Annotated in this window: 48 protein-coding genes and 1 pseudogene (1 of these 49 cut by a window edge); 36 read left to right on the plus strand and 13 right to left on the minus strand. The window is 74.1% G+C overall.

What is annotated here, in order from left to right; genetic code table 11:
- Window positions 1–78: 78 nt before the first annotated feature.
- A complete protein-coding gene (locus tag V9U70_RS19540; RefSeq protein WP_336676960.1) occupies window positions 79–1344 on the minus strand; it encodes a cation:proton antiporter in 1266 nt (421 codons plus the stop codon).
- Window positions 1345–1654: 310 nt separating this feature from the next.
- On the opposite strand from V9U70_RS19540, the gene glmS reads away from it, so the two are divergent.
- From glmS to V9U70_RS19580, 8 genes and pseudogenes are all read left to right on the plus strand, one after another.
- The gene (glmS, locus tag V9U70_RS19545) at window positions 1655–3502 is read left to right on the plus strand and encodes a glutamine--fructose-6-phosphate transaminase (isomerizing) (RefSeq protein WP_336676962.1); all 1848 of its coding nucleotides are present in this window, start codon (window positions 1655–1657) and stop codon (window positions 3500–3502) included.
- Window positions 3503–3553: 51 nt separating this feature from the next.
- Window positions 3554–3922, plus strand: coding sequence for a holo-ACP synthase (locus tag V9U70_RS19550; RefSeq protein ID WP_336676964.1), 369 nt, complete (start codon window positions 3554–3556; stop codon window positions 3920–3922).
- Between the two features lie 161 nt (window positions 3923–4083).
- A complete protein-coding gene (locus V9U70_RS19555) occupies window positions 4084–5532 on the plus strand; it encodes an NAD(P)H-hydrate dehydratase (RefSeq protein WP_336676965.1) in 1449 nt (482 codons plus the stop codon).
- A gap of 44 nt (window positions 5533–5576) precedes the next feature.
- On the plus strand, window positions 5577–5966 hold the full coding sequence (locus V9U70_RS19560; RefSeq protein ID WP_336676966.1) for a DUF488 domain-containing protein: 390 nt from the start codon (window positions 5577–5579) through the stop codon (window positions 5964–5966).
- A gap of 141 nt (window positions 5967–6107) precedes the next feature.
- The gene (gene alr / locus V9U70_RS19565) at window positions 6108–7277 is read left to right on the plus strand and encodes an alanine racemase (RefSeq protein WP_336676967.1); all 1170 of its coding nucleotides are present in this window, start codon (window positions 6108–6110) and stop codon (window positions 7275–7277) included.
- Window positions 7274–8537 (plus strand): annotated as a pseudogene (locus tag V9U70_RS19570) (alpha/beta fold hydrolase); the annotation flags it as partial. The gene alr and the pseudogene V9U70_RS19570, both read left to right, overlap by 4 nt.
- Window positions 8509–9060: a tRNA (adenosine(37)-N6)-threonylcarbamoyltransferase complex ATPase subunit type 1 TsaE gene (tsaE, locus tag V9U70_RS19575; protein ID WP_336676968.1), complete on the plus strand. Its 552-nt coding sequence runs from the start codon at window positions 8509–8511 to the stop codon at window positions 9058–9060. The pseudogene V9U70_RS19570 and the gene tsaE, both read left to right, overlap by 29 nt.
- 247 nt (window positions 9061–9307) lie before the next feature.
- On the plus strand, window positions 9308–9517 hold the full coding sequence (locus V9U70_RS19580; RefSeq protein WP_336676970.1) for a hypothetical protein: 210 nt from the start codon (window positions 9308–9310) through the stop codon (window positions 9515–9517).
- A 93-nt stretch (window positions 9518–9610) separates the two neighbouring features.
- Here V9U70_RS19580 and V9U70_RS19585 read toward each other — a convergent pair whose 3' ends face one another.
- On the minus strand, window positions 9611–10156 hold the full coding sequence (locus V9U70_RS19585) for a hypothetical protein (RefSeq protein ID WP_336677506.1): 546 nt from the start codon (window positions 10154–10156) through the stop codon (window positions 9611–9613).
- 192 nt (window positions 10157–10348) lie between these two features.
- On the opposite strand from V9U70_RS19585, the gene tsaB reads away from it, so the two are divergent.
- From tsaB to V9U70_RS19605, 4 genes are read left to right on the plus strand one after another with little or no spacing between them, the layout of a single operon-like run.
- Complete coding sequence (gene tsaB, locus V9U70_RS19590) at window positions 10349–10996, plus strand: tRNA (adenosine(37)-N6)-threonylcarbamoyltransferase complex dimerization subunit type 1 TsaB (RefSeq protein ID WP_336677508.1); 648 nt, start codon at window positions 10349–10351, stop codon at window positions 10994–10996.
- Window positions 10993–11499, plus strand: a complete 507-nt coding sequence (gene rimI / locus V9U70_RS19595; RefSeq protein ID WP_336676972.1) for a ribosomal protein S18-alanine N-acetyltransferase — start codon at window positions 10993–10995, stop codon at window positions 11497–11499. Before tsaB ends, rimI begins: the two co-directional genes overlap by 4 nt.
- A complete protein-coding gene (tsaD, locus tag V9U70_RS19600) occupies window positions 11499–12611 on the plus strand; it encodes a tRNA (adenosine(37)-N6)-threonylcarbamoyltransferase complex transferase subunit TsaD (RefSeq protein WP_336676974.1) in 1113 nt (370 codons plus the stop codon). Before rimI ends, tsaD begins: the two co-directional genes overlap by 1 nt.
- Window positions 12608–12877 (plus strand): hypothetical protein, encoded by a 270-nt coding sequence (locus V9U70_RS19605; protein ID WP_336676976.1) that lies wholly within the window; start codon window positions 12608–12610, stop codon window positions 12875–12877. The genes tsaD and V9U70_RS19605 overlap by 4 nt, the downstream gene beginning before the upstream one ends.
- Window positions 12878–12889: 12 nt before the next feature.
- Here the strand turns inward: V9U70_RS19605 and V9U70_RS19610 are convergent, their stop codons facing one another.
- Complete coding sequence (locus V9U70_RS19610) at window positions 12890–13930, minus strand: helix-turn-helix domain-containing protein (protein WP_336676978.1); 1041 nt, start codon at window positions 13928–13930, stop codon at window positions 12890–12892.
- 118 nt (window positions 13931–14048) lie between these two features.
- On the opposite strand from V9U70_RS19610, the gene V9U70_RS19615 reads away from it, so the two are divergent.
- From V9U70_RS19615 to V9U70_RS19625, 3 genes are all read left to right on the plus strand, one after another.
- Window positions 14049–14945 carry an alpha/beta hydrolase gene (locus V9U70_RS19615; RefSeq protein WP_336677511.1) on the plus strand — a complete coding sequence of 299 codons (897 nt, stop codon included), beginning with the start codon at window positions 14049–14051 and terminating at the stop codon, window positions 14943–14945.
- Between the two features lie 6 nt (window positions 14946–14951).
- Window positions 14952–16103 carry a serine hydrolase domain-containing protein gene (locus tag V9U70_RS19620; RefSeq protein ID WP_336676979.1) on the plus strand — a complete coding sequence of 384 codons (1152 nt, stop codon included), beginning with the start codon at window positions 14952–14954 and terminating at the stop codon, window positions 16101–16103.
- Between the two features lie 110 nt (window positions 16104–16213).
- Window positions 16214–16678 carry a VOC family protein gene (locus V9U70_RS19625; protein ID WP_336676981.1) on the plus strand — a complete coding sequence of 155 codons (465 nt, stop codon included), beginning with the start codon at window positions 16214–16216 and terminating at the stop codon, window positions 16676–16678.
- 55 nt (window positions 16679–16733) lie between these two features.
- On the opposite strand, the gene V9U70_RS19630 is transcribed toward V9U70_RS19625, so the two are convergent.
- Window positions 16734–17957, minus strand: coding sequence for a THUMP-like domain-containing protein (locus V9U70_RS19630; RefSeq protein WP_336676983.1), 1224 nt, complete (start codon window positions 17955–17957; stop codon window positions 16734–16736).
- Window positions 17958–18088: 131 nt separating this feature from the next.
- Here V9U70_RS19630 and V9U70_RS19635 point away from each other — a divergent pair, with 131 nt between their 5' ends.
- From V9U70_RS19635 to groL, 3 genes are all read left to right on the plus strand, one after another.
- Window positions 18089–19048 carry a polysaccharide deacetylase family protein gene (locus V9U70_RS19635; protein ID WP_336676984.1) on the plus strand — a complete coding sequence of 320 codons (960 nt, stop codon included), beginning with the start codon at window positions 18089–18091 and terminating at the stop codon, window positions 19046–19048.
- A gap of 275 nt (window positions 19049–19323) precedes the next feature.
- Window positions 19324–19632 carry a co-chaperone GroES gene (groES, locus tag V9U70_RS19640; protein WP_336676986.1) on the plus strand — a complete coding sequence of 103 codons (309 nt, stop codon included), beginning with the start codon at window positions 19324–19326 and terminating at the stop codon, window positions 19630–19632.
- A 98-nt stretch (window positions 19633–19730) separates the two neighbouring features.
- Window positions 19731–21356 carry a chaperonin GroEL gene (groL, locus tag V9U70_RS19645; RefSeq protein ID WP_336676988.1) on the plus strand — a complete coding sequence of 542 codons (1626 nt, stop codon included), beginning with the start codon at window positions 19731–19733 and terminating at the stop codon, window positions 21354–21356.
- A 120-nt stretch (window positions 21357–21476) separates the two neighbouring features.
- On the opposite strand, the gene V9U70_RS19650 is transcribed toward groL, so the two are convergent.
- The 3 genes from V9U70_RS19650 to V9U70_RS19660 all read right to left on the minus strand — a co-directional run bounded on the left by V9U70_RS19650 (window position 21477) and on the right by V9U70_RS19660 (window position 24994).
- Window positions 21477–22250 (minus strand): SDR family NAD(P)-dependent oxidoreductase, encoded by a 774-nt coding sequence (locus V9U70_RS19650; protein WP_336676989.1) that lies wholly within the window; start codon window positions 22248–22250, stop codon window positions 21477–21479.
- A 107-nt stretch (window positions 22251–22357) separates the two neighbouring features.
- The gene (locus tag V9U70_RS19655) at window positions 22358–23905 is read right to left on the minus strand and encodes an outer membrane protein assembly factor BamB family protein (RefSeq protein WP_336676990.1); all 1548 of its coding nucleotides are present in this window, start codon (window positions 23903–23905) and stop codon (window positions 22358–22360) included.
- Window positions 23906–24325: 420 nt separating this feature from the next.
- On the minus strand, window positions 24326–24994 hold the full coding sequence (locus V9U70_RS19660; protein ID WP_336676991.1) for an MOSC domain-containing protein: 669 nt from the start codon (window positions 24992–24994) through the stop codon (window positions 24326–24328).
- A gap of 80 nt (window positions 24995–25074) precedes the next feature.
- Here V9U70_RS19660 and V9U70_RS19665 point away from each other — a divergent pair, with 80 nt between their 5' ends.
- Window positions 25075–25965 (plus strand): LysR family transcriptional regulator, encoded by an 891-nt coding sequence (locus tag V9U70_RS19665; RefSeq protein ID WP_336676993.1) that lies wholly within the window; start codon window positions 25075–25077, stop codon window positions 25963–25965.
- Between the two features lie 114 nt (window positions 25966–26079).
- On the opposite strand, the gene V9U70_RS19670 is transcribed toward V9U70_RS19665, so the two are convergent.
- A complete protein-coding gene (locus V9U70_RS19670) occupies window positions 26080–26412 on the minus strand; it encodes a WhiB family transcriptional regulator (protein ID WP_336676994.1) in 333 nt (110 codons plus the stop codon).
- 452 nt (window positions 26413–26864) lie between these two features.
- On the opposite strand from V9U70_RS19670, the gene V9U70_RS19675 reads away from it, so the two are divergent.
- The 4 genes from V9U70_RS19675 to V9U70_RS19690 all read left to right on the plus strand — a co-directional run bounded on the left by V9U70_RS19675 (window position 26865) and on the right by V9U70_RS19690 (window position 31251).
- Complete coding sequence (locus V9U70_RS19675; RefSeq protein ID WP_003948568.1) at window positions 26865–27476, plus strand: response regulator transcription factor; 612 nt, start codon at window positions 26865–26867, stop codon at window positions 27474–27476.
- A 316-nt stretch (window positions 27477–27792) separates the two neighbouring features.
- Window positions 27793–28368, plus strand: coding sequence for a sigma-70 family RNA polymerase sigma factor (locus V9U70_RS19680; protein ID WP_030084428.1), 576 nt, complete (start codon window positions 27793–27795; stop codon window positions 28366–28368).
- A gap of 151 nt (window positions 28369–28519) precedes the next feature.
- The gene (guaB, locus tag V9U70_RS19685) at window positions 28520–30022 is read left to right on the plus strand and encodes an IMP dehydrogenase (protein ID WP_336676999.1); all 1503 of its coding nucleotides are present in this window, start codon (window positions 28520–28522) and stop codon (window positions 30020–30022) included.
- 104 nt (window positions 30023–30126) lie between these two features.
- Window positions 30127–31251, plus strand: a complete 1125-nt coding sequence (locus V9U70_RS19690; RefSeq protein WP_336677001.1) for a GuaB3 family IMP dehydrogenase-related protein — start codon at window positions 30127–30129, stop codon at window positions 31249–31251.
- Between the two features lie 79 nt (window positions 31252–31330).
- Here the strand turns inward: V9U70_RS19690 and V9U70_RS19695 are convergent, their stop codons facing one another.
- A complete protein-coding gene (locus V9U70_RS19695) occupies window positions 31331–31951 on the minus strand; it encodes a hypothetical protein (RefSeq protein WP_336677003.1) in 621 nt (206 codons plus the stop codon).
- Window positions 31952–32062: 111 nt separating this feature from the next.
- Window positions 32063–33325 (minus strand): nucleotide sugar dehydrogenase, encoded by a 1263-nt coding sequence (locus V9U70_RS19700; RefSeq protein WP_336677005.1) that lies wholly within the window; start codon window positions 33323–33325, stop codon window positions 32063–32065.
- 247 nt (window positions 33326–33572) lie between these two features.
- On the opposite strand from V9U70_RS19700, the gene V9U70_RS19705 reads away from it, so the two are divergent.
- The 7 genes from V9U70_RS19705 (at window position 33573) to V9U70_RS19735 (ending at window position 48572) form a co-directional block, all read left to right on the plus strand.
- Complete coding sequence (locus tag V9U70_RS19705) at window positions 33573–35279, plus strand: glycerol-3-phosphate dehydrogenase/oxidase (protein WP_336677007.1); 1707 nt, start codon at window positions 33573–33575, stop codon at window positions 35277–35279.
- Between the two features lie 378 nt (window positions 35280–35657).
- Window positions 35658–37763, plus strand: a complete 2106-nt coding sequence (locus V9U70_RS19710; protein ID WP_336677009.1) for a serine/threonine-protein kinase — start codon at window positions 35658–35660, stop codon at window positions 37761–37763.
- 232 nt (window positions 37764–37995) lie between these two features.
- Window positions 37996–41073 (plus strand): protein kinase, encoded by a 3078-nt coding sequence (locus V9U70_RS19715; RefSeq protein WP_336677513.1) that lies wholly within the window; start codon window positions 37996–37998, stop codon window positions 41071–41073.
- A gap of 140 nt (window positions 41074–41213) precedes the next feature.
- Window positions 41214–42932, plus strand: a complete 1719-nt coding sequence (locus V9U70_RS19720; protein ID WP_336677011.1) for a serine/threonine-protein kinase — start codon at window positions 41214–41216, stop codon at window positions 42930–42932.
- Between the two features lie 189 nt (window positions 42933–43121).
- Window positions 43122–44738 carry a succinic semialdehyde dehydrogenase gene (locus V9U70_RS19725; RefSeq protein ID WP_336677013.1) on the plus strand — a complete coding sequence of 539 codons (1617 nt, stop codon included), beginning with the start codon at window positions 43122–43124 and terminating at the stop codon, window positions 44736–44738.
- Window positions 44739–44820: 82 nt separating this feature from the next.
- Window positions 44821–46701, plus strand: a complete 1881-nt coding sequence (locus tag V9U70_RS19730) for a GMC family oxidoreductase (RefSeq protein WP_336677014.1) — start codon at window positions 44821–44823, stop codon at window positions 46699–46701.
- A 95-nt stretch (window positions 46702–46796) separates the two neighbouring features.
- Complete coding sequence (locus V9U70_RS19735) at window positions 46797–48572, plus strand: peptidase (RefSeq protein ID WP_336677016.1); 1776 nt, start codon at window positions 46797–46799, stop codon at window positions 48570–48572.
- Between the two features lie 420 nt (window positions 48573–48992).
- Here V9U70_RS19735 and V9U70_RS19740 read toward each other — a convergent pair whose 3' ends face one another.
- Window positions 48993–49313, minus strand: coding sequence for a chorismate mutase (locus tag V9U70_RS19740; protein WP_336677018.1), 321 nt, complete (start codon window positions 49311–49313; stop codon window positions 48993–48995).
- Between the two features lie 472 nt (window positions 49314–49785).
- Between V9U70_RS19740 and guaA the strand changes: the two genes are divergently transcribed.
- The 3 genes from guaA (at window position 49786) to V9U70_RS19755 (ending at window position 53655) form a co-directional block, all read left to right on the plus strand.
- Complete coding sequence (gene guaA / locus V9U70_RS19745; RefSeq protein ID WP_336677019.1) at window positions 49786–51381, plus strand: glutamine-hydrolyzing GMP synthase; 1596 nt, start codon at window positions 49786–49788, stop codon at window positions 51379–51381.
- Between the two features lie 352 nt (window positions 51382–51733).
- Window positions 51734–53002 (plus strand): hypothetical protein, encoded by a 1269-nt coding sequence (locus V9U70_RS19750; protein ID WP_336677021.1) that lies wholly within the window; start codon window positions 51734–51736, stop codon window positions 53000–53002.
- A 140-nt stretch (window positions 53003–53142) separates the two neighbouring features.
- The gene (locus tag V9U70_RS19755) at window positions 53143–53655 is read left to right on the plus strand and encodes a DoxX family protein (RefSeq protein ID WP_336677515.1); all 513 of its coding nucleotides are present in this window, start codon (window positions 53143–53145) and stop codon (window positions 53653–53655) included.
- Here V9U70_RS19755 and V9U70_RS19760 read toward each other — a convergent pair.
- Together V9U70_RS19760 and V9U70_RS19765 are read right to left on the minus strand one after the other, a co-directional pair.
- Complete coding sequence (locus V9U70_RS19760) at window positions 53562–53825, minus strand: hypothetical protein (RefSeq protein WP_336677023.1); 264 nt, start codon at window positions 53823–53825, stop codon at window positions 53562–53564. The genes V9U70_RS19755 and V9U70_RS19760 overlap by 94 nt on opposite strands.
- Window positions 53812–55161, minus strand: a complete 1350-nt coding sequence (locus tag V9U70_RS19765) for a PspC domain-containing protein (protein WP_336677025.1) — start codon at window positions 55159–55161, stop codon at window positions 53812–53814. Before V9U70_RS19765 ends, V9U70_RS19760 begins: the two co-directional genes overlap by 14 nt.
- Window positions 55162–55368: 207 nt before the next feature.
- Between V9U70_RS19765 and V9U70_RS19770 the strand changes: the two genes are divergently transcribed.
- From V9U70_RS19770 to V9U70_RS19780, 3 genes are all read left to right on the plus strand, one after another.
- Entirely contained in the window at window positions 55369–56658 is a 1290-nt protein-coding gene (locus tag V9U70_RS19770) for a PspC domain-containing protein (RefSeq protein ID WP_336677026.1), read from the plus strand.
- Window positions 56655–57350 (plus strand): response regulator transcription factor, encoded by a 696-nt coding sequence (locus tag V9U70_RS19775; protein ID WP_336677027.1) that lies wholly within the window; start codon window positions 56655–56657, stop codon window positions 57348–57350. The genes V9U70_RS19770 and V9U70_RS19775 overlap by 4 nt, the downstream gene beginning before the upstream one ends.
- Before the next feature lie 97 nt (window positions 57351–57447).
- Window positions 57448–57543, plus strand: partial view of a hypothetical protein gene (locus tag V9U70_RS19780; RefSeq protein ID WP_336677029.1) — the 5' end (the start) only. The gene runs 258 nt beyond the window's last position; 96 of the gene's 354 nt are visible here — the first part of the coding sequence; the start codon lies at window positions 57448–57450; its stop codon lies off the right edge, out of view.

The raw sequence follows: 57543 nt of genomic DNA on the forward strand, positions 1-57543 counted from the left end.
CCCCGGACGGCCCGGGGGCCGCGACAGGCCCGGGGGCCGCGACAGGGCTTCCCCGCCGGGGCGCGCGGCCCGGTGGGGTCATCTCCCCGAGGCCTTCTCCGCGGTCCGCAGCCGGTCGAGCCGGGTGACGACCGGACCTGCTGTGACGCCATGCAGCACCACGGAGGCGAGCACGGTGAACGTCACCACCGCCCACAGCTCCCGCGCCGGCACCGGGAAGTCGCCCTGTCCCAGAGCGTAGGCGAGGTAGTACAGCGAACCGATGCCTCGGATGCCGTAACCCGCGACCACCCAGCGCTCCTTGGCGCGCATGGAGCTCCCGAGCAGCCCGGCCCACCCGGACAGCGGCCGGATCACCAGCAGGAGCACCAGCGCGGTGACAGCGCCCTGCCAGGTCAGAGGGGCAAGGCCGCCCAGGGCGATGAACGCGCCCAGCAGAAACAGCAGAGCCGCGGTGAACAGGCGCTCGATCTGTTCCACGAAGTCGTGAAGGATGTTGTGGAAGCCGTGGGCGCGTTCCGCCGCCCGGATCGCGCACGCGGTGGTGAACACGGCGAGAAAGCCGTAGCCCCCCATCACCTCGGTCACCCCGTAGGACAGGAAGGTGGCGCCCAGCGCGACGAAACCGTCCCGGTGTTCGGACATGCGCAGCATCGGCGAGCGGGCGCGGAAGAACAGCCAGCCCAGCAGCCGGCCGATGAGCAACCCGCTCAGCACACCCACGGTGCACTTGAAGGCGACGTCCTCCACCGCCCAGGCGCCGACCCAGGAGGCCGACCAGCCGCTTCCCGCGGCAGCGGCCAGCGCGACAGCCGCGTACGTCAGGGGGAAGGCGAGCCCGTCGTTGAGGCCCGCCTCGCTGGTCAGGGCGAAGCGGACCTCGTCCTCGTCGTACGCGTCCTCGGTGGGCTCGCCCACCCGCACCTCCGAGGCGAGCACCGGATCGGTCGGGGCGAGGACGGCGGCCAGCAACAGGGCGGCTGCCGGCGGCCAGCCCAGCAGCCACCACGCCACCAGGGCGGTGGCCACGACGGTCAGCGTCATCGTGACGCCCAGCAGCCGCCAGGTCGTGCCCCACCGGCGCAGGCCGACGGGTCGGTTGAGCGCCAGCCCCGCGCCCATCAGCGCGATGATCACGCCGATCTCTGTGATGTGCTCCGTCAGCTGCCGGTTCTCCACCGGATCGATCACGGGCAGCGGCAGGGGCAGCAGATACACGCCGACGCCGGCCGCCAAGAACATCAGCGGCATCGAGAGCGGGCGTCCGGCCACCACGCGGGGGAGCACTGCCGCGAGCAGCGCTCCCGCTCCGAACCACGCGAACACCGCGTCGGCGATCGTCACTGTGCTGTGCCTGTCCTTCCGCCGCGCCACCCCGTGGCCCCGCGCTCATGCCGCGCGGAACGCGGCCGAATGTCCCCGGAGATCACCTGGCCGCGCGAAACCGGCGCGACCTCGGTCCCCTCCCGCGTACCCAGTGTTCAGCGGCGCAGCACGTCGAGACGGACGCCGCCTGCCGGCACAGCCACGCGGCGGCGCCACGCCCCGGCCCCGGAGGGGGCCGCTCCGGCCCCGCTCGCCTCCCACCACGTCGGCGGAGAAATGCGTGCCGCCAACATGCGCCTCCCGGGACGGACGGCCTTAGGGTGCCGCTATGTGCGGAATCGTAGGTTATGTCGGTGGACAGTCGGCGCAGGACGTCGTCGTCGCAGGTCTCAAGCGCCTCGAATACCGGGGCTACGACTCGGCGGGCGTCGCCGTGCTCGCGGACGGCGGGCTCGCCGCCGCGAAGAAGGCGGGCAAGCTCGTCAATCTGGAGAAGGAGCTGGCGCGGCGGCCCCTGCCGGCCGGGCGGACCGGCATCGGGCACACCCGCTGGGCGACGCACGGTGCGCCCACCGACGAGAACGCCCACCCGCACCTGGACAACGCGGGCCGGGTCGCCGTCGTGCACAACGGGATCATCGAGAACTTCGCGGCCCTGCGGCGCGAGCTGACCGGGCGCGGGCACGCCCTGGAGTCGGAGACCGACACCGAGGTCGTCGCCCACCTGCTGGCCGAGGCGTTCTCGGCGTGCGGGGACCTCGCGGAGGCGATGCGGCAGGTGTGCCGGCGGCTGGAGGGGGCGTTCACCCTGGTGGCCGTGCACGCCGACCAGCCCGGCGCGGTCGTCGGCGCGCGGCGCAACTCGCCGCTCGTCGTCGGCGTCGGGCAGGACGAGTGGTTCCTCGCCTCCGACGTCGCCGCGTTCATCGCGCACACCCGCTCCGCCATCGAACTGGGCCAGGACCAGGTCGTCGAGCTGAACCGCGAGGGCGTCACCGTCACCGGGTTCGACGGGGCCCTCGCCGAGGTGCACGCGTACCACGTCGACTGGGACGCCTCCGCCGCGGAGAAGGGCGGATACGCCTCCTTCATGCTCAAGGAGATCGCCGACCAGCCCCGGGCCGTCGCCGACACCCTCCTCGGCCGGATCGACGGCGAGGGTTCCCTCCACCTCGACGAGGTGCGCATCCCGGACGCCGACCTGCGGGAGGTCGACAAGGTCGTCATCGTCGCCTGCGGAACGGCCTTCCACGCCGGGATGATCGCCAAGTACGCCATCGAGCACTGGACCCGGCTGCCCTGCGAGACCGAGCTGGCCAGCGAGTTCCGCTACCGGGACCCGATCCTGGACCAACGCACCCTCGTCGTCGCCATCTCGCAGTCCGGCGAGACCATGGACACCCTCATGGCGCTGCGGCACGCCCGTGAACAGGGCGCCAAGGTGCTCGCCATCTGCAACACCAACGGCTCGACCATCCCCCGGGAGTCCGACGCCGTCCTCTACACGCACGCGGGCCCCGAGGTCGCCGTCGCCTCCACCAAGGCCTTCCTCACCCAGCTCGTCGCCTGCTACCTCGTGGCCCTCTACCTCGGCCAGCTGCGCGGCACCAAGTGGGGCGACGAGATCCGCACCGTCGTGCGCCAGCTCTCCGCCGTCCCCGGCGAGGTCGAACGCGTACTGGAGACCATGGAACCGGTCCGCGAGCTGGCCCGGTCCCTCGCCCACCACGACACCGTGCTGTTCCTCGGCCGGCACGTCGGCTACCCGGTCGCCCTCGAAGGAGCGCTCAAGCTCAAGGAACTGGCCTACATGCACGCCGAGGGGTTCGCGGCCGGCGAGCTGAAGCACGGGCCGATCGCGCTCGTCGAGAAGGGCCTGCCCGTCGTCGTCATCGCCCCCTCGCCCCGCGGGCGCTCCGTGCTGCACGACAAGATCGTGTCGAACATCCAGGAGATCCGGGCCCGGGGCGCGCGCACCATCGTCGTCGCGGAGGAGGGCGACCAGGCCGTCGTCCCGTACGCCGACCACCTCATCACCGTCCCCGCAACGCCTACGCTGCTTCAGCCGCTGGTCGCCACCGTGCCGCTCCAGGTCTTCGCCTGCGAGCTGGCGACGGCCCGCGGCAACGAAGTGGACCAGCCGCGCAATCTGGCGAAGTCCGTGACCGTGGAGTGACCCGGGGCGCCCCCGGGGCGCGAGGGTGACAGAGGTGACGAGGGTGGGTTCGTGATCATTGGGGTCGGGATCGACGTGGCGGAGATCGAGCGGTTCGGCGCGGCGCTGGAGCGTACGCCCCAGTTGGCGGCGCGGCTCTTCGCCGAGCGGGAGATGACGCTGCCCAGCGGCGAGCGGCGCGGCATCGCCTCGCTCGCCGCCCGGTTCGCCGCCAAGGAGGCCCTGGCCAAGGCGCTCGGCGCGCCCGGCGGGCTGCTCTGGAGCGACGCGGAGGTCTGGGTGGAGGAGAGCGGACAGCCCCGGCTGCGGGTGCGGGGCACGGTCGCCGCCCGCGCCGCCGAGTTGGGGGTGCGCGGCTGGCACGTCTCCCTCAGCCACGACGCGGGGGTGGCCTCGGCCGTGGTGATCGCGGAGGGGTGAGGCCGGAGCGCGACCGGGGCCCGGGGCGGGGGCGCGCGCTCCGCCGCGTCCTGGCGGCGGTCGCGGCACGGCGTGCGACGACCGCCACGGGAAGCGCTTCAGCCGCCCCGCCGCCCCGCCGGGGGTGGCGCTCGCCGGTGTGATCGCCCAGGGTTGGCCGTATGCGACGTGCCTACAGTGTGGAGACCGTACGGGCCGCGGAGGCCGCCCTCATGCAGCGGCTGCCGGAAGGGGCCCTGATGCAGCGCGCCGCCGCCGGGCTCGCCGTGGCCTGCGGCGATCTGCTGCGCCGCAGGGGCCGGGTGTACGGCTCGCGGGTCCTGCTCCTGGTCGGCAGCGGCGACAACGGCGGCGACGCGCTGTACGCGGGCTCCCGCCTGGCCCGCCGGGGCGCGGGCGTCCGGGCCCTGCTGCTCGCGCCCGACCGGGTCCACGAGGGCGGGCTGGCCGCGCTGCTCGCCGCCGGGGGACAGGTGGCCGACGGCCCGGACGGGCTCGGCGCGCTCGACCTCGTCGTGGACGGCATCACCGGGATCGGCGGACGCGGCGGGCTGCGCGAGGACGCCGCCGAGCTGGTGCGCACGGTGACCCGCTCCCGTGCCCCGGTCATCGCCGTCGACCTGCCCAGCGGGGTGGAGGCCGACACCGGCCAGGTGCAGGGCGAGGCCGTCCGGGCGGACGCGACGGTCACCTTCGGCACGTACAAGCCCGGCCTCCTCATCGACCCCGCCGCGGAGCACGCGGGCGCGCTGCGGCTGGTGGACATCGGGCTGGGCCCCGAACTGCCGGAGCCGCCGGACCTGGAGGCCCTCCAGTACGCGGACGTGGCGGCGCTGCTGCCCCTGCCGGGCGCCGAGAGCGACAAGTACCGGCGCGGCGTCGTCGGCGTCGTCGCCGGTTCCGAGCGCTACCCGGGCGCCGCGGTCCTCGCGGTCGCGGGCGCGCTGCGCGGCGGGGCGGGGGCCGTGCGGTACGTCGGACCGGGGGCGGACGCGGTCATCGCCCGCTTCCCCGAGGCGCTGGTGCACGCCGGGCCGCCCTCGGAGGCCGGGCGCGTGCAGGCCTGGGTGGTGGGGCCGGGGCTCGGGGACGGCGGGGACGCCCGGAGCGCCGTCGCCGACGTGCTGGCCGCCGACGTCCCCGTGCTGGTCGACGCGGACGGGCTGCGGTTGCTGGACGCGGGGACCGTGCGGACCCGGACCGCCGCGACCGTCCTGACCCCGCACGCCGGAGAGGCCGCGGCCCTGCTCGGCGCCGCCCGCGAGGAGGTCGAGGCCGGGCGGCTGGCCGCCGTCCGCGAACTGGCCGCCCGCTACCGCGCCACCGTGCTGCTCAAGGGCTCCACCACCCTGGTCGCGGAGGCCCGGGACACCCCCGTACGGGTCAACCCGACCGGCACGTCCTGGCTGGCCACCGCGGGCAGCGGCGACGTGCTGTCCGGGCTCACCGGCTCCCTGCTCGCGGCCGGTCTCCCCCCGCGCGACGCGGCGTCCGTGGGCGCGTACCTCCACGGGCTCGCGGCCCGGCACGGCTCGCACGGCGCGCCGGTCTCCGCGCAGGACGTCGCGGACGGCATCCCGGCGGCCTGGCGCGACGTGCGGCAGGGCTGAGGCCGGGCCAGGGTGGAGGCCATGAGGAGAGGGAGGTGCGGACCGTGAGCGCAACGTCAGCCGTACGCGTACGCAGGGCGTACGACCCGGTGGAGGACGACGACGGCGCCCGGGTCCTGGTCGACCGGCTCTGGCCCCGGGGCGTCTCCAGGGAACGGGCGGCGATCGACGTGTGGCTGAAGGACGTCACCCCCTCGGACGAACTGCGCTCGTGGTACCACCACGACCGTGAGGCGCGCCATGACGCGTTCGTGGAGCGCTACCGCGCCGAACTGGACGACGCGTCCCGCACGGAAGGCGTCGACCGGCTCCTCTCCCTGCTGCGCGAGGGCGGCCCGGTCACCCTGGTCACGGCCGCCAAGGACGTCGCCGACAGCCACGTCCCGGTGCTGGTCGACCACCTGGAGCAGATGCGGAAGCGGACGGCGGGCTGACACACCCCGACGGGAACGAACCGCCGGACGACGGGTCGACGCGCCCCCCGGCCCCGGCCGCATGTGACGAACCGTACACACGGGCGGATGAGGGCTTGCGGCGCCCGGGAGGCGGCGGACGCCTCTGAGACACTGGGCGCGATGAACGAGACAGCGTCCTTGAGAGCCCGTGCCGAGATCGACCTCGCCGCGCTGCGCGCCAACGTGCGCGTCCTGCGCGAGCGGGCGGCCGGGGCGCAGCTCATGGCCGTCCTGAAGTCGGACGCCTACGGGCACGGCGCGGTGCCCTGCGCCAGGGCCGCACGGGAGGCCGGGGCGGCCTGGCTGGGCACCGCCACCCCGCAGGAGGCCTTCGCGCTGCGGGCGGCCGGTCTCGACGGCCGGATCATGTGCTGGCTCTGGACGCCCGGCGGTCCCTGGCGCGAGGCGATCGAGGCCGACGTCGACGTGTCGGTCAGCGGCATGTGGGCGCTGCGCGAGGTCGTCGCGGCAGCCGCCGCGGCCGGCCGGCCGGCCAGAATCCAGCTCAAGGCCGACACCGGCCTCGGCCGCAACGGCTGCCAGCCCGTCGACTGGCCCGAACTGGTCGCTGAGGCCCGCGCCGCCGAGCGGACCGGCCGCGTCCGCGTCACCGGCCTGTGGTCGCACTTCGCCTGCGCCGACGAACCGGGCCACCCCTCGATCGCCGCCCAGCTCGGCGTGTTCCGGGACATGGTCGCGTACGCGGAGAAGGAGGGCGTGGAGCCGGAGGTGCGGCACATGGCCAACTCCCCGGCCACGCTCACCCTGCCCGAGTCGCACTTCGACCTCGTGCGCACCGGCATCGCGATGTACGGCGTCTCGCCCAGCCCCGAGCTGGGCGAGCCCGCCGACTTCGGGCTGCGTCCGGTGATGACGCTCGCCGCGTCCCTCGCCCTGGTCAAGGACGTGCCCGCCGGGCACGGCATCAGCTACGGCCACCACTACACGACGCCCGCCGGAACGACCCTCGGCCTGGTCCCCGTCGGCTACGCGGACGGCGTCCCGCGCCACGCGTCGGGCCGGGGCCCCGTCCTGGTCGACGGGAAGGTGCGCACGGTCGCGGGCCGGGTCGCCATGGACCAGTTCGTCGTCGACCTCGGCGGCGACCGCCCCGAGCCGGGTGCGGACGCGGTGCTGTTCGGCCCCGGTGACCGGGGCGAGCCGAGCGTGGAGGACTGGGCGGTGGCCGCCGGCACCATCGGATACGAGATCGTCACCCGCATCGGAGCCCGCGTGCCGAGGGTGTACGTGGACGAGGCCGCGGGGGCGGCGGAAGGCGCGGCGCGGTGAGCGGGGACAGCGCGGGGGAGGCGGTCGCGGCGACGGCCGCGGGGTGGCGCCGGGCGGGTCTCGCCGGGGCCGCGATAGGAGTGCTCGCCGCGGGCGCGGCGGCCGGAGTCGCGGTCGAGCGGCTCACCGTGGGGCGCGGCATGCGCAAGAAGGCCCGCCTCGCCCTGGACGCGACGGGCCCCTACGGCGCCCTGCGCGGCACGCCGGGCCGGGCCGTCGCCGACGACGGCACCGAGCTGTACTACGAGGTCGACGAGGTGGAGGCCGCGCCGCCCGACGGCGGAGCCGACCCCGACAGCGCCCTCGACACCCGGCGCCGCCGCCTCTTCGGGGACAAGGCCCTCGCCCCGGTCACCGTCGTCTTCAGTCACGGCTACTGCCTCGGCCAGGACTCCTGGCACTTCCAGCGGGCGGCGCTGCGCGGTCTGGTGCGCACGGTGTACTGGGACCAGCGCAGCCACGGCCGCTCCGGCCGGGGCCGCGCGCAGGCGGAGGGCGTGCCCGCCGGCATCGACCTGCTCGGCCGGGACCTGAAGGCGGTCATCGACGCGGCGGCCCCCGATGGCCCGCTGGTGCTCGTCGGCCACTCGATGGGTGGCATGACGGTGATGGCGCTCGCCGACCAGTACCCGGCGCTGATCCGCGACCGGGTCGCCGCCGTCGCTCTGATCGGCACCTCGGGCGGCAGGCTCGCGGAGGTGGACTTCGGGCTGCCGGTGGCCGGTGTCAAAGCGGTGCGCCGGGTGCTGCCCGGGGTGCTGAGGGCGCTCGGCTCCCAGACGGAGCTGGTGGAGCGGGGGCGGCGGGCCACCGCCGACCTGTTCGCCGGGCTGATCAAGCGGTACGCCTTCAGTTCGCGGGACGTGGACCCGGCGGTCGCCCGCTTCGCGGAGCGGCTGATCGAGTCCACCCCGATCGACGTGGTCGCCGAGTTCTTCCCGGCCTTCACCGAGCACGACAAGAGCGGGGCGCTGCCCGCGTTCGGGGACGTCCCGGTGCTGATCCTGGCCGGGGAGAACGACCTGATCACCCCCAGCTCCCACAGCGAGGCCATCGGGGACGTGCTGCCCGACGCCGAGCTGGTCATCGTGGCGGACGGCGGGCACCTGGTGATGCTGGAGCACCCGGAGACGGTCACCGACCGGCTGGCGGACCTGCTGGTGCGCAGCGGCACGGCGCCGGCCGCCGACGCCGACCAGCCAGGAAGTCCCGCACGCTAACGTTGGCGAGCATGGAAGCACCGCACCGCGGCCCGGCCGCCGAGAGCCCCGCCCGGACCGTTCCGCACGACGCCGCACCGGCCGCCGTCACCGTAGGGATCTCCGTCGACTCCCCCGAGCAGATGCGGGACCTGGGCCGCCGCCTCGCCCGTGTGCTGGCCGCCGGCGACCTGGTCATGCTCACCGGAGAGCTGGGAGCCGGGAAGACGACGCTGACCCGCGGCCTGGGCGAGGGCCTCGGCGTGCGCGGCGCGGTCACCTCGCCCACCTTCGTGATCGCCCGCGTCCATCCCCCGCTCGGCTCCGGCCCGGCCCTGGTCCACGTCGACGCCTACCGGCTGGGCGGCGGGCTCGACGAGATGGAGGACCTCGACCTCGACGTGTCGCTGCCGGAGTCGGTGGTGGTCGTGGAATGGGGCGACGGCAAGGTCGAGGAGCTGTCCGACGACCGGCTGCGGGTGCTCATCGACCGTGCCACCGGGGACACCGACGACGAGCGGCGCGAGGTGACCCTGGTCGGCATCGGCCCGCGCTGGGCGGGTCTGCGGGACGAGCTGGCGTAACGGGCGTGCGCGCGGCCGGGCCCTCCGGCCGGAAGCCGCCGCCCGGCCTCCGGCGCGTCCGGCGGGGGGCCGTTCCGGCGCCGGCGCCGCCGGCCGCGCGGAACCCGCGGCGTCGTCCGGCGTTCGCTTTCCCGACAGGGCGTCGGTAAATTGTTGCGCGGGGGGCGGTGGGCGTGGTCACATGGAGGGCACCATGTGGTTAGGTCTACCTAACTACGACCTCCGTCGGAGCACCCAGGAGGCACCCATGCCGACGCCAGAGCGCGCAGCGCGGCCCCGGCCGCAGCCGACTCCGTCCGCCCTGTCGATGAAGGACCTGCTGGCCTCGTGCGCCGCGGCCACCGCCGTCTCCACCCCGCCGGAAGAGGCCGCAGGGGGGCCGCGGGAGCCCGCCGCCGACGAGGAGCGGGAACCGCACTCCGCGGCGCGACCGCCGGTCCGCCGCAGCGCGGCGTGACAGCGGCCCCCGCACACCGTGCGGGGGCGTCGGGGGAGCGACAGCGGCCCGTCGCCCGCCGTGCCGGGCGCTCGACGCGGCGCAACGGCGCCGCTACGGAACGACGACGACCGTCGCGCCGACCGTCGCGAACGTCCACACCGCGTCGCCGTCCGCGCGCTTCATCCGGACGCCCCCGGTCTTCGTCGTCGGGTCCGGGCTCGCCATCGAGCCGTCCTGCGCCGCGCTGAACCCCACCGTCACGTCGTCGACGTTCGCGAAGCGCACCACATGCTCGACGGGCACGCCGTCCGAACCCTGCACGGTGCCGGAACGCGAGGTGACCCGGTAGGTCCCGGGCGGCGGGCTGACCGTGCTCGGCATCACCGTGAACGTGCGGATCGCCTCGTCGTCCTCGCCGACCAGCCACACCCGGCGCGCCTCCAGGGCGTAGACCACGCGCTCCCCGGCGCCGGACTCGGCCGGGACCGCCAGCGGATCGGCCGTGGGCGTGGGCGCGGCAGACGGCCCGGCCGAGGCGGAGGCCGAGACGGAGGGCGGGGAGCCGTGCGTGGAGGCCACCGACTCGGGGGCGTTCGCCGAGGCCTGGTAGGCGAGGAAGGCGACCGCGGCGACGGCCGCGGCGGTGAGCCCGGCCACGATTCCCGAGCTGCTCCTTGCCACCGTGCACTCCCCTTTCGGCGGCTGCGTGCCGCATGTCGTACAAGCGTTTACGTCGTACCCGCGGATACCCGGTGACGGTAGCAGCAGCCGGGGCACGGGCCGGGACGCCGTACGGACGCGGTAACGCCGTCGGCGGAGCCGTAGGCTGTTCGCGTGCTCTTGCTCGCCATGGATACCGCCACCCCAGCCGTCACCGTCGCCCTGCACGACGGCACGTCCGTCGTCGCCGCGTCCGGACAGGTCGACGCCCGCCGCCACGGGGAGCTGCTGCTGCCCGCCGTCGACCGGGTCCTCGCCGAGGCCGGGACGGCACTCGACGCCGTGACGGGCGTGGTCGTGGGCGTCGGCCCCGGCCCCTACACCGGCCTGCGGGTCGGCCTCGTCACCGCCGCGACCTTCGGCTCCGCCCTCTCCGTACCGGTGCACGGTCTGTGCACCCTGGACGGCCTCGCGTACGCCGCCGGTCTGGACGGGCTGGAGGGGCCCTTCGCCGTGGCGACGGACGCACGCCGCAAGGAGGTCTACTGGGCGCGGTACGAGGACGCCCGCACCCGTGCGGGTGAACCCGCCGTCGACCGGCCCGCCGACATCGCCCCCGCGCTCGCCGGGCTGCCCGTGGTCGGCGCCGGCGCGCTCCTGTATCCGCAGGCCTTCCCCGACGCCCGGGGCCCCGAGCACGTCGCCGCGGGGGCGCTGGCCGCGCTCGCCGCCGAGCGGCTGGCCGCGGGGCAGGAGCTGGAGGAGCCCCGGCCGCTGTACCTGCGCAGGCCCGACGCGCAGGTCCCGAAGAACTACAAGGTGGTCACCCCCCAGTGAGCGCCGCCACCGCCGCCGTACTGCGGGAGATGCGCTGGTGGGACATCGAGCCCGTGCTGGAGCTCGAACACGCCCTGTTCCCCGACGACGCCTGGTCGCCGGGGATGTTCTGGTCCGAGCTGGCCCACGCCCGCGGCCCCGGGGCCACCCGGCGCTACGTCGTCGCCGAGGAGCCCGTCACCGGGCACATCGTCGGCTACGCCGGGCTCGCCGCCCTCGGCGACCTCGCCGACGTCCAGACCATCGCGGTCAGCAGCGACCACTGGGGCAGCGGCCTCGGCTCCGAACTCCTCACCGACCTGCTGAAGCACGCCACGGCCTTCGAGTGCGCCACCGTGCTCCTGGAGGTCCGGGTCGACAACCTCCGGGCGCAGAAGCTCTACGAACGCTTCGGCTTCGAGCCGATCGGCTTCCGGCGCGGCTACTACCAGCCGGGCAACGTCGACGCCCTCGTCATGCGCCTCACCATGCAAGAGCACGCACCAGAAACCGGGACTGAATGATGGCTGCCGACGAACCCCTCGTACTCGGCATCGAGACCTCCTGCGACGAGACCGGAGTCGGCGTCGTGCGGGGGACGACCCTGCTCGCGGACGCCGTCGCCTCCAGCGTCGACACGCACGCCCGCTTCGGCGGCGTCGTCCCCGAGATCGCCTCCCGGGCCCACCTGGAGGCGATGGTCCCCACCATCGAACGCGCCCTGAAGGACGCCGGGGTCGCCGCCCGCGACCTCGACGGGATCGCCGTCACCTCCGGCCCCGGACTCGCGGGCGCGCTGCTCGTCGGCGTCTCGGCCGCCAAGGCGTACGCGTACGCCCTGGGCAAGCCGCTCTACGGGGTCAACCACCTCGCCTCGCACATCTGCGTCGACCAGCTGGAGCACGGGCCGCTCCCCGAGCCCACCATGGCGCTCCTGGTCAGCGGCGGCCACTCCTCGCTGCTGCTGGCCCCCGACATCACCAGCGACGTACGGCCGCTCGGCGCGACGATCGACGACGCGGCGGGAGAGGCGTTCGACAAGATCGCCCGGGTGCTGAACCTCGGCTTCCCCGGCGGCCCGGTCATCGACCGGCTGGCCAAGGAGGGCGACCCGGCGGCCATCGCGTTCCCGCGCGGACTGACCGGCCCGCGCGACGCCCCCTACGACTTCTCCTTCTCCGGGCTCAAGACCTCCGTCGCCCGCTGGATCGAGGCGAAGCGCGCGGCGGGCGAGGACGTGCCGCTGCGGGACGTGGCGGCGTCCTTCCAGGAGGCCGTGGTCGACGTGCTCACCCGCAAGGCGGTCCGGGCCTGCACGGACCAGGGCGTCGACCACCTGATGATCGGCGGCGGCGTCGCGGCCAACTCCCGGCTGCGGGCGCTCGCGGAGGAGCGGTGCGAGCGGGCGGGCATCCGGCTGCGGGTGCCGCGCCCCGGCCTCTGCACCGACAACGGCGCGATGGTCGCGGCGCTCGGCGCGGAGATGGTCGCCCGCAACCGCCGCCCCTCCGACCTGGAGCTGTCGGCGGACTCCTCGCTGCCGGTGACCGAGCCCCACGTGCCGGGCACCGCGCACGGCCACGCCCACGACCACGACCACGTGCACGAGGTCAGCAAGGACAACCTGTACTCATGAGCACCGCGACCATCGTCCTCATGTGGGAGGCCCGCGCCGTGGCGGGGGGCGGCGGCGAGCTGCTGGAGTGGGCGCGGGCGCGCGCCGGCGAACTGGCCCGCGAACCGCACCGCACGGAGCTGCTGCGCGCCCCGCAGGACCGGGTCCTGGTGATGACGTGGTGGCAGGAGGCGTCCTGGGGTGACGACCTCCCCGAACTCCCCGAGCCCGACACCGCGCTGATCACCCGCCCCGTGCACCGGTGGCGGTTCGAGTCCCTGGGCTGAGGGCCCGTCCCCTCAGTCCTCCAGCAGTCGCCAGGCGGTGAGGGCGAGCTGGGCCCGCAGCGTTCCGCCGGGCTCGGTGAGACCGAAGCCCAGGGCTTTGCCGAGCTGCCCCAGTCGGCGGGCCACGCTGCTGTGGTGCAGGTGCAGCAGGCCGGCCGCGCCGCGCAGGGAGCCGGTGGCGCAGTAGGCGTCCAGCGTCGCCAGGTCATCGGGGACCTCGGCGATCCGGGCGACGGCGGCCACGTCGGCGTTGCCCCGCGCGACGTCCGGGGGGACGTCGGCCAGCAGGGCGAGCGCCCCCAGGGCCGCGTGCACGACGACCGGTTCCCGTGCGGTGGCGAAGCGGAGGGCGGTGCGCGCTTGCCGCCAGGACCGGTCGGGGCCGGCCGCGCCGCCGACTCCGGCCCGTACGCCCGAGGGGAACCGCGCCGGGTCGACGGCGGCGGCCAGGAGGACCCCCACGTCGGAGAGCGGCGCCGCCTTCACCGGACGCCCCGGGCACACCAGGGCGCCGATCCGGTCGAGCGGCAGCCCCGCCCGCACGGCGACGGCGTGGACCGGCACGCCGACGGCGAAGCCCAGGAGCCGCAGCGCCCGAGCCCGCGCCGCCTCGTCGCTGTCGGCGCTGATCGCCAGCTCGACGAGGGCGGGGTCGGCCATGGTGGTGCGGGCCGGGCCGTACCGCTCGACCACCGCCGCGGAGGCGATGGCGAACCGGTCCAGCAGCAGCTCGTCCAGCCCGATCGGGCCCGCGTCGCCGGGGCGCTCCAGCCAGACCGTGCCGATCTCCTCCCCGTCGAGGGTGATCGGCGCCGCGGCGGACGCGGGCCGCGGCGGCGCGGACGTCTCCCGGCCGTCGGGCGCGCACCGTGTGGTCCGCCCGGCGCCGTGCAGGCGCAGCCCCGCCACGCACTCCGCCAGGCCCGCCGACGCCCGGACGAGCGCCGGGAGATCCACCCGGCGGCGCATCAGCGTGTCGTAGAACATGACCACCCGGATCGCGCCCTCGGCTCGGGAATCCAGGTGGGACAGCCGCGCGGCCAGTGCCTCCATGGCAGGAGGATAGGGCCGACACGGCGGGCGGAGGGAGCGACGAACGCCGCGCCGTTCGGCCGCGACGCCCGACGAACGGCGGATGACCCCCCGAGCACCGGCCGCCAGGATGGCCGCCATGGACCCCGAACTCGAAGCATTCGTCCCGCTGTTCCCCCGCGCCGACCTGTCCGACCCGCCGGCCCAGCGCGAACGCCTGGCCGAACTGTCCGCCGCCGTCCCGCCGCCGGACACCTCCGGCATGGAGATCGAGGACCGCACGGTGCCCGGCGATCCGGACGTGCCGGTACGGATCTACCGGCCGCACCGGGCCCGGGGCGCCGTTCTCTGGCTGCACGGCGGCGGGTTCGTCATGGGCAGCCTGGACACCGAGCACCCGTGGGCCGCCCGGCTCGCGGAGGGCTCCGGTGCGGTGGTGGTATCGGTGGCCTACCGCCTGGCGCCGGAGAACCGTTTCCCGGCCGCCCTGGACGACGCCCACGCCGCGCTGGCCTGGACGGCCGAGCACGCGGCGGAGCTCGGCGTCGACCCGGAGCGGATCGCGGTCGGCGGGCACAGCTCCGGCGCGGGCATCGCGGCCGCGGTGGCGCTGCGGGCACGGGCGGAACAGGGGCCGCCGATCCGCTTCCAACTGCTCAACCAACCGGGTCTCGACGACCGGCAGGACACCTGGTCCAGGCGGAACTTCACCGACACGCCCTGGATGAACCGCGACACGGTCGCCGCGTCCTGGCGGCATTACCTGGGTTCCACGCCCGCCACGCCGTACGCCGCCCCGGCGCGGGCCACCGACCTGTCCGGCCTGCCGCCCGCCTACATCGCGACGGCGGAGTTCTGCCCGAACCGCGACGAGGACATCGCCTACGCGCTGCGTCTGATGCAGGCGGGCGTCCCGGTCGAGCTGCACCAGTGGCCCGGCGCCTTCCACGGATCGCAGGCCCTCCTGTCCGCCGACGTCTCGCAGCGGCAGCTCACCGAGCTCGGCGACGTCCTGCGCCGCGCCCTGGCCGGGTGACGGGCGGTGCCGAAGAGCGCGGAGCACCTCCCCGGCCCGCCGGACGGCCTGGACGCCGAACAGCTCGCGACCGCCCTGGACGGCGTCCACCGCGCCGGGGTGCCGGGGGTGTACGCGGAGGTGCGCGCCGGACGCCAGGTGTGGCGCGGGGCGTCCGGGGTCGCCGACCTGGAGACCGGCCGGCCCGTCGGCCCCGGCATGCGGCAGCGCGTCGGCAGCGTCACCAAGACGTTCACCGCCGCCGCGGTCCTCCAGCAGGCCGAACGGGGCCGCATCCGGCTCGACGCCCCGATCGGCGACTACCTGCCGCAGACGGCGCCGGGCGAGCGCGGCCGGCGGATCACCGTGCGGATGCTGTTGAACCACACCAGCGGCCTCGCCGAATACCTCCCGTACGCGTTCCCGTCGCTGGGGGCGTGGCCCTCCCTCCCGGACCTGTCGCCCACGAGCCTGGACGACAACCGCTTTTGCGGGTTCGACCGCGCCGAACTGATCAGCATGGGCGTGGCGGCCCCGCCCACGGGTGAGCCGGGCAGCACCCCTGGGGTGTACTCGAACACCAACTACCTGCTCCTGGGCCGCCTCCTGGAAGAGGTCACCGGGGCCACGGCGGAGCACTGCATCACGCGGAACGTCATCGACCGCGCCGGACTCCGGCACACCGGGTTCCCGGCCGGGCCGCGGGTCGACGGGCCGCACGCGCGGATGTACGAGGCGCTGTTCGGCCTGATCGACCCGCCGCGCGACTACAGCGTCTACACCCCGTCCTGGGTGACGACCGGGGCCGGCCTCGTCTCCACCACGGAGGACCTCAACCGCTTCTACGGCCTGCTGCTCGCCGGCCGGATCGTCGGCCGGGCGTCGCTGGCCCAGATGCGGAGCACGGTCCCCGTCATCGACCAGGAGGGAAAGCTGATCGACTACGGACTCGGCCTGTACCCGACGAAGCTCCCGGGCGGCGGCGTCTTCTGGGGCCACGACGGCTCGGTCTGGGGCGCCCTCACGCTCTCCTGGACCCGCGCCGACGGCGAGCGGCAGATGTCCGTCGCGATGAACCTCGCACGGTGGAACACGCTGGATCGCGCGGGCAGGCCGCTGCGCCACCCCATCGACGACGCGCTGGCCGCCTTCCGCCGGACGGCCCTGACCGGCGCGTGACGGACCGGTCCCCGCGCGTCCGATGAGTCCGGGCGGCGGGGCCGGTCTACCTTCCACGAGGTGCGGGCCGGCCGGCCCGCACGGCGGACCGCTCGACGAGGAGAATAGCCATGCAGAAGATCACCCCCTGCCTCTGGTACGACGGCACGGCCGAGGAGGCGGCCGAGCACTACATCGCGGTCTTCGGCGGGGACTCCCGCATCCTGGACGTCAGCCGCTACGGCGAGGCGGGCCCCGGCGAGCCGGGCTCCGTGCTCACCGTCGGCTTCCGCCTCGCGGGGCAGGAGTACATCGCGCTCAACGGCGGGCCGCAGTTCTCGTTCACCGAGGCGATCTCGCTCTCCGTGGACTGCGCCGACCAGGCCGAGGTGGACCGGCTGTGGGCGGCGCTCTCCGAGGGCGGCGAGGAGAGCCGGTGCGGCTGGCTCAAGGACAGGTACGGCGTGTCCTGGCAGATCGTCCCGAGGGAGCTGCCCCAGCTGCTGGCCGACCCCGACCCGGCGAAGGCGAAGCGGACGATGACGGCGATGCTCGGCATGGGCAAGCTGGACATCCAGGCGCTGCGGGACGCCTGACCCGGGCGCCGGGGGCCTGCCCCGCGCCCAGGCCGGCGGCGACCGCCGCGGCCGCTCAGACCAGCGGGCGGCCGATCAACATGGTCGGGGCCCCGGCCACCCGGGTCAGGAACACCGTCGCCGCGTTCGGGCCGCTCAGCTTCATGCGGCGGCGCAGCTCCTCCGGCTCGACGGCGGAGCCGCGCTTCTTCACGGTCAGCACGCCGACCCCCCGCTCGCGCAGCAGCGCCTTCAGCCGCTTCATGTTGAACGGCAGCCGGTCGGTGATCTCGTACCCGGAGACGCAGGGGGAGGAGTACGGCGTGTCGCTCGTGACGTACGCGATCGTCTCGTCCACCAGCCGCCCGCCGCACCGCTCCACGATGTCGGCGACCAGGTGGGCCCGGATCACCGCCCCGTCCGGCTCGTACAGATAGCGCCCGACCGGGCCCACCGGCGGCGCGGGCAGCGGGGCCGAGGCGGTGACGGTGGCCCCGGAGGGCAGCAGCGTGGCCCGGAACGCACCGGGCGCGAAGCCCTTCCCGTACCAGAGCACCGCCTCCTTCACGTCGCCGCCGTGCGAGATCCACTCGGCTTCCGCCTCCGGGCCGATCGCCTCGTGCGGAACGCCCGGGGCGATCTTCAGCGCCGCCCGCGGGGCCTTCAGCGCGGCGGCCGTCGCCCAGGACAGCGGCGGCGAGTAGGCCTCCGGGTCGAAGACCCGGCCCCGGCTGCCGCGCCGCGCCGGGTCCACGAAGACCGCGTCGTACGGGGACGCGTCGACCTCCGTGACGTCGGCGCACCGCACCTCGATCAGGTCCCCGAGCCCCAGCGCCTCCGCGTTGGCGCGGGCCACCTCCGCCGTCAGCGGGTCGCGGTCGACGGCGAGGACGGAGATCCCGGCGCGGGCGAGCGCGACGGCGTCGCCGCCGATGCCGCAGCACAGGTCGGCCACGCTGCGCACGCCGAGCCCGGCGAACCGCGCGGCGCGGTGCTCGGCGACCGAGGTGCGGGTGGCCTGCTCGACCCCGTTGGGCGTGAAGAACATCCGGTACGCGTCCTCCGCGCCGAACTTCGCCACCGCCCGCTGCCGCAGCCGCGCCTGGCCCAGGGCCGCCGACACCAGCTCCGCCGGGTGGGCGCGGCGCAGCCGGGTGGCGGTGGCCAGCTCGTCGGCGGGATCGTGGTCGCGCAGCGCGGCCAGCAGGCGCTCGCCCTCGGGGGTGCGCAGGGCGGCGAAGGCCCCGCGGGCGGGGTCGTCCGCGGAAGCGGGGGAGGTCGTTGCGTTCATCCGGTCCATTGTGGTCCAGCGGAAGGCGCCGCCGGGCCCCCGCGTGCCGCCGGGCGCCAGTGGGCCGGGCGGGGGACGGCGTGGGGCGGCTCGCGGTGTCGGGGCGGGAGGCGGACGGGCGGCTGGCAGGATGCGGCGCCATGCAGCTAGTACGACAAAAGTACTCATCAGTCGGAAATCGCCCCGGATCGGTCACCGCCCTGACGGTGCTCCTCCTGGTCGCCGCCCTCGCCTCCGGATGCGCGGCGGAGGCGGACGCCGGCGGCACGGGAGCCCCCGGCGGACCCGCGGAACTCGCCGCCGGCCAGGCGGGCGAGGCCGCCGCACCGCAGGCCGGGCCCGCCCGCGCCCTGGACGCGTACGCGGAGGGGCTGAAGCGGAAACAGGCCGCACGGGCCGTCGCCGCGAAGAAGTGGGGGCTGTCCAGGACGCCCCTCGCGGCCCCGGAGCCGCCGAAGGCGAAGCCGCGCATCACCACCCGCGAGGGGTTCGAGGTCCCGGACGACGCCGGGCTGCCGCCCGTCTTCACCACCGTCCCGACCAAGGAGAAGATCGTCTTCCTGACGATGGACGACGGGGCGGAGAAGGACCCCGACCTGCTGCGGATGATGACCGAACTGGACATCCCCTACAGCGCGTTCCTCAGCGACTACGTCATCAACGACGACTACGGCTACTTCGAGCGGATGCAGAAGCGCGGAGTGACCCTCAGCAACCACACCCTCAACCACCGCTACCTGCCCGGCCTGTCCCGTGCCGAGCAGCGGAAGGAGATCTGCGGCCAGCAGGAGAAGATGCGCAAGCGCTACGGGAAGCGCCCGACGCTGTTCCGTCCGCCGTACGGCAACTACAACCGCGACACCCTCGTCGTCGCCAAGTCCTGCGGGATCACCGCCGTGCCCCTGTGGTCCGCCGAGGCCTTCCCCGACCACATGGAGTGGCGCGAGTGGGACCGGGACCTGCACCCCGGCGACATCGTCCTCACCCATTTCCGGGGCGAGGGCGACTGGAAGGGCTCGATGCCGGACATGATCCGCCAGGTCATGGAGACCATCACGAGCAAGGGATACGCGGTGGCGCGCCTGGAGGACTACGTCTGACCCGCCGGAATCCGCGCCCCCGCGCCCGGACCCCGTACCGCGGTCCGCGGTACGGCGCACGGCGGCGCGGGGGCGACGCGCGGGTGGTGAATTGGCACTCCGCTTGACCGAGTGCTAATCGCGGTCATAGTCTCAGGTCTGGCACTCCCCCCTGGAGAGTGCCAGCAGCACACTGTGCGACAAGGCAGGTCCGGCACCCGCGACGACGGATCGGTCTGGTCGCCACCCCACAGACTGTTAAACCCCGTGAGATCTCCGAAGGGGGAGACCGGATCGTGTCGACCACCAGCTCCAAGGTTGCGATCAAGCCGCTTGAGGACCGCATTGTGGTCCAGCCGCTCGACGCCGAGCAGACCACGGCTTCCGGCCTGGTCATTCCGGACACCGCGAAGGAGAAGCCCCAGGAGGGCGTCGTCCTCGCCGTGGGCCCGGGCCGCTTCGAGAACGGCGAGCGGCTTCCGCTCGACGTCAAGGCCGGCGACGTCGTCCTGTACAGCAAGTACGGCGGCACCGAGGTGAAGTACAACAGCGAGGAGTACCTCGTCCTCTCGGCCCGCGACGTGCTCGCGATCGTCGAGAAGTAATTCACCCACGTTTGCTTGTGTTCTGCGCCCCTGGCCCCCTGCGAAATAACTAGCCGGGTGGCGAGGGGCGCAGTTCGTTTGAGAGGGAAGATCAGCCCATGGCGAAGATTCTGAAGTTCGACGAGGACGCCCGTCGCGCCCTTGAGCGCGGCGTCAACAAGCTTGCCGACACGGTCAAGGTGACGATCGGCCCCAAGGGCCGCAACGTCGTCATCGACAAGAAGTTCGGTGCTCCCACCATCACCAACGACGGTGTCACGATCGCCCGCGAGGTCGAGCTCGACGACCCGTACGAGAACCTCGGCGCCCAGCTCGTCAAGGAGGTGGCGACCAAGACCAACGACGTAGCGGGTGACGGCACCACCACCGCGACCGTCCTGGCCCAGGCGCTCGTCCGCGAGGGCCTGCGCAACGTCGCCGCGGGCGCCTCCCCGGCCGCCCTGAAGAAGGGCATCGACGCCGCCGTCAAGGCCGTGTCCGAGGAGCTCCTCGCGACCGCCCGCCCGATCGACGACAAGGCCGACATCGCGGCCGTCGCCGGGCTCTCCGCGCAGGACCCGCAGGTCGGCGAGCTCATCGCGGACGCGATGGACAAGGTCGGCAAGGACGGTGTCATCACCGTCGAGGAGTCCAACACCTTCGGGCTGGACCTGGAGTTCACCGAGGGCATGGCCTTCGACAAGGGCTACCTGTCCCCGTACATGGTGAGCGACCAGGAGCGTATGGAGGCCGTCCTCGACGACCCGTACATCCTGATCCACCAGGGCAAGATCGGTTCCATCCAGGAGCTGCTCCCGCTGCTGGAGAAGGTCATCCAGGCCGGTAGCTCCAAGCCGCTCCTGATCATCGCGGAGGACGTCGAGGGCGAGGCGCTCTCCACCCTCGTCGTCAACAAGATCCGCGGCACCTTCAACGCCGTCGCGGTGAAGGCCCCTGGCTTCGGCGACCGCCGCAAGGCCATGCTCGGCGACATCGCCACCCTCACCGGCGCCACCGTCATCGCCGAGGAGGTCGGCCTCAAGCTCGACCAGGCCGGCCTGGACGTGCTCGGCACCGCCCGCCGCGTCACCGTCTCCAAGGACGACACGACCATCGTCGACGGCGGAGGCAACTCCGACGACGTCAAGGGCCGCGTCAACCAGATCAAGGCCGAGATCGAGTCCACGGACTCCGACTGGGACCGCGAGAAGCTCCAGGAGCGCCTCGCGAAGCTGGCCGGCGGCGTGTGCGTCATCCGCGTCGGCGCCGCCACCGAGGTGGAGCTCAAGGAGAAGAAGCACCGCCTCGAGGACGCCATCTCCGCGACCCGCGCCGCGGTCGAGGAGGGCATCGTCTCCGGCGGTGGCTCCTCCCTCGTCCACGCCGTGAAGGTCCTGGAGGGCAACCTCGGCAAGACCGGCGACGAGGCCACCGGTGTCGCGGTCGTCCGCCGCGCCGCCGTCGAGCCGCTGCGCTGGATCGCCGAGAACGCCGGCCTGGAGGGTTACGTCATCACCTCCAAGGTCTCCGAGCTCGACAAGGGCCAGGGCTTCAACGCCGCCACCGGCGAGTACGGCGACCTGGTCAAGGCCGGCGTCATCGACCCGGTCAAGGTCACCCGCTCCGCCCTGGAGAACGCCGCGTCCATCGCGTCGCTGCTGCTCACGACCGAGACCCTGGTCGTCGAGAAGCCGGCGGAGGAAGAGGCCGACGCCGGTCACGGCGGCCACGGCCACTCCCACTAGTACCTCCGCCACGCGTGCTGCTCCGGTACGCGTCCGAGGCCCGGTACCCCCGTCGCGGGGGTACCGGGCCTCTCGCGTTCCCGGCCGCCGCCGCGGCCCGCCCGGGCGCGGCCGGGCCGCCTACCGAGGGCCGTACGAGCGCCCCGCCCGCGAGCTGACCCCGCTCAGCAGGGTGCGCGGGGTGACCTTGGCCAGCCCCATCAGCGCCTTGTAGCGCGGGTCCGGGATCGACACGGACCTCCCCCTCGCCAGGTCCGTCAGCGCCGCGGCCACCACCTTGTCCGCGTCCAGCCACATCCAGCCCGGGATGTTGTCCGTGCCCATCCCGGCCCGCTCGTGGAACTCGGTCCGTACGAAGCCGGGGCACAGCGCCATCAGCCGCACCCCCGACCCGGCCATGTCCTTCGCCGTGCCCTGGGTGAACTGCACGACCCACGCCTTGGACGCCCCGTAGGTCCCGCGCGGCAGGAACGCCGCCACGGACGCCACGTTGATCACCGCGCCCCGGCCGCGCTCCCGCATGCCGACGGCCGCGGCCGACGTCAGCCGCAGCACCGCCTCGCAGTGCACCTTCAGCATCGTCAGCTCATCGGCCATGGACACCTCCAGGAAGCGCCCCTTGTTGCCGAACCCCGCGTTGTTCACCAGCAGTTCGACCGGGTGCCTGCGGTCCGCCAACCGCTTCTCGACCGCCTCGATACCCTCGTCCGCGGACAGGTCCGCGCTCAGCACCTCGGCCTCGATGCCGTGCCGGTCATGCAGCTCGGTGGCCTGCTCGCGCAGCCGTGCGATGTCCCGTGCCACCAGCACCAGGTTGTGTCCCTGGGCCGCGAGCCGCCGCGCGAAGGCAGCCCCGATACCCGCCGTCGCGCCCGTGATCAGTGCAGTCGTCATACGCGGCACGTTAGTGCCCCGCCCACGCCGGGGCGCGCCCGCCCGCCGTCCTTGACCCCGTCACGCGCACGGGCGGCCCCGGGCGGCGGGCCCGCCGGGCCGGCCGGTCAGGACGGGCCCGGGGCGAAGGACAGCATGCGGGCCTCGCGCCGGTCGTCGTCCCCGTCCACGCCCGCCGACGTCATGACGAGCCGCCCGTCCGCATAGGCCAGCCGCCCGCCGAACGTCTTGTACTCGGGCTCCGCGGAGGCCGCCGGGTGGCGCAGGACCTCCTTCTCCGTGCCCGCGCCCCGCGGCCCCATCCGGTAGACCCGGCCGGGGCGGCTCGGTGAGGCCGTCTCGTAGACGAGCATCGCCTTGCCGGCCTCCGCGCGCAGGGGGTGCAGCCTGCGGGGCTCGTCGGACTTGACGCCCCACAGGAACTTCCCGGTGGACAGGTCGTACGTGCCGATCCGGTCGGTGCCCCCCAGGACGAGGTGGCCATGGCCGACCGCGGTGCCGCGACACGGCTGGGCGTCGCTGCCGGCCCCGTCCCCGGCGCAGTGTTCGAAACCCTTCTCCCGCGCGTCGAAGGTGGTGCGGAGCTTCCCTCCGGGGCCCAGGACAAAGACGCGCCAGTCGGTGGCCGTCCTCTCCGCGTGAACCGTGGTGAAGACGACGGGGTCGACGGAGATCACCCTGCCGGACTTCCAGCCCGCGGGGGTGCGGTGACGCCACAGGACCTTTCCGGTACGCGGGTCGATCTCCCGGAGCTGGCTGAAGTTCTCCCTCCGGTCGGCGGAGACCGCGCAGTCGGAGATCACCAGGAGCCGGGCCCCGCCCGCCACTCCGTCCGGGAAGCACTTCGGCTCCTCCCAGGGGATGTCGTAGAGCTTGCTCCCGTCGTCCACCCGGTAGGCGGCCGCCCGCATGTCATGGGCGATCGCGAAGGCGCCACCGCTGATCGCGCTGTACACGAGGAGCCTGGAGTCGTCGGGGTCAGTGGCGGCGAGTTCCTTGTGCCACCCCTTCTCACCCGTCTTCAGGTCGATCATCTGCAACTGGTCGCACGGGTTCATCCGCTCGGCGGCGGCGCTCCTGCGGTGGAGGAGCACGACCTTGCCGTCAGGCGTGGGGTCGGCCGGCGTCTCGCAGACGGTGGAGGGCAGCGCCACGCTCCAGACCTCGGCGCCGTCCGAGAGACGGTAGGCCGTGACCTTCCGGTGCAGGGCCTGGACGGCGAGGTCGCCGACGATCCACAGGTCGTGGACCTTGTTGTTTCCGCCGGGCAGGTCGGTCGGGTCGTCGACGATCCACGCCGCCGCGTCCCCCGGCTTCCGTGCGGCGTTGATCTCCCGCGTCGTGGGGAGCCCGGCCCGCGACGCGCCGGGCGCGGGGGAACCTGGCGGAGAGGGCGACGCCACGGCGCCGGGAGATTCCCCGGCCACGGGGGCGGCGGGCCCGTCGTCCCCCCGGTCGAGGAGGACGTGCCCCGCTCCTCCCGCCGCCACGAGCACGAACGCGACGACCGCGGCGATGACCGGCCCCCGGTGCGAGCGCCGTCGAGGCGGCGGCGGCCCGGGCTGCGGCCCGTAGCCCTGTGACGCGTACGGGTTGCCGGGAACGGGCTCTTGCGGCGGGCCCGGGGTGTACCAGGGCTGCGGCGGGTTGGGCATGGGTCCCCCCTGGGACGTGGTGTCGGGATCGGTATCGGTTCTCCGGCCCTCAGGTCCGGATGATGCCGGGCGGGAGCGAACTCCGTCGGCTCACGGGACCGCCTCCGGCGCCGGGCGCGGCGGGACGGTCGGGCGAGCTGCCGGGGAGCATCACGACGCGGGCGGCGACCACCTGGACTCCGATGCCGGGGATGCGCCCCGTCGGCGTCGGGTGGCAGCGGGGCCCCGGCCGGGGCCCCGCTCACCGTCGGCTCGGCAGAGCACGGGTCACTGGAGGGGGACGCGCCGCGCACCGCCGCAGTTCCCCCGGCGGGCGGGAGCATGATGTCGTCGACGGGGCCGCCACCCGCCTCGATGACACCCCGTCGCCCCGCCCGGAGGGGGCGGCGGTCGAGCGGCGCCGCCCGCCCGGGCCCGTCCTCAGCTCCGCCGCGCGACGTACGCCCGAGCCTGGCGCAGTGCCTCGGGGTGCAGCGCCTCGCCGGCGGCCAGAATGCGGGGCAGCAGGGTGCGTTCGGTCGTCACGGCCCGGAACTGGAGGGCCACGGTGACGTCGTGATCCGGGCGGCGCACGATCTCGACGGGGTCCCCGGACCGTACCGAGCCCGGTTCCACGACCCGCAGGTACGCGCCGGTGACGGCCTCCCGGGTGAACCGGCGCACCCAGTCCTCCTCCCCGAGGTGATCGGCGAACGTCCGGCACGGGATGCGCCCCGAGGTGACCTCCAGCACCAGGTCCGCCCCCACCCGCCAGCGCTCGCCGATCCGCGCGGCGCTCACGTCGAGCCCCAGCGTGGTGAGGTTCTCCCCGAACGCCCCGTTGGCCAGTCTCCGGCCGCCCAGCTCCCGCTCCCAGCCGTCCAGTTCCTCCCGGGCGAAGGCGTACACCGCCTGGTCACTGCCGCCGTGATGGCGCAGGTCGCACACCGCGTCCCCGGCGAGGCCGCTGCCGCCCGTGCCCTTGGGGCCGGGGTCCTGGACCGCCACGGGCCCCTCGGCCGGCCGCTTGTCGATTCCGGTGGAGCCCGCGGAGTCCCCGGCTCGACGGGTGGGGCGGCAGCGCCCGGTGTTCACGGTCAGCAGCTTCATGTGCTCACGCTAACCGCCGAGAACTCAAAGGGCTCTGCCATTATCTGGCTCATATCCCAAGAGCCGCTTATGGTGGAGGGGTGATCGAAGCCCGCCACCTCCGTGTCCTGCGCGCCGTGTCCGCCGCCGGTTCGTTCTCCGCCGCCGCCCGTGAGCTCGGCTGCACCCAGCCCGCGGTCAGCCAGCAGATGAAGGCCCTGGAGACCTCCGCGGGCACCCCGCTGCTGATCCGCACCGGGCGCGAGATGCGCCTCACCCAGGCGGGTGAGGCGCTGGTGCGGCACGCCTCCGGCATCCTCGCGGGGCTGACCGCGGCGGAGGAGGAGGTCGCGGCCATCGCCGGACTGCGGGCCGGCCGGGTCCGCCTGGTCTCCTTCCCGAGCGGCAGCTCCACCCTGGTCCCGGGAGCCCTGGCCGCCCTGCGCGCCGAGCACCCCGGCACCCGCGTCTCGCTCGTCGAGGCCGAGCCGCCGCGCTCGGTGGACCTGCTGCGCGACGGCGACTGCGACATCGCCCTGGCCTTCCGCTACGGGGCGTCCGGCGGCGAGTGGGACGATCTGGTGGTCCGGCCGCTCCTCACCGACCGGCTGATCGGCCTGGTCCCCCAGGGGCACCGGTTGGCCGACGCGTCGAGCGCGGAGATCGGGGAGCTGGCCGAGGAGTCGTGGATCGCCGGCTGCCCGCGCTGCCGCCGGCAGCTGGTCGAGGTCTGCGAGGAGGCGGGCTTCGTCCCGCGCATCGACTTCGCCACCGACGACTACCCGGCGGTGATGGGCCTCGTCGGAGCGGGGCTCGGGGTGGCGGTGCTGCCGGAGCTGGCCGTCGAGTCGGTACGCCCCAAGGGGGTCAGGACCATCGCGGTGGAGCCCGCGATCGAGCGGGAGATCGTCGCGCTCACCCTGCCCGACCTGGCCAGGGTCCCCGCGGTGGCGGCCACCCTCGACCAGCTGTCCCGGGCCGCCGCGCGCTGAGCAGCCGACCGCCCTACCCCGGGGAGGCTCCCCGGGGGAACGGCCGGGTCGGCTGCGGCCGCATGGATGAAGATTGCGAAGAAACGTTTCTGCGATCAGGCTGCGCCGTTGGGGTCAGGAAGGTCCGGGGCCGGTGGCGGCCCTCGACGGCGTCGCGGTGACGAGCCGGGACCTGGCGCGGCCCATGAGCTCCTCGCGCTCGTCCTCGGTCAGGCCGCCCCACACCCCGTACGGCTCCCGTACGGCCAGGGCGTGCGCCGCGCACTCCGCCCGTACCGGGCAGCGCATGCACACCTCCTTCGCGGAGGCCTCGCGGGCGCTCCGGGCCGCGCCGCGCTCCCCCTCCGGGTGAAAGAACAGGGAGCTGTCCACGCCTCGGCAGGCGGCGAGCAACTGCCAGTCCCACAGGTCTGCGTTGGGTCCGGGAAGGCGGGAGAAATCTGCCATTGCTTGTCCCCTCGGAGCTGTGCTGCGTCGGAAGCGGCATCCTCGACCGTCTGTGATCAACGGCCCTCTGGGTTCGACCGTCTGTGATCGTTGTGACTGGACTCTCGACCGTACATCTACGGTGTTAGTAGATGTAAATATGACTGTCTGCGAATCTAGCCTCAGACACCCTTAAAAGGGAAGAAATAGCGCCCAATAGGGCACGCCATCGAGTGAAAATTCGGTTGACGGGTGAATCACCCGTGCCGTTCTCCTCCGTGAGCGGCCCGGCACGTAGAGTGCCGAACCCGACGGTCCGCCCCGTAACTCTTTCGAGTGACCATCGTTAAGAGAGCGGATGCGGTTGACGGAGATCGAGCTCGGGCACGTGTCCGAGGGGGTCGACCGCACAGGTGACGACATGTATCAGCCTGGAGGCTCAAGGTGACGCGCATCAGCTGCGGAGGACGGCCATGACATCCGTTCTCGTCTGCGACGACTCCCCGCTTGCCCGAGAGGCGCTCCGTCGCGCGGTGGCCACCGTGCCCGGCGTCGAGCGCGTGACGACGGCGGCCAACGGCGAGGAGGTCCTCCGCCGCTGGGGGGCCGACCGTTCGGATCTGATCCTGATGGACGTACGCATGCCCGGCCTGGGGGGAGTGGAGACCGTCCGGCGGCTGCTCTCCGCCGACCCCGGGGCCCGGATCATCATGCTGACCGTCGCGGAGGACCTGGACGGCGTCGCGCTCGCGGTCGCCGCGGGCGCTCGCGGATACCTGCACAAGGACGCCTCGCGCGCCGAGCTGCGGGCCACCGTCACCCAGGCGCTGGCCGACCCGACGTGGCGGCTCGCCCCACGCCGGCTGCGGTCCGCCGAGATGGGGGCGGCCCCGACGCTCACCGCCCGCGAGATCCAGGTGCTCGAAGGCATGAGCCACGGCCGCTCCAACGCGGAGATCGGCCGTGAGCTGTTCCTCTCGGAGGACACGGTCAAGACCCATGCCCGACGGCTCTTCAAGAAGCTCGGCGCCTCCGACCGCGCCCACGCGGTGGCCCTCGGGTTCCGCTGGGGCCTGGTCCGCTGACGACCGGCCCGAGGGGGCGCCCGGCGGAGCATCGCGGCCGGACTCTCCCGAGCCCCCCGTCCGCGGTCGGCGGACGGGGCCGCGGGCCGGGCCGCGCCGGCTTCGCACCCCGTGTCCGGGCGGCCGCTCAGCGGCGCCATGTGACGCTTCCCGGCCGATGACGCATCCTTGAGTCGTGGAGTTCCTCAGGAACGATTCGGTCGAGCGGAAGGGGAGGGCGCAGGACATGACATCCGGCGCACCCGCTCATAACGCTTCGGTGCACAACCCGGGACGCGATGGCGCGGATCGGACGGGGCCAGGGCACCATGGTCCGATGCGCGACGACGAAACCACGGTGATCGGTGCCCTCGTGCACCGCGCCGTCGACGGCGACGCGCAGGCCACCCATGACCTGCTGGCCCACGTCCACCCCCTCGCCCTGCGCTACTGCCGTTCCCGGCTGAACCGGCTGCCCGGTGATGCTCGCCACTTCGTGGAGGACCTCGCGCAGGAGGTCTGCGTCGCCGTGCTGATGGCACTGCCGCGCTACAAGGACACCGGCAGGCCCTTCGAGGCCTTCGTCTTCGCCATCGCCGGCCACAAGGTCGCCGACCTCCAGCGGGCCGCGATGCGCCACCCCGGGTCGACCGCCGTGCCCTCCGACGAGATGCCGGAGCGGCCCGACGACTCCCTCGGGCCGGAGGAGCGCGCCCTGCTCAGCAGCGACGCCGCCTGGGCCAAGAAGCTCCTCGCCAACCTCCCGGAGAACCAGCGCGAGCTACTGGTCCTGCGGGTCGCGGTCGGGCTGACCGCGGAGGAGACCGGACAGATGCTCGGGATGTCGCCGGGCGCGGTCCGGGTCGCCCAGCACCGCGCGCTCAGCAGGCTGCGGGCCTTGGCCGAGCAGTAGCGCAGCGGGGGCGCGCCCGCGCGGGAGCCCCCGGGGGGTCCTCCGTAGGAAGCCACGGAACGGCCGGGTGATCTTGATCGTGGAATGAGACACGTTCAGAGGCCGTTAGCATGGACATCCGCACCGATCAAGGCCATTTGGGGAAGGTGTCATGACTGTGAACGTCGACGGAGTGCCCGAGAAGTTCGCGACGCTCGGGCTGACGTACGACGACGTGCTGCTGCTGCCCGGTGCCTCCGCGGTGCTGCCCAACGCGGTCGACACCTCGTCGCTCATCTCGCGCAACGTACGGGTGAACATCCCCCTGCTGTCCGCCGCCATGGACAAGGTGACCGAGGCCCGCATGGCCATCGCCATGGCCCGGCAGGGCGGTGTGGGCGTGCTGCACCGCAACCTCTCCGTCGAGGACCAGGTGAACCAGGTCGACCTGGTCAAGCGGTCCGAGTCGGGGATGGTCACCGACCCCATCACCGTGCACCCCGACGCGACGCTCGGCGAGGCGGACGCGCTCTGCGCGAAGTTCCGCATCAGCGGGGTCCCGGTCACCGACACCGCGGGCAAGCTGCTGGGCATCGTGACCAACCGCGACATGGCCTTCGAGTCGGACCGCTCGCGCCAGGTGCGCGAGGTCATGACGCCGATGCCGCTGGTCACCGGGCGGGTCGGGATCTCCGGCGTGGAGGCCATGGAGCTGCTGCGCCGCCACAAGATCGAGAAGCTTCCGCTGGTCGACGACGCGGGAATCCTCAAGGGCCTCATCACCGTCAAGGACTTCAAGAAGGCCGAGCAGTACCCGAACGCCGCCAAGGACGCCGAGGGCCGCCTGCTGGTCGGCGCGGCCGTCGGCGCGAGCCCCGAGGCGCTGGACCGCGCACAGGCGCTCGCGTCCGCCGGGGTCGACTTCCTGATCGTCGACACCTCGCACGGGCACAACAGCAACGCCCTCGACTGGATGGCGAAGATCAAGTCGAGCGTCGGCGTCGACGTCATCGGCGGCAACATCGCCACCCGCGACGGTGCCCAGGCCCTCATCGACGCCGGCGTCGACGGGGTGAAGGTCGGCGTCGGGCCCGGCTCGATCTGCACCACCCGTGTGGTCGCCGGCATCGGCGTCCCGCAGGTCACCGCGATCTACGAGGCCGCGCTCGCCGCGCGTGCCGCGGGCGTCCCCGTGATCGGCGACGGCGGCCTCCAGTATTCGGGCGACATCGGCAAGGCGCTCGCCGCCGGGGCGGACAGCGTGATGCTGGGCAGCCTCCTGGCGGGCTGCGAGGAGTCCCCGGGCGAGCTGATGTTCATCAACGGCAAGCAGTTCAAGTCGTACCGCGGCATGGGCTCGCTGGGCGCCATGCAGTCCCGCGGACAGGGCCGTTCGTACTCCAAGGACCGCTACTTCCAGGCGGAGGTGGCCTCGGACGACAAGCTCGTCCCCGAGGGCATCGAGGGACAGGTGCCCTACCGCGGTCCGCTGGCCAACGTCCTCCACCAGCTGGTCGGCGGCCTCCGCCAGACCATGGGCTACGTCGGCGCGGAGTCCGTCGACCAGATGGAGAGCAAGGGCCGCTTCGTCCGGATCACCTCCGCGGGTCTCAAGGAGAGCCACCCGCACGACATCCAGATGACGGTGGAAGCGCCGAACTACAGCAGGAAGTGACACATCAGCGCAGGTGAGGGGCGGACCGGAGTTCCCGGTACCGCCCCTTTGCCACGTGTCGGGGATACTGGTCAGCGCAGACGTAGAGGGAAAGGCCACACATCGTGACTGAGATCGAGATCGGGCGCGGCAAGCGCGGCCGCCGGGCTTACGCATTCGACGACATCGCTGTCGTTCCGAGCCGCCGCACCCGGGACCCGAAGGAGGTCTCGATCGCCTGGCAGATCGATGCCTACCGCTTCGAGCTGCCGTTCCTGGCCGCTCCCATGGACTCCGTGGTCTCCCCGCAGCACGCCATCCGGATCGGCGAGCTCGGCGGGCTGGGAGTGCTGAACCTGGAAGGCCTGTGGACCCGGCACGCCGACCCGCAGCCGCTGCTGGACGAGATCTCCGAGATGCCGGTCGAGTCAGCGACCCGCCGTCTCCAGGAGATCTACTCCGCCCCCATCCAGGAGGAGCTGATCGGGCAGCGCATCAAGGAGGTGCGCGACTCCGGCGTCGTCACCGCCGCCGCGCTCTCCCCGCAGCGCACCGCCCAGTTCTCCAAGGCCGTCGTCGACGCGGGCGTCGACATCTTCGTGATCCGCGGCACGACGGTCTCGGCCGAGCACGTGTCGGGCGCGGCGGAGCCGCTCAACCTGAAGCAGTTCATCTACGAGCTGGACGTTCCGGTCATCGTCGGCGGCTGTGCCACGTACACCGCGGCCCTGCACCTGATGCGGACCGGCGCGGCCGGTGTCCTCGTCGGCTTCGGCGGCGGCGCCGCGCACACCACGCGCAACGTCTTCGGCATCCAGGTCCCGATGGCGACCGCCGTCGCGGACGTGGCCGGGGCCCGCCGGGACTACATGGACGAGTCCGGCGGCCGCTACGTGCACGTCATCGCGGACGGCGGCGTCGGCTGGTCCGGCGACCTGCCGAAGGCCATCGCCTGCGGCGCGGACGCCGTGATGATGGGCTCCCCGCTCGCCCGCGCGTCGGACGCGCCGGGCCGCGGCCGGCACTGGGGCATGGAGGCCGTCCACGAGGACGTGCCGCGCGGCAAGCTGGTCGACCTCGGCCCGGTCGGGACGACGGAGGAGGTCCTCACCGGGCCTTCGCACACCCCCGACGGATCGATGAACATCTTCGGCGCGCTGCGCCGCGCGATGGCCACCACCGGCTACAGCGACCTGAAGGAGTTCCAGCGCGTCGAGGTGACGGTGGCGGACTCGCAGCACCGCCGCTGACTGCCGCCGCGCACGCGGAAGGGGCCGGCGCCGTCACAGGGTGACAGTGCCGGCCCCTTCCGCGTGGTGGTGTGGGGCGTCAGCCCGCCTTCTTGGCGCCGCCGATGGCGGCGATCGGGCCGAGGGCCAGGAAGAGGTACGTCATGAAGTCGGCCTCCTCCTTCCAGAACCGCGTCACGGTGTCGAAGTGGCCGAAGAACACCTCGGAGAAGGACGCCTGCGCCACGTCCGCCATCACCATCGACATGCCGACCAGCTGGCCGAGGTAGACCGCGCCGAGCGCGAAGAGGACCGCCGCGCCGACGACGACCGGGTGGGAGCCGCCGACCTTGCTGGAGGCGAAGCCGACCAGGAAGCCGACGCCGACCGCCGCGTATCCGATCTCGCGCTCGATGGAGCCCGCGATCACGCCGTACAGGATGCCCGCGACGATCGCCGCGCCGAAGGCGGCCAGCACGCCGAGCGCGATGTTGTTGCGCGCCGGGGCCGACGGGGGCGCCGGGGCGAACGGCGCGCCGCCGTACGGACCGGGCTGCTGGCCCCCGAAGGGGTTGCCGGTGGGGGCGGGGGGCTGCTGGCCGTACGGGTTGCCGGTGGGGGCCTGGGGCTGAGTCGGCTGGCCGGCGTACGGGTTGCCCTCGGCGGGCCGACCGCCGTACGGCTGCTGGGGCTGGTGCGGCGGCGGTACGGGCTGGCTCACGGTGGGTCTCCCCCTGGGACGACACTACGCACGGCTGTGCGAGCTGTGACGCCGCAGGGTAGCAGCACCCTCCGGAACGGTCACCGGCCGTTTTCCGGGCCTCTGGCCGCCTCAGAGCCGGTGCGCGGCCCCTGCCGGGGTGGCTCCCCGGGTGTCCAGGAGGAGCTGGGCCTTGACCGCGAGGCCCTGGAGATCGTAGGTGCGGTGCTGCTGGAGCAGGACGGTGAGGTCCGCCGCGGCGGCCGCCTCGTACAGCGAGTCCGCGCGGGGCACGGGGCGTTCGCGCACCCGCCAGTCCGGGACGTGCGGGTCGTGGTAGCCGATCTGCGCGCCCATGTCCATCAGCCGGGTGGCGATCTCGCGGGCGGGGGCGGCCTCCTGGTCGGCGCTGTCCGGCTTGTAGGTGACGCCCAGCAGCAGCACGCGGGCGCCCCGGACGGACTTGCCGTGCTCGTTCAGCAGGGTGGCGCAGCGCTGGATGACGTAGCTGGGCATCCGGTCGTTGATCTCCTGCGCCAGCGAGACCATCCGCAGCGGGGGGCCGGGTGTGCGGGTGGTGCGGGGCAGGCAGCCCGGGTCCACCGGGACGCCGTGGCCGCCGACGCCGGGCCCGGGGCGGAAGGGCTGGAAGCCGAAGGGCTTGGTCTCGGCGCACCGGATGACGTCCCACAGGTCGACGCCGAGGTCGTGGCAGAGCACCGCCATCTCGTTGACCAGCGCGATGTTGACGTGCCGGAAGTTGGTCTCCAGCACCTTCGTCATCTCCGCCTCGCGCGGCCCGCGGGCCCGGACCACCTTGTCGGTGAGCCGCCCGTAGAAGGCCGCGGCCGACTCGGTGCAGGCGGGGGTGAGGCCGCCGATGACCTTGGGGGTGTTGGCGTAGTGGTGGGTGCGGTTGCCCGGATCGAGCCGGCTGGGGGAGCAGGCGAGGTGGAAGTCGCGCCCGGCGACGAGTCCGGAGCCCTCTTCGAGCAGCGGGCGCAGGAAGTCCTCCGTGGTGCCGGGCGGTACGGCGGATTCGAGCAGCACGGTGGTGTGCGGGCGCAGCCGTGCCGCCAGCGCGCGGGCGGCGTCGCCGAGGGCGGTGAGGTCCAGTGCGCGGTCGGGGCCGAGCGGGGTGGGGGAGCAGATCACGGCGGTACGGACCCGGCCCAGCTCGGCGGCGCTCGTGGTGGTCCGGAAACCGCCGGAGAGCAAGCGGCGGATCTCCGAGGCGGTGAGGGTCCCCTCCACGGGGGTGCGGCCCGCCCGGAGCTCCGTGTGAGGGCGTGGGTCGGTGTCGTAGCCAACGGTGTCGATTCCGGCGGTCACGGCGGCCTGGGCGAGGGGCAGGCCGAGGTGACCGAGTCCGATGACGGCGAGGTCTGCGGGCATCTAGAAGGCCGTCCTTCCCTGAGACCGGAGAACGAGGATCGCCACTGCTGTGGGCAGCGCAATGTCAGACTAGGCGTAAATATGACCTATATGTCGTATTGGGGAGTTCCGGTCGTGCGGGTGTTGTCCACAGCCGGTGGCTGAAGTCGGTGAGCGCGGACAGAATCGAGGAGTGGACGCGGGCGGCCGGCCCCTCGGCCGGGTGGCACTCCCGTGTCCGACCACCCCGATCCACCGGGAGGCAGCAGTGAGGACAGCGACACTGGGACCCGCCGAGCGCACCGCCGCGCTCGACGCCATGGCCGAGCGCGAACTGGACGTGCTGGTCGTGGGGGCGGGCGTGGTCGGAGCGGGCACCGCGCTGGACGCCGCGACCAGAGGGCTCTCGACCGGCCTCGTCGAGGCGCGCGACTGGGCGTCCGGCACGTCGAGCAGGTCGAGCAAGCTGATCCACGGCGGGCTGCGCTATCTGGAGATGCTGGACTTCGCCCTGGTCCGGGAGGCGCTCAAGGAGCGCGGACTGCTGCTGGAGCGGCTCGCCCCGCACCTGGTGAAGCCGGTCCCCTTCCTCTACCCCTTGCAGCACAAGGGCTGGGAGCGGCTCTACGCGGGCTCCGGCGTCGCACTGTACGACGCGATGTCGGTCTCCTCCGGCCACGGCAGGGGCCTCCCCGTGCACCGCCACCTCTCCCGCCGCCACGCCCTGCGGGTCGCCCCCGCGCTGAGGAAGGACGCCCTGGTCGGCGCGCTCCAGTACTACGACGCCCAGATGGACGACGCCCGCTTCGTCACCGAGCTGGTGCGCACCGCCTCGTCCTACGGGGCACGGGTGGCGAACCGGGCCCGGGTCGTGGGCTTCCTCCGCGAGGGCGAGCGGGTCGTCGGCGCGCGCGTACGGGACGTCGAGGGCGGCCCGGAGTACGAGATCCGGGCCAAGCAGGTGGTCAACGCGACGGGCGTGTGGACCGACGACACCCAGGGGCTCATCGCCGAGCGCGGCCAGTTCCACGTCCGCGCCTCCAAGGGCATCCACCTCGTCGTCCCCAAGGACCGCATCCACTCCTCCACCGGCCTCATCCTGCGCACCGAGAAGTCCGTGCTCTTCGTGATCCCCTGGGGCCGGCACTGGATCATCGGCACCACGGACACCGACTGGGACCTGGACAAGGCCCACCCGGCCGCCTCCAGCGCCGACATCGACTACCTCCTCCAGCACGTCAACGCCGTCCTGAACACCCCGCTGACCAGGGACGACGTCCAGGGCGTCTACGCCGGACTGCGCCCGTTGCTGGCCGGCGAGTCGGACGCGACCAGCAAGCTGTCGCGCGAACACACGGTGGCCCACCCCGTCCCCGGCCTGGTCGTCGTGGCGGGCGGCAAGTACACGACGTACCGGGTCATGGCCAAGGACGCGGTGGACGAGGCGGTGCACGGGCTCGACCAGCGGGTCGCCGCCTGCGTCACCGAGGAGATCCCGCTGCTGGGAGCGGAGGGGTACCGGGCCCTGTGGAACGCCCGTGCCAGGATCGCGGCCCGCACCGGGCTGCACGTCGCCCGGGTGGAGCACCTGCTCAACCGGTACGGCTCAACGACCGAGGAGATTCTCGAACTGATCGTGGCCGACCCCTCGCTGGGCGAACCCCTGCCCGCCGCCGACGACTACCTGCGTGCCGAGATCGTCTACGCCGCCTCGCACGAGGGGGCCCGGCACCTCGACGACGTGCTGACGCGGCGCACCCGGATCTCCATCGAGACCTTCGACCGGGGCGCCCGCAGCGCCCGGGACTGCGCGGAGCTGATGGCGCCGGTACTGGGCTGGAGCCAGGACCAGGTCGACCGGGAGGTCGCGCACTACGAGAAGCGCGTGGAGGCCGAGCGCGAATCGCAGCGGCAGCCCGACGACCTGACGGCGGACGCGGCCCGCCTCGGCGCTCCGGACATCGCGCCGAGCTGAGTGCCGCGCCCCGGCGGGCCGTGGCCGGCCGCGCCGGGGCGGCTGCTCCCGCGCCGCCCACCGGCCGGTGCGGCCTGCCCAGTTGGCCCGGCGGGGTCCGGGCGTGCGCGGGGGGCCCGGGGGAGCGGCGCTGGACGGGGAGGCGGGTCGGTAGGAGGCTGGGGGGCGAGGTGTGGTTCGCTGGGCGGGCCCGCAACCGTGCGGCCGGCCGGCGAACGCGCCGAGAAGCGGACGGCGGTCCCCGGGAAGCCGGTGCGACGAGGGGGCCTCCCCCCGTCGGGCCGGATCGCGGCGGAGCCCGGACCCGGCCCCAGGACCGGTCCTGGGGTGAGGGACAATGAACGCTCTGCCAGGGCGGGTTGATCGCAGAGGGGACGCATGTCGGAGGCGGAGCAGGCACAAGAGCCCCAACGGGACAAGAACGGTCGTCTCCTCGCGGGGCGCTACCGGCTCGGGGAGGTGCTCGGTCGAGGCGGCATGGGCACGGTCTGGCGCGCTGACGACGAGACGCTCGGCCGCACGGTCGCCGTCAAGGAACTGCGGTTCCCGTCAGCCATCGACGAGGACGAGAAGCGCCGGCTGATCACGCGCACCCTGCGTGAGGCGAAGGCGATCGCACGCATCCGCAACACCAGCGCGGTGACCGTCTACGACGTGGTCGACGAGGACGACCGCCCGTGGATCGTCATGGAGCTGATCGAGGGCAAGTCCCTGGCCGAAGTGATCCGCGAGGACGGCACGCTGACGCCCCGACGGGCCGCCGAGGTCGGGCTCGCCGTCCTCGACGTGCTGCGGTCGGCGCACCGCGAGGGCATCCTGCACCGGGACGTGAAGCCGTCCAACGTGCTCATCTCCGAGGACGGGCGCGTCGTGCTCACCGACTTCGGCATCGCCCAGGTCGAGGGAGACCCCTCGGTCACCTCCACCGGCATGCTCGTCGGAGCCCCCTCCTACATCTCGCCGGAGCGGGCCCGCGGCCACAAGCCGGGACCGCCCGCCGACCTCTGGTCGCTCGGCGGACTGCTGTACGCGAGCGTCGAGGGCTGCCCCCCTTACGACAAGGGCTCGGCCATCGCCACCCTGACGGCCGTGATGACCGAACCGCTCGACCCGCCGAAGAACGCGGGGCCGCTCAGTGAGGTCATCTACGGGCTGCTCGCCCGGGACCCCGACGAGCGCCTCGACGACGCCGGGGCGCGGGCGCTGCTCAACGCCGTGATCAACGCCCCCGACGCCCCCGCGCCGCCCGCCGACTCCACCCAGGTCATGGCGCTGCCCCCGGCCACCGCAGCCGACTCCCTCATCAAGCGGACGAAGCCGGCCAAGGCCCCGAAGCCGCCGAAGCAGGCCACCGCGTCGGGCGAGCCCGGGGAGGGGGCCCGCGACCGGCTGCGCGGGGCGCTGCGCTCCGTGCGCAACGCGAAGGCCGGGCCAGCCGCGGCCGCCGGCGCGGCGGCGGGAGCGGCGGCCTCTCCGGCCGCCGCTGCCGGTCCGCCCCCGGCCCCGCCGAAGCCCGCGACACCGCCGGGCAGGCCCGTCCGCGGCGAGAAGGCCGCGACGGCGACCGCGACCGCAGGGGCGGCGGCCCCCGCGAGGAGCGCCGCCGGAGCGCCCCGGACCGCGGTCGCGTCGAGCGCCTCCGTACCGGGGCAGCGGCCCCCGTCCTCGGCCGCGTCCCCCCGCGCCTCGATCACCGACGTGGTGCCCCGCCGCACCCTCGCGATCATCGCGGCCGTCGTCGCGCTGGCCATCCTCGGCACGGTCCTCGCCCTCACGCTCGGCGGCGACGGGGAGAAGAGCGGCTCGAACGACACCGCCGCCTCTGCCGGAACCGCCGGCGGAGCCGACGACCGGGGAGGCGACACGGGAAGCGCCAAGGGCGACGGCCGGAAAGAGGGCCAGGGCGAGCAGGACGGCCGGGCCCCGGAGGACCCGTCCCGGGTCCCCTCCGCCGACCCGTCCCCGGGCGAGGGGACCGACGAGCCGGACGGCGAGGACGGCGAGGACGCGGACGACGACGCACTGCCCGCCGGCTACGAGTCCGTCACCGACGACCGGTTCCGCTTCAGCATGGCGATGCCCCAGAACTTCCGGCGCACCGCCATCGCGGGCGCCAACTCCGGGGGCATCTACAACGCCGGGCAGGGCAGCTTCCCCCGGGTCCAGGTCGACTTCAACAGCTCGCCCAAGGACGACGCGGCCGCCGCCTGGCGCTCCGCCGTCGCGAGCGTGAAGGTCCTGAGCGACGGCTACCGGCACGGCGGCATAAAGAAGGTCGAGTACAACGGCTATCCGACCGTGGCCGACTGGTCGTTCGAGCGCAGCCACAACGGCGTCCGGGTCCGGGTGCTGAACCGCGGCTTCAAGGTCGACGCCCGGCGCGGCTACTCGATCATGATCAGTTGCGCGGTGGACGAGTGGGACGCCGACGCGTGCCGGACGCTCCGCGAGACGGCGTTCGCCACGTTCGCCCCGAAGGGCTGACGGCGGGCCCGGAGGGGCGCGGGAAGGCCCGGGGGACGTTTGTTCGGGCCGGGTTGGCGCTACCCCGCCCGTCGGCCCGCATCGCCCCGTATCGTAAGAGGCTGGAGACCGTACGCAGCCGGTTCGCGGGTCAATCGACCACCGCATGACCGCGCCTGACGGATGCGTACGGTCGAACGGCCGCACGCGCGGCCGTGACGGCCGGGGGAACAGCGCGCTCTGGGGAGGCGTCGTGGACGACTACGCGGGTCGGGTGCTCGCCGACCGCTACCGCCTTCCGCTGCCCCCGTCCGACGGGTACGAACTGGTCGAGACCCGGGCGTTCGACACCTACAGCGGACAGGAAGTCCTCCTGCGCCAGGTGCCGTTGCCGGAGATCGTCGACGCCGAGGTGCTGGACTTGGACGGCCGCTCCCAGGCCTCCGGGCGCGGCGCCACCGGCCGCGCGGTCCGTCGCAGCACGGACCCCGCCGTGCGGCGGGCGATCGAGGCCGCCCAGGCGGCCGCCCAGGTGCCCGACCACCCACGGCTCGACCAGGTCTTCGACGTGTTCGCCGAAGCGGGTTCGCTGTGGATAGTCAGCGAGCTGGTCGCGGCACGTCCGCTGGCCGCTCTCCTGGCAGAACGGCCCCTGAACCCCTACCGGGCCGCCGAGATCGGCTCCGACGTGCTGACCGCCCTGCGGGTGCTGCACGCCCACGGCTGGACCCACCGCAACATCACCGTCCGCACGGTCCTGGTCTGCGACGACGGTCGCGTCGTCCTGACCGGCCTCGCGGCGGGGGCCGCCGAGGAGGCGCTCTGCGGCTACGCCACCGCACCCCACCCCGACGCCGACCCGGCGGACGCCGTCACGACCCAGGGCGTGCCGGTCGTCGAACCCGCACCGTCGAGGGACGTCCACGGCGCCTACCCGCTCCCGCCGGCCCAGGTCTCCGTCCCCCCGCTGCCGCAGGGGTACACCCCGCGCCGCGACGACCGCGACGAGCCCTCTCCCGAGCCGGTGCACGGCGCCCGCCCGGGACGGCGCGCCGACCAGGAGGACGCGGCCCCAACGCTCGGCCCCGCACCGCAGGACGCGTACGACGCCGGGCCGCAGGAGGCGTACGAGGCGCACGACCCGTACGAGGCGCCCGGCGCGCCCGCGTCCGACGGCCCCCGCGACGAGGGCCCGCACGGCCCGTACACCCCCCGGCCCGAGGGCCCGTACCCGTCGCCCGCCGGGCAGGACCTCGTCCCGCGCCCCGCCGCCCCCGCCGTCCCGTACGCCGCCGCGTCGCCCGCCGGAGAGGGCGCGACGAGCGCCGCCGAGCTGCGGGCCGCCCGCGCCGGGGCTATCGCCGCCTACCGTGCGGGCGCGCGCGCCGCGGCCCGGGGCGACGACCGGGAGCGGTCCGACCACGCGCCGGCCGACCTGACGAAGCCGCCGCCGGCCGGTCCCGCGCAGCCGCCCGCCCCCGGGGCGCACGGGGACGGGGCCCGCCGGAGCACCGCCGACGCCGACACCGGGGTGCTCCCCCTCCCGCGCCCGGCCGCTCCCGGCCCGGACGCCGACGCGCCCGCCGCCCCCCGGCTGGCCGGCCCCTGGACGAGCCCCGCCGCAAGCCCCTACGACGGCGAGGACGACGAGGACGACGAGGACGAAGAGGAGGGCCCCCGCCCGCCCGGGCGCCGGGTCCACCTCGCCGGGATCTGGGACGACGGGCCCGGCTCCGGCCGCTCGGTCTCCGCGGGCGGCTCCGGCGCGGAGTCGCTGCGCGCCGACGCGCGGCGGCCCGGCCCGCCGGCCCGGGCCGCCGTCACGCAACCGGCCCCGGCCCCCCGGCTCCCGGCCGGGCGGGGCTCCTCCGGGACCTGGGAGGACGCAGTCGCGGACGGCCGTGAGAGCGACGTCTACCGCGGCCCCACCACCCCCCTCGCTTCCGAACGCGCCCGTCAGGCGCGGATCGCCGTCGTCGGGGCCGTCACCGAGCGCTGGGCGCCAGAACAGGCGGGGCCCGTCCACGAGAACTGGCGGCTCGCGCCCCCGATCGGCCCCTCCACCGACCTGTGGGCCCTCGGCGCGCTGCTCTACCGCGCCGTCCAGGGCCACGCCCCCTACCCGGAGGAGAGCGCGGCCGAGCTCGTCCAGATGGTGTGCGGCGAGCCGCCCGCCTTCGCGGAGGAGTGCGGCCCGCTCCGGCCCGTCGTCGAGTCGCTGCTGCGCCAGGACCCCACCGAGCGCCCGGACGTCGAGGAGCTGAGCGGCTGGCTGCGCTCGCTGGTGCGGTCCGCCCCGGAGCCGGAGGCGGGCGTGGACGTCGTCCCGCTGCCCGCCGACGCCGCCCGGCTCCCCGTCGTACGCCGCCGGGGCGAGCTGGTCCGCAGGCGCTGGGGCCGCTTCGGTCAGGGCGCCGCGCCCGGCCGGCACCGCCAGGGCAAGCGGCGGCAGCCGCCGAGGGGCGGGGGGGCCGGCCGGCCGGAACGCGGTGACGCGCTGCTGCCGCCCGAGCGGTCCGCGCACCTGCCCGTCGAGGCGTGGGAGGACGAGCGCCCCGCCCGCGCCCCGCACACGCCCAAGGGCCCCCGGGTGCTGCGGGAGCCGCCGCGCCGGGGCGAGGGCGCCGCCCCCCGCCGCCTCGGCCGTCTGCTGCTGCTCCTCGTCCTGGCGCTGATGGCCGCAGCCATCGCGTACGCCGTGATGTTCATGCCCCAGCGGGAGCCGGCGGGGGACGGCGGAGCGCAGGGCGCCCCGGCCGGCTCCGCCGCCCCGGCCACGCCGCAGCCGTCCGCCCCCGACGAGGGCTCCGTGCCCGACGCGGGCTCCACCGCCCCCGGCTCGCAGCAGCCGCAGACCAGCCGTTCCGCCGTCGCGCTCGCCCCCGGCTACACGATGCGCGAGGACCCGGAGGGCTTCGTGGTCGGCGTGCCGAAGGACTGGCAGCGCAGCCCCGCCAACGCCGACCGTCAGATCCGTTACGGGAGCGACGGTTTCACCCTCCTCGTGGTGCCCGGCCGGGACACCGTGAAGGCGAGCGGCGACGACCCGCTGGCCTACCAGCGCGACAAGGAGCCCGAACTCCAGCCGTTCCGGGACTCCAGCTGGTCCTCGTCCTCCGGGCTGCGCCGCGTCGACGTCGGCCGGCAGGCCATGGCCGAGGGCCAGTTCACCTGGCAGGAGAGCGGGGGGCGCGAGGTGTTCGTCCGCAACCTCGCCATGATCGTCGACGGCCGGTACCACGTCATCCAGGTCATCGGGCCGGAGAGCGACCGGGACCGGGTCACCGAGATCTACGAGCAGGCCATCGCCTCGTACCGGCCCGGCGCCTGACGTTCGGTCACCGGCCGTGCACCGCGCGCCGGTCGGCCGGACGCCCCGCATCACAGTGCGGTCTCATGGGCGATCCCCCGTTCCGCCTCCCCGTCCCCGCTCCGTAATCTGGCAGCCGAGGAACGGGGCGGGGACATCACGTGGATCGATCACAGGGCACGGCTGCGGGTCTGGTGCTGGCGGGGCGCTACCGGCTGGGCGAGGTGCTGGGCCGCGGCGGCATGGGGAAGGTCTGGCGCGCTCATGACGAGGTGCTGCACCGCACGGTCGCCGTCAAGGAGTTGACCGCCGGGCTGTACGTGGCCGAGGCCGACCGGCTCGTGCTGCACGCGCGTACGCAGAAGGAGGCTCGGGCCGCGGCCCGCATCACCCACCCCGGCGTCGTCACCGTCCACGACGTGATCGAGTACGACAACCGCCCCTGGATCGTCATGCAGTACGTCGACGGGCCCTCGCTCGCCGACGCGGCCAAGGAGAGCGGCGAGGTCGCCCCGCGCGAGGCGGCGCGGATCGGGCTGCACGTGCTCAGCGCGCTGCGCGCCGCGCACGGGGCCGGGGTGCTGCACCGCGACGTCAAGCCGGGCAACGTCCTGCTGGCGCGCGACGGTCAGGTGCTGCTGACCGACTTCGGGATCGCCGCGATCGAGGGCGACTCCACCATCACCCGCACCGGGGAACTGGTCGGCTCCATCGACTACCTGGCCCCGGAGCGGGTGCGCGGCGGCGATCCGGGCCCCGCCTCCGACCTCTGGTCGCTCGGCGCGACGCTGTACACGGCGGTCGAGGGAAGCTCCCCGTTCCGCCGTACGTCCCCGATCTCCACCATGCAGGCCGTGGTCACGGAGGAGCCGCCCGCCCCGGTCAACGCCGGCCCCCTCGGGTCCGTGATCACCGCACTGCTCCGCAAGGACCCCGACGACCGCCCCACGGCCGCCGAGACCGAGCAGATGCTGCTGGCCGCCATGGAGGGCCGCGAGCCCCGCGCCGCCCAGGCGCATGTTCCCACCCAGCGCCTCCCCGAGGACGCCCGCTACGGGTACCCGGGCTCCGACGGCTCCACGGCCCGGCTGCCCCGTGCGGCCCAGCAGACGGCGCCGGGGCCGGGGCCGGCCACACCCGACGCACCGGGCCCCGGCGGGTTCGGCCCGGGCACGGTCCCCGCCGCCGGGTCCGCCTTCGCCCCGGTGACCCGGCGCGGCGGCTCCCGCCGGCGCACCGCGCTCGTCGTGGTCGTCGCCGCCGCGGTCCTGGGAGGCGGGGCCGGGCTGGCCGCGATGGAGTACGGGAAGAGCTCCGGCGCGTCCTCCGGGCCGGAGGCCCCGGGCGGCCGGGCGGCCGCCGCCACCACGCCCGCCACCCCGCCGGCCGCCTCCGGGCCCACCGCCTCCGCAGAGGGCGGCGGGCGGATACCCGACGGCTGGCACCGGGTCGAGGACCCGGAGGGCTTCAGCCTGGTCGTGCCCAAGGACTGGGTGCGCCGGGTGCAGGACGGGCAGATCGACTACACGCCGGACGGCGGGGCGCACCGCATCCGGATCAGCGTCGATGCGGACCCGGACTTCGACCACCCGTACCTGCACATGCGGAACATGGAGGGGCAGCTGTCCGCACGGCTGCCCGGCTACCGGCGGATCGTGCTGGAGAAGAACACCTTCCGCGACCGGCCGGGCTCGCTCTGGGAGTTCACCTGGCACGAGACCAAGGACCATCCCGGCCCCCGGCACGGGATCGACCAGATGTACTACGGCGGGCCGGGCGGCCCCGAATACGCGCTGTACCTCACGGCCCCGGAGGAGGGCTGGGAGAGGAGCCGCGAGCGGTTCGACACCATGCTGCGCAGTTGGCGCGCCCCGGGCTGAGATCCGCGGTCTTGGCGGGCGACGGCCCCGCCGCCGTCGTACGGTCCGCCGCATAGCCACTGATCAGCGGTTATGTAGCCAGTGATGACTGGCTTGATCGTGTGAGCGGACGGAAGGGGTCGCAGGGCCCGGTGAAAAACTGTTACCGACGGGTACCCAAAGGCTGCGGCTGGACATACTCTCGGCCTCATGACGGACTCGCAGGCTCCTGCCGCCCCTCTCCGTACGAACCCCGTGGCGGTCGCCCCCGCCGGTGTGCGCACGGTCGCCGACGTGGTCACCCCCGAGGTGATCGCCCAGCTGACCCGTGGCGTCGTCGGATCGGGCCGTACGGCCAACCACACCCCCTTCACCGGGGAGAAGCTGGCCGACCTGCCCGAGTCCACCCCGGAGGACGTCGCCACCGCCTTCGACCGGGCCCGCGCCGCCCAGCCCGTGTGGGCCGCCACCCCCGTGCGGCAGCGGGCCGCCGTCCTGCTGCGCTTCCACGACCTCGTCATCGGCCGCCAGTCGGAGGTCCTCGACCTCATCCAGCTGGAGACCGGCAAGGCCCGCCTGCACGCCCACGAAGAGGTGCAGGCCGTCGCCGTCGCCGCCCGCCACTACGGGCGCGCGGCGGCCGCGTACCTCAGGCCCCGGCGGCACACCGGCGTCGTCCCCACTCTCACCAAGGTCACCGAACTGCGCCAGCCGCGCGGTGTCGTCGGGCAGATCGCCCCCTGGAACTACCCCCTCGAACTGTCGGTGGGCGACGCCCTGCCCGCGTTCGTCTCCGGCAACGCCGTCGTGATGAAGCCCGACACGGAGACCGCGCTCACCGCGCTGTGGGCCCGCGACCTGCTCGTCGAGGCCGGGCTGCCCTCCGAGGTCTTCCAGGTCGTACTGGGAGAGGGGCCCGTCGTCGGCCCCGAGGTCGTCCGCCGCGCCGACTACGTCTCCTTCACCGGCTCCACCCGCACCGGCCGCGAGGTCGCCGTGGGGGCGGCCTCCCGGCTCGTCGGCGTGTCCCTGGAGCTCGGCGGCAAGAACGCCATGCTCGTCCTTGAGGACGCCGATGTGGAGAAGGCCGCCGCCGGGGCCGTCCGCGCCTGCTTCTCCTCCGCCGGGCAGCTGTGCATCTCCATCGAGCGGCTGTACGTCCACGAGTCGATCGCCGACGTGTTCGTCGAGCGCTTCGCGACCCGGACGAAGGCCATGCGGCTCGGCACCGCCCTCGCCTACGGGGCCGACATGGGCTCCCTGGTCGGCGAACGGCAACTGGAGACGGTCGCCCGGCACGTCGCCGAAGCCGTCGAGAAGGGTGCGAAGCTCGTCGCGGGCGGCGTTCCCCGGCCCGACATCGGCCCGCTGTTCTACGAGCCGACCATCCTCGACGGCGTCCAGGCCCCGATGGCCGTCTGCACGGAGGAGACCTTCGGGCCGGTCGTCTCCATCTACCGCTTCAGCGACGAGGACGAGGCGATCACCCTGGCCAACGCCACGCCCTACGGCCTCAACTCCAGCGTCTGGACCACCGACTCCCGGCGCGGCCACCGGGTCGCCGCCCGGATGCGGACCGGCACCGTCAACATCAACGAGGGGTACGCCCCCGCCTACGGCAGCGTCCGCTCCCCGATGGGCGGCATGAAGGAGTCCGGTCTCGGCCGGCGGCACGGTTCCGAGGGCATCCTCAAGTACACCGAGGCCCAGACCGTCGCCCAGCAGCGGCTGATCCCGCTCGCGCCCGCGTTCGGAATGGACGACGAGAAGTACGCCGCGCTCATGACCCGCAGCCTCAGGGCGATGAAGGCGCTCCGGCTGCGCTGAGCCGGGGCCGCCGGCCGGGGCCCGCCCCGCGGCGGCCCGCACCACCGCCGAACCTCCCGCCCTTTTCGTACCGAGGAGAGCCATGCCCCAGGAAAGCCCTGCCCCAGAACAGGCCGCGAACCGGGCGCCGGCCGACGACGACGCCGCGTACGACTACGATGTCCTCGTGGTCGGCTCGGGATTCGGCGGCGCGGTGTCGGCCCTCCGGCTGACCGAGAAGGGCTACCGGGTCGGCGTCCTGGAGGCGGGCCGCCGCTTCACCCGCGCCACGCTCCCGAAGAACTCCTGGGACCTGAGGAACTACCTGTGGGCCCCCGCCCTCGGCCTCTTCGGCATCCAGCGCGTCCACCTCCTCGGCAAGGTCATGGTCCTCGCCGGGGCCGGGGTCGGCGGCGGGTCGCTCAACTACGCCAACACGCTCTACGTGCCGCCCGCCCCGTTCTTCCAGGACCGCCAGTGGGCCTCGATCACCGACTGGCAGGAGGAGCTGAAGCCGTACTACGACCAGGCCCGCCGCATGCTCGGCGTCCGGCTCAACCCGACCATGACCCCCTCCGACATCCACCTCAAGGCCACCGCGGAGGCGATGGGCGTCGGCGACACCTTCCACCTGGCCCCGGTCGGCGTCTTCTTCGGCGACGGCAAGGACGCCGACGGCACCGCGCCGGCCACACCCGGCGCCACCGTGCCCGACCCGTACTTCGGCGGGGCCGGCCCCGCCCGCAAGGCCTGCACCGAGTGCGGCGAGTGCATGACGGGCTGCCGCCACGGCGCGAAGAACACCCTCAACGAGAACTACCTCCACCTCGCCGAACGGGCCGGAGCCGTCATCCACCCGATGACCTCCGTCGTCGCGGTCACCGACCACCCCGACGGCGGCTACCGGGTCCTCACCGTCCCCACCGACCGCCGTCGCACGGCCGGGCCCACCCGGCTGCGCGCCCGCAAGGTCGTCGTCGCGGCCGGGACGTACGGCACCCAGACCCTGCTGCACACCATGAAGGACCGCGGCCTGCTGCCCCGGATCTCCCCGCGGCTCGGCGAACTGACCCGGACCAACTCCGAGGCGCTGGTGGGCTCCCAGACCAGCGACCGCCGCTACCGGAAGAAGCACGGCATCCCGAAGGCCGACTTCTCCCAGGGCGTCGCGATCACCTCATCGATCCACCCGAACGCCAACACCCACATCGAGCCCGTGCGGTACGGCAAGGGCTCCAACGCCATGGGTGCGCTGTCGATCCTCCAGGTCCCCTACGGCGGCCGCCGGGTCCTCGGCTGGCTCGCCAACATGGCCAGGCACCCCGCCCTCGCGGCCCGTTCGCTCTCCAACCGCCGCTGGTCCGAGCACACCATCATCGGGCTCGTCATGCAGTCCCTGGACAACTCCCTGACGACCTACCGCAAGACCGGCGGCATCGGGAAGGGCCTGCTCACCGCCCGGCAGGGGCACGGCGCGCCCAACCCGACCCAGATCCGGGAGGCGACCCGCGGCGCCTCCCTGCTCGCCGAGGAGATCAACGGCTTCGCCGGGTCCAACGTCGGCGAGCTGATGGGCACCCCGCTCACCGCCCACTTCCTCGGCGGCTGCCCGATCGGCGCGAGCCCCGCCGAAGGCGTCATCGACGCCTACCACCGGCTGTACGGCCACCCCGGCATCAGCGTCGTCGACGGGTCCGCCGTCTCCGCCAACCTGGGCGTCAACCCCTCGCTGACCATCACCGCCCAGGCGGAGCGCGCGATGTCCTTCTGGCCCAACAAGGGCGAGGCCGACCCGCGCCCGGACCAGGACGCGCCCTACGAGCGCCTCGCCCCGGTGGAGCCGCTCGCGCCCGCCGTCCCGAAGGAGGCCTTCGGCGCGCTGAAGCTGCCGTTCCTCGGCATCCCGGCGGTGCCGCCCAAGCGGGCCGCGGACGCCGGCGGCGACGTGCGGGACGCCGGAGACACACCCGTACCCAATTCGTGATCTTGTCAGGGGCAACTCTCCGGGGGGCTGTGCGGTCGAACCCGTACTGCGTCACAGCAGTCACACAGCTCACCCCGAGTATCAGAGGGCTCCCGATGACACGCTTGTCCCCGAGAACCACCCTGGGCCGTACGGCCGGCGGTCTCGCCGCCGCCGGCCTGCTGGCCGCGGCCGCCCTGGTCGGACCGGCCGCCCCGGCGCAGGCCGCCGACGCCCCGGCCTTCACGCTCGGCGGCCCCGCCGAGACCGGTCTGCACCCCTACCCCGCGACTGGCGAGCCGCAGAGCTCCACGATCGGGTTCACCGTCAACAACCCGTCCGAGGACGAGGACAACGGCGGCTACGGGGGCTACTACACCCTCACCTTCGATCTCAGCGGCGTCGCGGGCGTCGCCGACGTCCGCGTCGACGGCGAGGCCACCAGCGCGGACTGCGAGACCACCGGCACCAAGCTGGTCTGCGAGGACTGGGGCCTCTGGCCCGGCCTCCAGGGCGTCGCCGACCTCGTCGCCACCGCCGCCAAGGGCAGCGAGGACGGCGACTCCGGCACGATCACGGTGACCGGCGAGGCGGAGGGCGTGACCTTCACCCCGTTCACCACCCGGCTCACGGTCGGCGGCCCCGACCTCGTGATGGAGCAGCTCCCCTTCGACCAGGAGCTGAACCCGGGCGACCGGCAGCAGGCCCCGATCACCTTCCACAACCGGGGCAGCCGGGCCGCCGACGGCGTCCTGCTCACCCTGATGTACTCCCGCGGTCTCGACATCCCGCAGCGCTACTCCAACTGCGAGTACACCGAGGACGGCACGGCCGAGCCCGACTTCGGCTCGACCACCGTCCTCTGCTCCGTCGAGGGGTCCTTCGAGCCCGGCGCGACGTACACCCTGGCGTCCCCGCTCACCATCGAGGCGACCACCCGCGCCTTCTACGACACCTTCCTCTACCGCGTCCACGAGGACAGTGCCGCCCAGCGCACCGCCCAGCGCGCCGGCGCCCCCGTCGAGCGGGGGACCGGCGGCGTGCTGAAGGCGGTCGAGGTCAAGAAGAAGAGCGGCGCCGCCGCCCGGAGCCTGGACCTCGCCCCGTACGACAACCAGCAGGACGTCGACTTCCGTACGAAGAACACGGCCGACTTCGTGGCATACGGCGACCAGGCGGCCGGAGCCGAGGGAAGCACCGTGAAGGTGGACATCGGCTTCCGCAACGAGGGCCCGGCCTGGATCGGCTACATCCGCTCCGGCGAGGACGTCGCCGCCGTCGACTTCACCGTCCCGCAGGGCACGTCCGTCACCGCCAAGCCGGACCGCTGCCGCGCGGTGACCGCCGAGGGCGGGTACCGCGAGGACCAGGAGAGCCCCGCGCCGCGCTATGTCTGCCCGACCTCGATGAGCGTGCGCGACGGCGGCGGCCTCGACCTGCCGTTCGAGCTGCGGATCGACGCGTCCTCGATCGGCGCGACCGGCGAGGTCGTCGTCCGCGACACGTGGGTGCAGAAGCCGGCGCTGCCCTTCGACCCGAAGCCCGCCAACAACACCGCGCTGGTCATCCTGAACGCCGAGGGCGGCGTCGCCGACTCCGGCGGCACGACGACCGGTTCCGGCGGCTCCGACGGTGGCTCCGGCACGCCCTCCACCCCGCCGACCACGGCTCCGGCCCCGGACGACAGCACGTCCGGGTCCTCCGCGTCCACCACCTCCGGCGGCGGCTCGACGGGCGCCACGGGCACGGCCACGGGCGGCTCGGGCACGTCCGACGGCGGCAACCTGGCCCTGACCGGAACGACCGTGCTGACCGCTTCCGGCGTGGCGGCCGCGGCGCTGGCCGCGGGCCTGGTGCTGTACGTGGCGGCCCGGCGGCGCGCGCGGGCCTGATCACCCGCGGACCGGCCGACGGGCGCGGGCGGGCAGACCCGCCCGCGCCCGTCCGTCGGCGGGTTCTCGACGGCTGCGGTGCGGGAGCGGCGGGGAGGGGGACGGATCACCGCCGAAGTACCTTCCGATACGACCGGAACCCGGGCGTCCCCGGGTCCGGCCGCACAGGGGTGACCGGTCCGCTGTCCCCTGCGGACCGGTCACATGTGCCGGGATGTGGTCCCACGACATACGTGCAGTACGTCTCACGCCCCGGCAGAGCCACGCGTGGTTTTCCTACCGATGCCGCCCCTGGTTGGCACGGACACCGGGATCAACGAAGACACCGCCGTCCCGGTCACGCGCCGTACGGGTGAGACGGGGCCCGAACGCAGATGCGGGCCCGTCCTGCGGGCGACGGACGGTGTCGCCCGCCCGTCCTCACACCCGGCCGCGGCACAGCTCCAGCAGCGTCATGGCCAGCGCGGTGCCCGGCTTGCCCAGCGCGTCCCGGAAGTGGCCGAGCACGGCCGTCTCGCGGGAGAGGCTGACCCGGCGGCCGCCCGAGGCGATCCGGGTCTCCTGGATCACGGCCGAGACGGCCATCCGTTCCTGGACGAGTCCGATGATCCGGTCGTCGAGGGCGTCGATGCGCTCCCGGGCGCCGCCGACGAGGGCGGCGGCCTCGTCGGTGCGCGCCCCGGTCCGCTCGGCGGCGGTGGCGGCGGGGCTGGTGGGGGCGGTGGCGCCGGTGCTGCTCATGATGGTGACTCCCGGTGGGTGACGGCCCCCGGGGCGAGTGGCCCGGACACGCAGAACGCCCCGGGCCTGTCGGCCCGGGGCGCCTGGAACGTTGCTCGTCAGTGACTCACGCAACACGACCATGGCAGCCGGCGGGCCGGGTGCCATAGGTAAAGACGAAGGTCGTGTGCTGACGCATGGGGGACAGTATGCCCCGGCCCCCTCCGCGTACCAACGCGGGGCCCGTATGGTGAGACGGGCCGTCCCGGGGCCCCAGCCCCGGCGAGCACGGCCCGGCCCCGCGCCCCCTGCCGGGGCCGGGGGTCCGGCTCCCTGGAGCCCCTGGCGCCCCGGAGGCCCGGCGCGGCCCCCGGCTCCCCGGATGCGCTCAGGTCGCGGCGGCCGGTGGATTCCGGGGCGCGGGGAGCGACGGCGGGCGGCCGGTAGAATCGGGAGGACCGACCCCCTTCACCACCGCCGGAAGGCCGCCCCCGTGCCAGCAGCACCCCCCGCCGCCCCCGACGCCACGGCCGACGTGGTCCTCGTCGTCGACTTCGGCGCGCAGTACGCCCAGCTCATCGCCCGCCGCGTCCGCGAGGCCCGGGTCTACAGCGAGATCGTCCCGTCCACCATGCCGGTGGCCGAGATGCTGGCCAAGAACCCCCGCGCGATCATCCTCTCCGGCGGCCCGTCGTCGGTGTACGCGGAGGGCGCCCCCTCCCTGGACCGCTCGCTGTTCGAGGCCGGGGTCCCCGTCTTCGGCATGTGCTACGGCTTCCAGCTGATGGCGACCACGCTCGGCGGCACGGTCGACGACAACGGGGCCCGGGAGTACGGCCGCACCCCGCTGCACGTCACCAAGGCGGGCTCGACGCTCTTCGAGGGCACGCCCACCGAGCAGCCGGTGTGGATGTCGCACGGCGACGCCTGCTCGGCCGCCCCCGAGGGCTTCACCGTCACCGCGTCCACCGACGTCGTCCCGGTCGCCGCCTTCGAGAACGACGAGAAGAAGCTCTACGGCGTCCAGTACCACCCGGAGGTCATGCACTCGACCCACGGCCAGCAGGTCCTGGAGCACTTCCTCTACCGCGGCGCGGGCATCGAGCCGAACTGGACCACCACCAACGTGGTCGAGGAGCAGGTCGCCCTCATCCGCGAGCAGGTCGGCGCCAAGCGCGCCATCTGCGGCCTCTCCGGCGGCGTCGACTCCGCCGTCGCCGCGGCCCTCGTCCAGAAGGCCATCGGGTCCCAGCTGACCTGCGTCTACGTCGACCACGGGCTGATGCGCAAGGGCGAGACCGAGCAGGTCGAGAAGGACTTCGTCGCCGCCACCGGCGTCAAGCTCAAGGTGGTCGACGCCGAGAAGCGCTTCCTCGACGCACTGGCGGGCGTCTTTGACCCCGAGCAGAAGCGGAAGATCATCGGCCGCGAGTTCATCCGCGTCTTCGAGCAGGCCCAGGCCGAGCTCGTCGCCGAGGCGGGCGCGGCCGGCGAGGACGTCGCCTTCCTCGTCCAGGGCACGCTCTACCCGGACGTCGTCGAGTCCGGCGGCGGCACCGGCACCGCCAACATCAAGTCCCACCACAACGTGGGCGGCCTCCCTGACGACATCGAGTTCCAGCTCGTCGAGCCGCTGCGCCAGCTGTTCAAGGACGAGGTCCGGATGGTCGGCCAGGAGCTGGGCCTGCCCGAGGAGATCGTCCAGCGCCAGCCGTTCCCCGGCCCCGGCCTCGGCATCCGCATCGTCGGCGAGGTCACCAAGGAGCGCCTGGACCTGCTGCGCGAGGCCGACGCCATCGCCCGCGAGGAGCTCACCGCGGCCGGCCTGGACCGCGACATCTGGCAGTGCCCGGTGGTCCTCCTCGCCGACGTCCGCTCCGTCGGCGTCCAAGGTGACGGCCGCACCTACGGTCACCCGATCGTGCTGCGCCCGGTCTCCTCGGAGGACGCCATGACGGCCGACTGGTCCCGACTGCCGTACGAGACGCTGGCGAAGATCTCCACCCGCATCACCAACGAGGTCGCCGACGTCAACCGCGTCGTCCTCGACGTGACGAGCAAGCCGCCGGGGACCATCGAGTGGGAGTGACCTCCCCGCTCCCCACGGGCCTCCAGGCCCCTGGGTCCGCGCCGATGCCGTCGCTCGTCCGTCCGGGCGGCGGCACGGTCGTACCGGCTGGTCACGCCGAGCGGTGACGAGCCCGACCCGGTGACGCACCCGTGCAGCCCCCCGGCACGCCCCCCCCGGGGCGCGTCACGGGAGGACGGCGGGCCCGGCGCCCCTTCCCGCCCGACGGGGCCCCGGCGGGGCATCGGTCGAACGTTTCCGCGACTGGTGCCCCGGCCCGCCCCGCCGAGCGGGACGGCCTCCTGATACGGCACAATTCGCAGGAATCGCAGGCGAGTTGGCTGTACCGGGGCGTGAAAGGGCGTAAACCTCCGTGGCGCTGGACGAGGCAAGGACGAACGGCACCCACCGAGGCGGCTGCGCCTGCGGTGACTGTCCGCACGGAGCACGCGAGGGGCACCGGCGCGCGGTCGCCGCGTTCCTCGCCAAGCGCGACGAACTGGCGGCGGGGAGCGGCCTGCCCGCCGGCGTCGCCCAGTCCGCCTCCGCGTCCCGGCAGTGGGTCTCCGACGAGCTGACCGGGTCGGCCCGCGCCGTCGCCGAACGGGCCCAACAGGCCGGTGACGCCTGGCTCCACCGGGTCTGGCGGACCACTCTGTTCACGGTCTGGGGCGCGGTCGTCGCCCTCCTCGTCGGTGCGAGCGTCACCGCGATCGGGGCCGGCTGGACCACCGCCCGCACCGCCTCCCTGCTCGCCGCCCTCGTCACCGCGGCCCTCCTCAGTGCCGCGGCCCGCTTCCACCGTGCCCGCGGCGGCCTCCTCGCCCCGCTGATCGGCGAGGACAACCGGCTCTCCACCTCCCGCACGGTCGCCGCCGCGTGGGTGCTGTTCGCCGTCTTCGCCGTCCTCGTCCTCGCCCTCCAGCTGGCCGGAGCCTCCGACCCCGCCGAACGGGACGCGCTGATCGAGGGCCTCGACCTCGTGCGGTCCGCCGGAGTGCTGTGCGTGCTGGCGCTGGTGTGCGCGGTCGCCGTCGTCGTCCGCCGGGTGGTGACCGTACGAGTGCTGGCCCAGCGGCTCCAGAAGCTGCGCGCCGACCGGCCGCGCGCCGCCGACCTGCTGACCGACGACTCGGGGCGCGGCTCCTTCACCGATGTGCAGTACGTGCTGGTCAGCGCCGTCGCCGTGCTGTTCGCCGCGGTCCGCCTGGCCCGCCGCCCCGAGCAGCTGCCCGACCTCCCGTGGGGGCTCGCCCTGCTCGTGGCGGTCTCGGCCGCGACCTATTTCGCAGGCAAGTACGCGGAGGGCGGCCGCCCCGTCGTGCTGTCCGTCGTACGGGCCCGGGAGGCCGGGGACCTGGACGCCCCGATCCGGACCGGCGACGACATCGAGATCCGGGGCGCCGGCTTCGTGCCGCCCGGCGCGGAGCGCCCCGACCTGCTGGCCCGGCTCGTCGTGCGGATCGGCACCGTCCACGTCCACGTGCCGCTGATCCCGGTCCCCGGAGGCTTCGCCAACCCGACCGACACCGTCCTCACCGTGCCGGTCCCGGTCGAGGTCGAGCCCGGCACGGTCGACGTCCAGGTCATCACCGCCACCGGCGTGGAGACCGACCGCTGCCCGATCGACGTGACGGACTGACCGGCCCTCGCGCGTGACGGACCGGCCGGGCCGGCCCCCGGGCGGTTTCCGCCGCCGATCGCTCCCGCCCCCTGGTGAGCGGGGCTCCCGAGGCGTACGTATGGTCGGGACGACGGGACTTCGGGAAGCGGGGCGGCGTGATGCGCGGTTACGGCGGCAGCGGTTCGTACGGCCGGGGCGAACCCAGGGGCCCGCGGGAGCGGGCACGGGAGTACGCGCTGCTCCCGCTGCGGATCTTCCTCGGCGTCACCTTCGTCTACGCGGGCCTGGACAAGCTGACGGACAGCGCCTTCCTCTCCGCCACCGGCACCGGGTCCGTCGGCGAGATGATGCGAGGGGTACGCGACTCCTCGGCGATCCCCGCCCTCGTCGACCTGGCGCTCAGGAGCCCCGAGGGCTTCGGTTACGCCATCGCCCTCGGCGAACTCCTCGTAGGCCTCGGCACCCTCGTCGGCCTCTGGGCCCGGCTCGCGGCGCTCGGCGGCGCCCTGATCTCGCTGAGCCTCTGGCTGACCGTGAGCTGGCAGGCGACGCCGTACTACTACGGCAACGATCTGCCCTATCTGATGGCCTGGCTGCCGCTGGTGCTCGCGGGCGCGGCCGTGTTCTCCGCCGACGCCTTCCTCGCCGCGCGCCGCCGCCGGATCAGGTAAGCGCCCCAGGTCGCCGTCGCGGCCAGCCCCAGACCGCCGAGAAACAGCGGGAGGAAGAACGTCCACGGGGCCTCCCACACCCCGGCGGCGTCGGCCGCGTACCCCCCGGCCAGGGCCAGCATCGCCAGGCCCGCCACCGCGCGGCCCGGCCGGAACTCATGCAGCAGCACGGGTGACCTCCACCTGTCCGACGCCCACTTCCAGTACCAGTTCGATCGTGCCCGCCGGCTCCCCGCCCTCGGGCGGCGGCAGCGTACGGCGGGTCGAGGCGTCGCTGCTGATCCGGACCTGGACCCGCTGCCCCTCCTCCAGCCGGATCTCCCCGAGGCCCGCCTCCGCACGCACCTTCACCGTCACGCCCCTCGGCACGACGACGGCGATCCGCCCCGCCGCCACGTCGACCCCGGTGCTCACACTCCCGCCCGCGGGGACCGTCAGACCCGACAGGTCCAGCCGGGCGTCACCCGCGTTCAGCTCGTAGTGCGGCCGCACGGCGGACACCGAGGCCGGACGCCACTCCCGGCGGTCCCAGGTCGTGCCGATGTCCTTCGGCAGCGCCGACGCGCCCGCGAGCAGACCCGCCGTGACCATCGCCGTCAGGACCGTGCCGAAACCGGTCCGGCCCAGCACAGAGGCGACCAGCAGCCCCAGCCCGAACACCCCGAGGGCGGCGGCCAGGCCGACTTGCAGAGCGGTCCCCAGCGGCTGGTGCTCCCAGCTCAGGCCGGTGCCGAGGCCGCCCGCCACCAGCGCCGCCAGGAGGACGGCACCGCCGATCGACCGCGGACCGCGCGCACCGGCCGACGGCTGCGGCACCCGGAACGGCGCCTCCGCACTGGGCTTCCCGGCCCGCGCCCCGGCGTCCGCCGCGCCCAGGTCCGTATCGGCCGGGCCCCACAGATAGCCGGAGCCCACCGGCCCCGTCGTCCCGTCCTTGACGATCGGGTCCCGCCACCACGAGGGGCTGCCCGGCCTCGGCGGGGCCTTCACCTCCGGCGGGGGCGTGCCGAGCCCGCCGGTGTGCGCGGCCCCCGCGGGGGCGGCCGGCGCGCCGGGCGGGGCCACCGGGCCCTTTGGGGCCGCCGGCCGGCGGGACTGCGTCCACACGGAGAAGCCGACCACGGCCAGCGCCAGCAGCGAGGCGAACGACAGCATGTCCCGGTTGTGCAGCATCGACAGGAACAGCCCGCAGCCGATCAGCGCCAGCAGCAGCGCCACCAGCGACGCCCCGTCCACCCGGCCCGACAGCAGCTTGCGCGCCTCGTTCTCCTCGTCGCCGTCCGCGGGCAGCAGGAGCCAGGCGAAGCCGTAGAAGACCAGACCGATGCCGCCGGTCACCGCCAGCACGCCGAGCACGATCCGGAAGATCACCGGGTCCACGTCGCAGTACCGGCCGAGACCGCCGCACACCCCGGCGACGACCTTCTGCCGCGGGGTGCGCCGCAGCTGCGGTTTCGGCGCGTCGGGGGGCGCGACGCCGGGAGGGGCGTCCGAAGGAGCGGTCATGCCTCCATGGTGACGGGCCGGGCCGCCCGCCGGGACCCGCGCCGACCCTGGACCGTCCCTGATATTGCCCGTGGGCGCCCCTCGGGGTCGGGCCTGCCGCCTCCGCGCCGACGGGGAGGAACCGGACGTCCGGACCGCAGACCCTCAGGGTCCTGTGGGGGACCGACCCTGATGCCCGTCCGCGCCCGCACGTGTGACGATCGGGGTATGCCAGCCGCCACCGCCCGAGCCGCCGCCAGCTCCCTCGCCGCCGACCCGGAGGAGCCGCCCCTGCGCAAGCTCTACCGGAGCGCCGACGGGCGGCTGCTCGGCGGCGTCGCGCGCGGGCTCGCCGGGCACCTGGGGCTGCCCGTCGTCTGGGTGCGGCTGGTGTTCCTGGGGCTGTTCCTCACCGACGGCCTCGGCGCGGTGCTGTACGCGGTGTTCTGGATCGTGGTGCCGCTGGGCGTCGGCGGCGTCGAGGCGCCGCGCTCGGTGTTCGAGATGGCGGCGGACGGCCGCCGCCGGCTCCGAAAGCCGGACAAGGGCCAGGTGTTCGCCCTGGTCGCGCTGGCTGTCGGGGCCGTCGCCTTCGTCGCCAACGTCGACATGGGCAGCGAGGCCGACCGCTACATCTGGCCGACCCTCCTCATCGGCGCGGGCTCCGTCCTGGTCTGGCGGCAGGCGGACAACGCCCGGCGGGCCCGCTGGATGGAGGTCGGCCGCCACCGCAAGCTGCTCCACCTGGCCCGCGGCCTGGCCGGGGTCGCCCTCGTCGGCCTCGGTCTCGCCGTGTTCATCGTGGTCCGCGGCTCGGCCGCCCAGCTCGGCAACGTGCTCACCGCCGCCATCGCCGTGCTGACCGGCATCGCCCTGCTCGCCGGCCCCTACCTGGTGCGGATGACCCAGGACCTCTCCGAGGAACGCCTGATGCGCATCCGGGCCCAGGAGCGGGCCGAAGTGGCCGCGCACGTCCATGACTCGGTGCTGCACACGCTCACCCTGATCCAGCGCAGCGCGGACGACGGCGGCGAGGTCAGGCGCCTCGCCCGCGCCCAGGAAAGGGAGCTGCGCAACTGGCTCTACAACCCCGAGGGCACCGGCAAGGACGAGGACGACGAGCCGGAGACCCTGGCCGAGGCGGTCAAGCGGGCCGCCGCCGAGGTCGAGGACACGCACGGCGTCCCGCTGGAGGTCGTCGTCGTCGGCGACTGCCCCCTCGACGACAAGCTGGCCGCCCAGTTGCAGGCCGCGCGCGAGGCGATGGTGAACGCCGCCAAGTACGGTGGCGAGGGCGGCGCCGTACAGGTCTTCGCGGAGGTGGAGGGAACTACGGTCTTCGTGTCCGTACGTGACCGGGGCCCGGGGTTCGACCTGGACGAGGTTCCCGGGGACCGGATGGGCGTACGAGAATCAATCATCGGCCGGATGCGGCGCAACGGCGGCACCGCCCGGCTGCGTTCGGCGCCCGGCGAGGGCACCGAGGTCGAGCTGGAAATGGAAAGGGCGGGCGCATGACCGAGAACACCGAAGCCACCGGGGGCCCGGAGCGACGGGTACGGGTCGTCCTCGTCGACGACCACCGGATGTTCCGCACCGGGGTGCAGGCCGAGATCGGCCGCACGGAGGAGACCGGCGTCGAGGTGGTGGGCGAGGCCGCCGACGTCGACCAGGCGGTCACCGTCATCACGGCGACCCGCCCCGAGGTCGTCCTCCTCGACGTCCACCTGCCGGGCGGCGGCGGCGTCGAGGTGCTCCGCCGCTGTGCTCCCCTGATGGGCACGGCCGAGAACCCGGTCCGCTTCCTCGCGCTGTCCGTCTCGGACGCCGCGGAGGACGTCATCGGCGTCATCCGGGGCGGCGCGCGGGGCTACGTCACCAAGACGATCACCGGCGCCGACCTGGTCGACTCGGTCTTCCGGGTCCAGGAGGGCGACGCGGTCTTCTCGCCCCGCCTGGCCGGCTTCGTCCTCGACGCCTTCGCCTCCACGGACGCCCCGCCGGTCGACGAGGACCTGGACCGTCTCACCCAGCGGGAGCGCGAGGTGCTGCGGCTGATCGCGCGCGGCTACGCCTACAAGGAGATCGCCAAGCAGCTGTTCATCTCGGTGAAGACGGTCGAGTCGCACGTCTCGGCGGTCCTGAGGAAGCTCCAGCTCTCCAACCGGCACGAGCTGACCCGGTGGGCGACGGCGCGCAGGCTGGTCTGAGGCCCGGGCGTCCTCAGGCCGCCCGCGGGAGGGAAGCGCCGAGGAAGGCATGCCTCACCGGCCGGAGAGGGAGCGGCCCTGGCTAGGCTCCGCAACCATGGACGTACTCATCAATGTTGTCGTCGCCCTTCACATCATCGGCATCGCCTCGCTGCTGGGCGGTTTCCTGACCCAGATGAAGGCCATGGGGGCG

Origin of the sequence: Streptomyces pratensis (genome assembly GCF_037137275.1) — a bacterium.
GTDB classification, from domain to species: domain Bacteria; phylum Actinomycetota; class Actinomycetes; order Streptomycetales; family Streptomycetaceae; genus Streptomyces; species Streptomyces pratensis_B.

What these genes read in the sequence shown, in the direction of transcription:
- groL (WP_336676988.1), top strand. Translation starts at nt 19,731, where the DNA reads ATGGCGAAGATTCTGAAGTTCGACGAGGACGCCCGTCGCGCCCTTGAG.
- alr (WP_336676967.1), top strand. Translation starts at nt 6,108, where the DNA reads ATGAACGAGACAGCGTCCTTGAGAGCCCGTGCCGAGATCGACCTCGCC.
- V9U70_RS19605 (WP_336676976.1), top strand. Translation starts at nt 12,608, where the DNA reads ATGAGCACCGCGACCATCGTCCTCATGTGGGAGGCCCGCGCCGTGGCG.
- V9U70_RS19680 (WP_030084428.1), top strand. Translation starts at nt 27,793, where the DNA reads ATGCGCGACGACGAAACCACGGTGATCGGTGCCCTCGTGCACCGCGCC.
- V9U70_RS19700 (WP_336677005.1), bottom strand. Translation starts at nt 33,325, where the DNA reads ATGCCCGCAGACCTCGCCGTCATCGGACTCGGTCACCTCGGCCTGCCC.
- guaB (WP_336676999.1), top strand. Translation starts at nt 28,520, where the DNA reads ATGACTGTGAACGTCGACGGAGTGCCCGAGAAGTTCGCGACGCTCGGG.
- glmS (WP_336676962.1), top strand. Translation starts at nt 1,655, where the DNA reads ATGTGCGGAATCGTAGGTTATGTCGGTGGACAGTCGGCGCAGGACGTC.
- V9U70_RS19555 (WP_336676965.1), top strand. Translation starts at nt 4,084, where the DNA reads ATGCGACGTGCCTACAGTGTGGAGACCGTACGGGCCGCGGAGGCCGCC.
- V9U70_RS19635 (WP_336676984.1), top strand. Translation starts at nt 18,089, where the DNA reads ATGCAGCTAGTACGACAAAAGTACTCATCAGTCGGAAATCGCCCCGGA.
- V9U70_RS19610 (WP_336676978.1), bottom strand. Translation starts at nt 13,930, where the DNA reads ATGGAGGCACTGGCCGCGCGGCTGTCCCACCTGGATTCCCGAGCCGAG.
- V9U70_RS19710 (WP_336677009.1), top strand. Translation starts at nt 35,658, where the DNA reads ATGTCGGAGGCGGAGCAGGCACAAGAGCCCCAACGGGACAAGAACGGT.
- V9U70_RS19625 (WP_336676981.1), top strand. Translation starts at nt 16,214, where the DNA reads ATGCAGAAGATCACCCCCTGCCTCTGGTACGACGGCACGGCCGAGGAG.
- V9U70_RS19740 (WP_336677018.1), bottom strand. Translation starts at nt 49,313, where the DNA reads ATGAGCAGCACCGGCGCCACCGCCCCCACCAGCCCCGCCGCCACCGCC.
- V9U70_RS19755 (WP_336677515.1), top strand. Translation starts at nt 53,143, where the DNA reads ATGCGCGGTTACGGCGGCAGCGGTTCGTACGGCCGGGGCGAACCCAGG.
- V9U70_RS19655 (WP_336676990.1), bottom strand. Translation starts at nt 23,905, where the DNA reads ATGCCCAACCCGCCGCAGCCCTGGTACACCCCGGGCCCGCCGCAAGAG.
- tsaE (WP_336676968.1), top strand. Translation starts at nt 8,509, where the DNA reads ATGGAAGCACCGCACCGCGGCCCGGCCGCCGAGAGCCCCGCCCGGACC.
- tsaB (WP_336677508.1), top strand. Translation starts at nt 10,349, where the DNA reads ATGGATACCGCCACCCCAGCCGTCACCGTCGCCCTGCACGACGGCACG.
- V9U70_RS19765 (WP_336677025.1), bottom strand. Translation starts at nt 55,161, where the DNA reads ATGACCGCTCCTTCGGACGCCCCTCCCGGCGTCGCGCCCCCCGACGCG.
- V9U70_RS19730 (WP_336677014.1), top strand. Translation starts at nt 44,821, where the DNA reads ATGCCCCAGGAAAGCCCTGCCCCAGAACAGGCCGCGAACCGGGCGCCG.
- V9U70_RS19675 (WP_003948568.1), top strand. Translation starts at nt 26,865, where the DNA reads ATGACATCCGTTCTCGTCTGCGACGACTCCCCGCTTGCCCGAGAGGCG.
- V9U70_RS19735 (WP_336677016.1), top strand. Translation starts at nt 46,797, where the DNA reads ATGACACGCTTGTCCCCGAGAACCACCCTGGGCCGTACGGCCGGCGGT.
- V9U70_RS19630 (WP_336676983.1), bottom strand. Translation starts at nt 17,957, where the DNA reads ATGGACCGGATGAACGCAACGACCTCCCCCGCTTCCGCGGACGACCCC.
- V9U70_RS19770 (WP_336677026.1), top strand. Translation starts at nt 55,369, where the DNA reads ATGCCAGCCGCCACCGCCCGAGCCGCCGCCAGCTCCCTCGCCGCCGAC.
- tsaD (WP_336676974.1), top strand. Translation starts at nt 11,499, where the DNA reads ATGGCTGCCGACGAACCCCTCGTACTCGGCATCGAGACCTCCTGCGAC.
- V9U70_RS19660 (WP_336676991.1), bottom strand. Translation starts at nt 24,994, where the DNA reads ATGAAGCTGCTGACCGTGAACACCGGGCGCTGCCGCCCCACCCGTCGA.
- V9U70_RS19580 (WP_336676970.1), top strand. Translation starts at nt 9,308, where the DNA reads ATGCCGACGCCAGAGCGCGCAGCGCGGCCCCGGCCGCAGCCGACTCCG.
- V9U70_RS19615 (WP_336677511.1), top strand. Translation starts at nt 14,049, where the DNA reads ATGGACCCCGAACTCGAAGCATTCGTCCCGCTGTTCCCCCGCGCCGAC.
- V9U70_RS19650 (WP_336676989.1), bottom strand. Translation starts at nt 22,250, where the DNA reads ATGACGACTGCACTGATCACGGGCGCGACGGCGGGTATCGGGGCTGCC.
- V9U70_RS19775 (WP_336677027.1), top strand. Translation starts at nt 56,655, where the DNA reads ATGACCGAGAACACCGAAGCCACCGGGGGCCCGGAGCGACGGGTACGG.
- V9U70_RS19725 (WP_336677013.1), top strand. Translation starts at nt 43,122, where the DNA reads ATGACGGACTCGCAGGCTCCTGCCGCCCCTCTCCGTACGAACCCCGTG.
- V9U70_RS19670 (WP_336676994.1), bottom strand. Translation starts at nt 26,412, where the DNA reads ATGGCAGATTTCTCCCGCCTTCCCGGACCCAACGCAGACCTGTGGGAC.